Origin of the sequence: Pseudomonas sp. OTU5201, assembly GCF_038440135.1 — a bacterium.
Taxonomy (GTDB): Bacteria; Pseudomonadota; Gammaproteobacteria; order Pseudomonadales; family Pseudomonadaceae; genus Metapseudomonas; species Metapseudomonas resinovorans.
Genome location: NZ_JASATC010000012.1, coordinates 1 through 52,462, shown reverse-complemented (window position 1 = coordinate 52,462; position 52,462 = coordinate 1). Strand labels below are relative to the sequence as shown.

At 62.9% G+C, this 52,462-nt stretch carries 56 protein-coding genes, 6 tRNA genes and 2 pseudogenes (1 of these 64 cut by a window edge); 31 read left to right on the top strand and 33 right to left on the bottom strand.

Annotated elements, in window-relative coordinates; genetic code table 11:
- Positions 1–715 carry the 3' portion of a proteasome-type protease gene (locus AAHM40_RS09950; RefSeq protein WP_342244479.1) on the top strand. The gene continues 17 nt to the left of window position 1, outside the view, so only the last 715 of its 732 coding nucleotides appear in the window; its start codon lies off the left edge, out of view; it ends in the stop codon at positions 713–715.
- 480 nt (positions 716–1,195) lie between these two features.
- On the opposite strand, the gene AAHM40_RS09945 is transcribed toward AAHM40_RS09950, so the two are convergent.
- On the bottom strand, positions 1,196–1,993 hold the full coding sequence (locus AAHM40_RS09945; protein ID WP_342244478.1) for a cytochrome c: 798 nt from the start codon (positions 1,991–1,993) through the stop codon (positions 1,196–1,198).
- A 3-nt stretch (positions 1,994–1,996) separates the two neighbouring features.
- A complete protein-coding gene (locus tag AAHM40_RS09940; RefSeq protein WP_342244477.1) occupies positions 1,997–2,365 on the bottom strand; it encodes a rhodanese-like domain-containing protein in 369 nt (122 codons plus the stop codon).
- Between the two features lie 146 nt (positions 2,366–2,511).
- Here AAHM40_RS09940 and AAHM40_RS09935 point away from each other — a divergent pair, with 146 nt between their 5' ends.
- The 3 genes from AAHM40_RS09935 (at position 2,512) to AAHM40_RS09925 (ending at position 7,356) form a co-directional block, all read left to right on the top strand.
- Complete coding sequence (locus AAHM40_RS09935; RefSeq protein WP_342244476.1) at positions 2,512–3,399, top strand: AEC family transporter; 888 nt, start codon at positions 2,512–2,514, stop codon at positions 3,397–3,399.
- 592 nt (positions 3,400–3,991) lie between these two features.
- Entirely contained in the window at positions 3,992–5,197 is a 1,206-nt protein-coding gene (locus AAHM40_RS09930) for an acetyl-CoA C-acetyltransferase (protein WP_342244475.1), read from the top strand.
- Positions 5,198–5,211: 14 nt separating this feature from the next.
- Complete coding sequence (locus tag AAHM40_RS09925; RefSeq protein WP_342244474.1) at positions 5,212–7,356, top strand: 3-hydroxyacyl-CoA dehydrogenase NAD-binding domain-containing protein; 2,145 nt, start codon at positions 5,212–5,214, stop codon at positions 7,354–7,356.
- Positions 7,357–7,420: 64 nt separating this feature from the next.
- Here AAHM40_RS09925 and AAHM40_RS09920 read toward each other — a convergent pair whose 3' ends face one another.
- The 5 genes and pseudogenes from AAHM40_RS09920 to AAHM40_RS09900 all read right to left on the bottom strand — a co-directional run bounded on the left by AAHM40_RS09920 (position 7,421) and on the right by AAHM40_RS09900 (position 10,620).
- Complete coding sequence (locus AAHM40_RS09920) at positions 7,421–7,792, bottom strand: glutathione S-transferase N-terminal domain-containing protein (protein WP_342244473.1); 372 nt, start codon at positions 7,790–7,792, stop codon at positions 7,421–7,423.
- A 167-nt stretch (positions 7,793–7,959) separates the two neighbouring features.
- A pseudogene (locus tag AAHM40_RS09915) lies at positions 7,960–8,446 on the bottom strand (GntT/GntP/DsdX family permease); the annotation flags it as partial.
- A 79-nt stretch (positions 8,447–8,525) separates the two neighbouring features.
- Entirely contained in the window at positions 8,526–9,797 is a 1,272-nt protein-coding gene (locus AAHM40_RS09910; RefSeq protein ID WP_342244472.1) for an amino acid deaminase, read from the bottom strand.
- Positions 9,798–10,119: 322 nt separating this feature from the next.
- On the bottom strand, positions 10,120–10,371 hold the full coding sequence (locus AAHM40_RS09905) for a hypothetical protein (protein WP_342244471.1): 252 nt from the start codon (positions 10,369–10,371) through the stop codon (positions 10,120–10,122).
- A 24-nt stretch (positions 10,372–10,395) separates the two neighbouring features.
- A complete protein-coding gene (locus AAHM40_RS09900) occupies positions 10,396–10,620 on the bottom strand; it encodes a hypothetical protein (RefSeq protein WP_028627241.1) in 225 nt (74 codons plus the stop codon).
- A gap of 340 nt (positions 10,621–10,960) precedes the next feature.
- Between AAHM40_RS09900 and AAHM40_RS09895 the strand changes: the two genes are divergently transcribed.
- The gene (locus AAHM40_RS09895; RefSeq protein ID WP_028627242.1) at positions 10,961–11,680 is read left to right on the top strand and encodes an amidotransferase; all 720 of its coding nucleotides are present in this window, start codon (positions 10,961–10,963) and stop codon (positions 11,678–11,680) included.
- A gap of 125 nt (positions 11,681–11,805) precedes the next feature.
- Here the strand turns inward: AAHM40_RS09895 and AAHM40_RS09890 are convergent, their stop codons facing one another.
- Positions 11,806–12,777 carry a magnesium and cobalt transport protein CorA gene (locus AAHM40_RS09890; RefSeq protein WP_342244470.1) on the bottom strand — a complete coding sequence of 324 codons (972 nt, stop codon included), beginning with the start codon at positions 12,775–12,777 and terminating at the stop codon, positions 11,806–11,808.
- Positions 12,778–12,938: 161 nt separating this feature from the next.
- Between AAHM40_RS09890 and AAHM40_RS09885 the strand changes: the two genes are divergently transcribed.
- Positions 12,939–13,796, top strand: a complete 858-nt coding sequence (locus AAHM40_RS09885; RefSeq protein WP_342244469.1) for an alpha/beta fold hydrolase — start codon at positions 12,939–12,941, stop codon at positions 13,794–13,796.
- A 79-nt stretch (positions 13,797–13,875) separates the two neighbouring features.
- Here the strand turns inward: AAHM40_RS09885 and AAHM40_RS09880 are convergent, their stop codons facing one another.
- Both AAHM40_RS09880 and AAHM40_RS09875 read right to left on the bottom strand, forming a co-directional pair.
- Positions 13,876–14,271: a hypothetical protein gene (locus tag AAHM40_RS09880; protein ID WP_342244468.1), complete on the bottom strand. Its 396-nt coding sequence runs from the start codon at positions 14,269–14,271 to the stop codon at positions 13,876–13,878.
- 96 nt (positions 14,272–14,367) lie between these two features.
- Positions 14,368–15,057, bottom strand: a complete 690-nt coding sequence (locus AAHM40_RS09875; protein ID WP_342244467.1) for a crotonase/enoyl-CoA hydratase family protein — start codon at positions 15,055–15,057, stop codon at positions 14,368–14,370.
- A gap of 281 nt (positions 15,058–15,338) precedes the next feature.
- Between AAHM40_RS09875 and AAHM40_RS09870 the strand changes: the two genes are divergently transcribed.
- Positions 15,339–15,428, top strand: a tRNA-Ser gene (locus tag AAHM40_RS09870).
- Positions 15,429–15,631: 203 nt separating this feature from the next.
- Here AAHM40_RS09870 and AAHM40_RS09865 read toward each other — a convergent pair.
- Complete coding sequence (locus AAHM40_RS09865) at positions 15,632–15,979, bottom strand: hypothetical protein (RefSeq protein ID WP_342244466.1); 348 nt, start codon at positions 15,977–15,979, stop codon at positions 15,632–15,634.
- Positions 15,980–16,147: 168 nt separating this feature from the next.
- On the opposite strand from AAHM40_RS09865, the gene AAHM40_RS09860 reads away from it, so the two are divergent.
- Positions 16,148–16,351 (top strand): hypothetical protein, encoded by a 204-nt coding sequence (locus tag AAHM40_RS09860; protein WP_342244465.1) that lies wholly within the window; start codon positions 16,148–16,150, stop codon positions 16,349–16,351.
- A 2-nt stretch (positions 16,352–16,353) separates the two neighbouring features.
- Here the strand turns inward: AAHM40_RS09860 and AAHM40_RS09855 are convergent, their stop codons facing one another.
- The 5 genes and pseudogenes from AAHM40_RS09855 to AAHM40_RS27240 form a co-directional block, all read right to left on the bottom strand.
- On the bottom strand, positions 16,354–16,998 hold the full coding sequence (locus AAHM40_RS09855) for a YcbK family protein (RefSeq protein WP_342244464.1): 645 nt from the start codon (positions 16,996–16,998) through the stop codon (positions 16,354–16,356).
- 157 nt (positions 16,999–17,155) lie between these two features.
- Positions 17,156–17,287: a hypothetical protein gene (locus AAHM40_RS09850; RefSeq protein ID WP_342244463.1), complete on the bottom strand. Its 132-nt coding sequence runs from the start codon at positions 17,285–17,287 to the stop codon at positions 17,156–17,158.
- 78 nt (positions 17,288–17,365) lie between these two features.
- On the bottom strand, positions 17,366–17,740 hold the full coding sequence (locus AAHM40_RS09845; protein WP_342244462.1) for a helix-turn-helix domain-containing protein: 375 nt from the start codon (positions 17,738–17,740) through the stop codon (positions 17,366–17,368).
- 355 nt (positions 17,741–18,095) lie between these two features.
- Positions 18,096–18,839, bottom strand: a complete 744-nt coding sequence (locus AAHM40_RS27245; RefSeq protein WP_446731556.1) for a methyl-accepting chemotaxis protein — start codon at positions 18,837–18,839, stop codon at positions 18,096–18,098.
- A gap of 117 nt (positions 18,840–18,956) precedes the next feature.
- Positions 18,957–20,060 (bottom strand): annotated as a pseudogene (locus AAHM40_RS27240) (methyl-accepting chemotaxis protein); the annotation flags it as partial.
- Positions 20,061–20,336: 276 nt separating this feature from the next.
- Between AAHM40_RS27240 and AAHM40_RS09835 the strand changes: the two are divergent.
- The 3 genes from AAHM40_RS09835 (at position 20,337) to efp (ending at position 22,406) form a co-directional block, all read left to right on the top strand.
- Entirely contained in the window at positions 20,337–20,546 is a 210-nt protein-coding gene (locus tag AAHM40_RS09835) for a hypothetical protein (protein ID WP_028627252.1), read from the top strand.
- A gap of 119 nt (positions 20,547–20,665) precedes the next feature.
- Entirely contained in the window at positions 20,666–21,796 is a 1,131-nt protein-coding gene (gene earP, locus AAHM40_RS09830) for an elongation factor P maturation arginine rhamnosyltransferase EarP (protein WP_342244533.1), read from the top strand.
- Positions 21,797–21,839: 43 nt separating this feature from the next.
- A complete protein-coding gene (efp, locus tag AAHM40_RS09825; RefSeq protein WP_028627254.1) occupies positions 21,840–22,406 on the top strand; it encodes an elongation factor P in 567 nt (188 codons plus the stop codon).
- A 62-nt stretch (positions 22,407–22,468) separates the two neighbouring features.
- On the opposite strand, the gene AAHM40_RS09820 is transcribed toward efp, so the two are convergent.
- Together AAHM40_RS09820 and AAHM40_RS09815 are read right to left on the bottom strand one after the other, a co-directional pair.
- Complete coding sequence (locus AAHM40_RS09820; protein ID WP_342244460.1) at positions 22,469–23,488, bottom strand: alpha/beta hydrolase; 1,020 nt, start codon at positions 23,486–23,488, stop codon at positions 22,469–22,471.
- Positions 23,489–23,641: 153 nt separating this feature from the next.
- Positions 23,642–24,088 (bottom strand): MarR family winged helix-turn-helix transcriptional regulator, encoded by a 447-nt coding sequence (locus AAHM40_RS09815; RefSeq protein ID WP_342244459.1) that lies wholly within the window; start codon positions 24,086–24,088, stop codon positions 23,642–23,644.
- A gap of 149 nt (positions 24,089–24,237) precedes the next feature.
- Between AAHM40_RS09815 and AAHM40_RS09810 the strand changes: the two genes are divergently transcribed.
- Positions 24,238–24,747 (top strand): RDD family protein, encoded by a 510-nt coding sequence (locus AAHM40_RS09810; RefSeq protein ID WP_342244458.1) that lies wholly within the window; start codon positions 24,238–24,240, stop codon positions 24,745–24,747.
- Here AAHM40_RS09810 and AAHM40_RS09805 read toward each other — a convergent pair whose 3' ends face one another.
- Positions 24,748–25,701 (bottom strand): LysR family transcriptional regulator, encoded by a 954-nt coding sequence (locus AAHM40_RS09805; protein WP_342244457.1) that lies wholly within the window; start codon positions 25,699–25,701, stop codon positions 24,748–24,750.
- A 100-nt stretch (positions 25,702–25,801) separates the two neighbouring features.
- On the opposite strand from AAHM40_RS09805, the gene AAHM40_RS09800 reads away from it, so the two are divergent.
- Positions 25,802–26,554 (top strand): sulfite exporter TauE/SafE family protein, encoded by a 753-nt coding sequence (locus AAHM40_RS09800; protein ID WP_342244456.1) that lies wholly within the window; start codon positions 25,802–25,804, stop codon positions 26,552–26,554.
- A gap of 3 nt (positions 26,555–26,557) precedes the next feature.
- Here the strand turns inward: AAHM40_RS09800 and AAHM40_RS09795 are convergent, their stop codons facing one another.
- Positions 26,558–27,409: a LysR substrate-binding domain-containing protein gene (locus AAHM40_RS09795; RefSeq protein WP_342244455.1), complete on the bottom strand. Its 852-nt coding sequence runs from the start codon at positions 27,407–27,409 to the stop codon at positions 26,558–26,560.
- A 97-nt stretch (positions 27,410–27,506) separates the two neighbouring features.
- Here AAHM40_RS09795 and AAHM40_RS09790 point away from each other — a divergent pair, with 97 nt between their 5' ends.
- From AAHM40_RS09790 to AAHM40_RS09780, 3 genes are all read left to right on the top strand, one after another.
- Positions 27,507–27,740, top strand: coding sequence for a DUF1127 domain-containing protein (locus AAHM40_RS09790; protein ID WP_342244454.1), 234 nt, complete (start codon positions 27,507–27,509; stop codon positions 27,738–27,740).
- Positions 27,741–27,817: 77 nt separating this feature from the next.
- The gene (locus tag AAHM40_RS09785) at positions 27,818–28,318 is read left to right on the top strand and encodes a DUF3291 domain-containing protein (RefSeq protein ID WP_342244453.1); all 501 of its coding nucleotides are present in this window, start codon (positions 27,818–27,820) and stop codon (positions 28,316–28,318) included.
- Between the two features lie 41 nt (positions 28,319–28,359).
- A complete protein-coding gene (locus tag AAHM40_RS09780) occupies positions 28,360–29,565 on the top strand; it encodes a winged helix-turn-helix domain-containing protein (protein WP_342244452.1) in 1,206 nt (401 codons plus the stop codon).
- A 52-nt stretch (positions 29,566–29,617) separates the two neighbouring features.
- On the opposite strand, the gene AAHM40_RS09775 is transcribed toward AAHM40_RS09780, so the two are convergent.
- The 4 genes from AAHM40_RS09775 to AAHM40_RS09760 all read right to left on the bottom strand — a co-directional run bounded on the left by AAHM40_RS09775 (position 29,618) and on the right by AAHM40_RS09760 (position 33,885).
- Positions 29,618–30,967, bottom strand: coding sequence for a class II 3-deoxy-7-phosphoheptulonate synthase (locus AAHM40_RS09775; protein ID WP_342244451.1), 1,350 nt, complete (start codon positions 30,965–30,967; stop codon positions 29,618–29,620).
- Positions 30,968–31,031: 64 nt separating this feature from the next.
- Positions 31,032–31,754, bottom strand: coding sequence for a sulfite exporter TauE/SafE family protein (locus tag AAHM40_RS09770; protein WP_342244450.1), 723 nt, complete (start codon positions 31,752–31,754; stop codon positions 31,032–31,034).
- On the bottom strand, positions 31,754–32,536 hold the full coding sequence (locus AAHM40_RS09765; RefSeq protein ID WP_342244532.1) for an SDR family NAD(P)-dependent oxidoreductase: 783 nt from the start codon (positions 32,534–32,536) through the stop codon (positions 31,754–31,756). Before AAHM40_RS09765 ends, AAHM40_RS09770 begins: the two co-directional genes overlap by 1 nt.
- A gap of 14 nt (positions 32,537–32,550) precedes the next feature.
- Positions 32,551–33,885: a flavin-containing monooxygenase gene (locus tag AAHM40_RS09760; RefSeq protein WP_342244449.1), complete on the bottom strand. Its 1,335-nt coding sequence runs from the start codon at positions 33,883–33,885 to the stop codon at positions 32,551–32,553.
- 167 nt (positions 33,886–34,052) lie between these two features.
- Between AAHM40_RS09760 and AAHM40_RS09755 the strand changes: the two genes are divergently transcribed.
- Positions 34,053–34,799 (top strand): spermidine synthase, encoded by a 747-nt coding sequence (locus AAHM40_RS09755; protein WP_342244448.1) that lies wholly within the window; start codon positions 34,053–34,055, stop codon positions 34,797–34,799.
- A gap of 65 nt (positions 34,800–34,864) precedes the next feature.
- Here the strand turns inward: AAHM40_RS09755 and AAHM40_RS09750 are convergent, their stop codons facing one another.
- Positions 34,865–35,656 (bottom strand): crotonase/enoyl-CoA hydratase family protein, encoded by a 792-nt coding sequence (locus AAHM40_RS09750; protein WP_342244447.1) that lies wholly within the window; start codon positions 35,654–35,656, stop codon positions 34,865–34,867.
- Between the two features lie 370 nt (positions 35,657–36,026).
- On the opposite strand from AAHM40_RS09750, the gene AAHM40_RS09745 reads away from it, so the two are divergent.
- A complete protein-coding gene (locus AAHM40_RS09745; protein ID WP_342244446.1) occupies positions 36,027–37,703 on the top strand; it encodes a DEAD/DEAH box helicase in 1,677 nt (558 codons plus the stop codon).
- A gap of 87 nt (positions 37,704–37,790) precedes the next feature.
- Here AAHM40_RS09745 and AAHM40_RS09740 read toward each other — a convergent pair whose 3' ends face one another.
- On the bottom strand, positions 37,791–38,558 hold the full coding sequence (locus AAHM40_RS09740) for a DODA-type extradiol aromatic ring-opening family dioxygenase (protein WP_342244445.1): 768 nt from the start codon (positions 38,556–38,558) through the stop codon (positions 37,791–37,793).
- 99 nt (positions 38,559–38,657) lie between these two features.
- On the opposite strand from AAHM40_RS09740, the gene AAHM40_RS09735 reads away from it, so the two are divergent.
- Positions 38,658–39,314: a thiopurine S-methyltransferase gene (locus tag AAHM40_RS09735; protein ID WP_342244444.1), complete on the top strand. Its 657-nt coding sequence runs from the start codon at positions 38,658–38,660 to the stop codon at positions 39,312–39,314.
- 58 nt (positions 39,315–39,372) lie between these two features.
- Here the strand turns inward: AAHM40_RS09735 and htpX are convergent, their stop codons facing one another.
- The 3 genes from htpX to AAHM40_RS09720 all read right to left on the bottom strand — a co-directional run bounded on the left by htpX (position 39,373) and on the right by AAHM40_RS09720 (position 42,003).
- Positions 39,373–40,245 carry a protease HtpX gene (gene htpX / locus AAHM40_RS09730; protein ID WP_342244443.1) on the bottom strand — a complete coding sequence of 291 codons (873 nt, stop codon included), beginning with the start codon at positions 40,243–40,245 and terminating at the stop codon, positions 39,373–39,375.
- A gap of 87 nt (positions 40,246–40,332) precedes the next feature.
- On the bottom strand, positions 40,333–40,785 hold the full coding sequence (locus AAHM40_RS09725; protein WP_342244442.1) for a hypothetical protein: 453 nt from the start codon (positions 40,783–40,785) through the stop codon (positions 40,333–40,335).
- 6 nt (positions 40,786–40,791) lie between these two features.
- The gene (locus AAHM40_RS09720; protein WP_342244441.1) at positions 40,792–42,003 is read right to left on the bottom strand and encodes a pyridoxal phosphate-dependent aminotransferase; all 1,212 of its coding nucleotides are present in this window, start codon (positions 42,001–42,003) and stop codon (positions 40,792–40,794) included.
- A 175-nt stretch (positions 42,004–42,178) separates the two neighbouring features.
- Between AAHM40_RS09720 and msrB the strand changes: the two genes are divergently transcribed.
- The 3 genes from msrB to AAHM40_RS09705 all read left to right on the top strand — a co-directional run bounded on the left by msrB (position 42,179) and on the right by AAHM40_RS09705 (position 43,639).
- Entirely contained in the window at positions 42,179–42,571 is a 393-nt protein-coding gene (msrB, locus tag AAHM40_RS09715) for a peptide-methionine (R)-S-oxide reductase MsrB (RefSeq protein ID WP_028627276.1), read from the top strand.
- 118 nt (positions 42,572–42,689) lie between these two features.
- On the top strand, positions 42,690–43,175 hold the full coding sequence (locus AAHM40_RS09710; RefSeq protein WP_342244440.1) for a glutathione peroxidase: 486 nt from the start codon (positions 42,690–42,692) through the stop codon (positions 43,173–43,175).
- Positions 43,172–43,639, top strand: a complete 468-nt coding sequence (locus AAHM40_RS09705) for a MarR family winged helix-turn-helix transcriptional regulator (RefSeq protein WP_342244439.1) — start codon at positions 43,172–43,174, stop codon at positions 43,637–43,639. Before AAHM40_RS09710 ends, AAHM40_RS09705 begins: the two co-directional genes overlap by 4 nt.
- Here the strand turns inward: AAHM40_RS09705 and AAHM40_RS09700 are convergent.
- Positions 43,620–45,947 carry a hybrid sensor histidine kinase/response regulator gene (locus AAHM40_RS09700; protein WP_342244438.1) on the bottom strand — a complete coding sequence of 776 codons (2,328 nt, stop codon included), beginning with the start codon at positions 45,945–45,947 and terminating at the stop codon, positions 43,620–43,622. The genes AAHM40_RS09705 and AAHM40_RS09700 overlap by 20 nt on opposite strands.
- A gap of 99 nt (positions 45,948–46,046) precedes the next feature.
- On the opposite strand from AAHM40_RS09700, the gene AAHM40_RS09695 reads away from it, so the two are divergent.
- Entirely contained in the window at positions 46,047–46,937 is an 891-nt protein-coding gene (locus AAHM40_RS09695) for an ATP-binding protein (RefSeq protein ID WP_342244437.1), read from the top strand.
- Complete coding sequence (locus tag AAHM40_RS09690; RefSeq protein ID WP_342244436.1) at positions 46,934–47,416, top strand: GAF domain-containing protein; 483 nt, start codon at positions 46,934–46,936, stop codon at positions 47,414–47,416. The genes AAHM40_RS09695 and AAHM40_RS09690 overlap by 4 nt, the downstream gene beginning before the upstream one ends.
- Before the next feature lie 64 nt (positions 47,417–47,480).
- Here AAHM40_RS09690 and AAHM40_RS09685 read toward each other — a convergent pair whose 3' ends face one another.
- Together AAHM40_RS09685 and AAHM40_RS09680 are read right to left on the bottom strand one after the other, a co-directional pair.
- Complete coding sequence (locus tag AAHM40_RS09685; RefSeq protein WP_342244435.1) at positions 47,481–48,143, bottom strand: glutathione S-transferase family protein; 663 nt, start codon at positions 48,141–48,143, stop codon at positions 47,481–47,483.
- A gap of 23 nt (positions 48,144–48,166) precedes the next feature.
- On the bottom strand, positions 48,167–48,937 hold the full coding sequence (locus AAHM40_RS09680) for a hypothetical protein (protein ID WP_342244434.1): 771 nt from the start codon (positions 48,935–48,937) through the stop codon (positions 48,167–48,169).
- Between the two features lie 232 nt (positions 48,938–49,169).
- On the opposite strand from AAHM40_RS09680, the gene AAHM40_RS09675 reads away from it, so the two are divergent.
- The 5 genes from AAHM40_RS09675 to AAHM40_RS09655 all read left to right on the top strand — a co-directional run bounded on the left by AAHM40_RS09675 (position 49,170) and on the right by AAHM40_RS09655 (position 49,671).
- A tRNA-Glu gene (locus tag AAHM40_RS09675) sits at positions 49,170–49,245 on the top strand.
- A 15-nt stretch (positions 49,246–49,260) separates the two neighbouring features.
- Positions 49,261–49,336: transfer RNA gene (locus AAHM40_RS09670), tRNA-Gly, on the top strand.
- A gap of 88 nt (positions 49,337–49,424) precedes the next feature.
- Positions 49,425–49,500: transfer RNA gene (locus AAHM40_RS09665), tRNA-Gly, on the top strand.
- A 6-nt stretch (positions 49,501–49,506) separates the two neighbouring features.
- Positions 49,507–49,582: transfer RNA gene (locus tag AAHM40_RS09660), tRNA-Glu, on the top strand.
- Between the two features lie 13 nt (positions 49,583–49,595).
- Positions 49,596–49,671 (top strand) — tRNA-Gly (locus AAHM40_RS09655).
- Between the two features lie 54 nt (positions 49,672–49,725).
- On the opposite strand, the gene AAHM40_RS09650 is transcribed toward AAHM40_RS09655, so the two are convergent.
- Positions 49,726–50,865 (bottom strand): SRPBCC family protein, encoded by a 1,140-nt coding sequence (locus tag AAHM40_RS09650; protein ID WP_342244433.1) that lies wholly within the window; start codon positions 50,863–50,865, stop codon positions 49,726–49,728.
- 88 nt (positions 50,866–50,953) lie between these two features.
- Here AAHM40_RS09650 and bsrA point away from each other — a divergent pair, with 88 nt between their 5' ends.
- Together bsrA and AAHM40_RS09640 are read left to right on the top strand one after the other, a co-directional pair.
- Positions 50,954–51,871 carry a LysR family transcriptional regulator BsrA gene (bsrA, locus tag AAHM40_RS09645; protein ID WP_342244432.1) on the top strand — a complete coding sequence of 306 codons (918 nt, stop codon included), beginning with the start codon at positions 50,954–50,956 and terminating at the stop codon, positions 51,869–51,871.
- 291 nt (positions 51,872–52,162) lie between these two features.
- A complete protein-coding gene (locus AAHM40_RS09640; RefSeq protein ID WP_342244431.1) occupies positions 52,163–52,351 on the top strand; it encodes a hypothetical protein in 189 nt (62 codons plus the stop codon).
- Positions 52,352–52,462 lie beyond the last annotated feature (111 nt).

Here is a 52,462-nt window from a genome sequence, read left to right as displayed (position 1 = left end):
CATGCATCTGGCCGACGGCCTGGTGTTCGTATCCGATTCGCGCACCAACGCGGGCATCGACCACATCGCCACCTTCCGCAAGCTCTACACCTTCGGCGTCACCGGTGAACGGCTGATCGTGCTGCAGAGCGCGGGCAACCTGGCCACCTCACAATCGGTGGTGAACCTGCTCAAGCAGCGCCTGGACGGCTCGATCCCCAATTTGCACAACGTACCGACCCTCTACGACGCCACCGCCTTGGTGGCCGAGACCGTTCGCGAAGTCATCGCCCGCGACGGCGCACCGCTGGCCGGTAATACGGATCTCACCTGCTCCTTCCTGGTGGGTGGACAGATTGCCGGTAACCCGCCGGATCTCTACAGCATCTACCCCCAGGGCAACTTCATTCAGGCCACCCAGGACACACCCTTCCTGCAACTGGGGGAGAGCAAGTACGGCAAGCCGATCCTCGACCGCAACCTGGAGTTCGAAACCAGCCTGGAGGAAGGCTTGCGCTGTGCCCTGGTGTCTTTCGATTCCACCATCCGAAGCAACCTCTCGGTGGGCATGCCGCTGGACCTGCTGGTCTATCACCGTGACAGCCTGATCCTGCCGGCCGGCTACCGGGTGACCGAGGAAGACAAATACTTCGCCGACATCCGCCGCCAATGGGCTGCCGGGTTGCAGAAACTGATCGGCGAGCTGCCGCCGCCGCCGGTGGAATACAACGTGTGATCGGGGAGACCTTCGGTCTCCTTGGCGAATGAATTCGCCCCTACAGGGATTGCGCTGACTTCACCTGCGGCACGATCTACCCCCTCTCCCTCTGGGAGAGGGCTGGGGTGAGGGCGTTTTGGCAAGGCAGGGTGCTAGGAGGGGAGACCTTCGGCCTCCTTGGCGAATAAATTCGCCCCTACAGGGATTGCGCTGACTTCACTTGCGGCACGATCTACCCCCTCTCCCTCTGGGAGAGGGCTGGGGTGAGGGCGTTTTGGCAAGGCAGCGTGCTAGGAGGGGAGACCTTCGGCCTCCTTGGCGAATGAATTCGCCCCTACAGGGATTGCGCTGACTTCACTTGCGGCACGATCTACCCCCTCTCCCTCTGGGAGAGGGCTGGGGTGAGGGCGTTTTGGCAAGGCAGCGTGCCAGGAGGGGAGATCTTCGGTCTCCTTGGCGAATAAATTCGCCCCTACAGGGCTCGGGCTAGGCGCTCACCTAAGGGCTGACCTTTCTCCCCGCCATGTGCTTGAGGTAGTCAATCAGCTGCCCCAACTCCTCATCGGTTATCGCTTCCTTCGAGAAGCCCGGCATCTTGCCCTGGGGCCAGCGGCGCAGGCTCTGCGGGTTGCGGATGTAGCGGGGGAGGAAGTCGCCGGCCAGATATTCAGTCGGGTTGTGGGGGATGTTCAGGTCCGGGCCGAACTGCGCGTCGCCGGCACCGTTGAGGCGATGGCAGGCCAGGCAGTTTTTCTGGAACTGGGCGAATCCAGCCTGCACCTCAGCGCCGGCATTGTCGGCCGGAAGCAGGGCAGGGAAGCGTTCGGCCACGGCGGGCAGATAGCGGATGCGTGCCACCTGGAAAGGCCACTGCTCCGGGCCGATGCGCGCGGCCTTGGGCTCGGTCCAGACCAGGTAGAAGGGGCCGGCGCTGGGTTTGCCGGCGGCCAGTGGCGGCCAGGGCTTGGCCGGATCTTCGATCGCGAGCCAGGCGCGGGCGCCTTTCGTGGCCAGCAGTGGCGCGGCGGTCAACTCGGCGGCGAAGCCGTCCAGGGCCACGGCTTGCAAGTGCTGGTCAGGCATGACGCCTTCCAGTAATGCGGCCAGCGGGACGGCGCGGTACCGCATGGTCTTCTTGTAGGAAACGTCATCCGGAATGCTCACCTCCTGCGCCTGGGGATGGCTGAGCAGGGCGTCTGAATCCCAGGTACGGGTGCCGCCGGGCAGTTCCAGGGTCAGCTCGGCGGCGTGGAGCGGGGTGAAGCAGAAGAGCAGGGCGAGTAGCGCTTTGCGCATTGATCAGTCCTTGTCCAGGGCGGTTTTCAGGTCCAGGTAGCCGCCGCCATTGATCACCCGGCTGTAGCCCAGTTCCTGCAGGCTGTCCTGGGCGACGCTGGAGCGGCGGCCACTGCGGCAGTAGAGCACTATGGGTGTGTTTTTGTCCGGGGCGACCTCGGCAATTCGTTGGCCGATGTCTTCGTAGCCGATGTTGCGTGCGCCCGAGAGGGTGCCTTCGGCGACTTCTTCAGGCGTACGGACATCGATCAGGATGGCATTGGGTTGGCGCAGGGCTTCGATGGCGGCGGCCTGGTCGGTTTCCCCGGCGGTGGCCGGGAGGCTCAGGACCAGGGACTGGGACAGCGCGAGAACAGCGAGCAGGGTACGCATGATGGTGTCTCCCTCGAAGAAGGGTCTTTAGGCAACCTAGCACAATTGCCTGGAGGTGGCGCAGGCCGTTAGGATCGCGGCTTTCCGTCAAACTTGCGCGTGTTTCGGGCCCTGTTTCGGGTGTCGGCAGCTATTAAGGAGAGGCCATGCTGGCCGAGTTGTTCGCGGTCATGGCGCCGGTGCTGATAGCCGCCGGTATCGGTTACGGCTGGGCTCGTTCGGGGCAGTCCTATCCCACAGAATTCATTGCGCGCCTGGTGCTCAACATCGGCACCCCGAGCCTGGTGCTTTCCACCCTCAGCCGCACCGAGATTGATCGTCACGCCTTCGGCCAGGTTGCCATTGCCTGCCTGGTGGTGATGCTGGTGATGGGGCTGATCGGCAGCCTGCTCAGCCGGGTGTTCCGGCAGGACTGGCGCATCCTGGTGCCGGCCTATCTCTTTCCCAACTCTGGCAACATGGGCCTGCCCATTACGCTCTATGCCTTTGGCGAGCAAGGGCTGGCGTTGGCCGTGGCCTTCTTCCTGGTGCTATCAGTGGGGCATTTCAGCTTGGGGTTGTTGTTGTCCGGCACCGAGCGCTCGCCGAAGAAGCTCCTCGCCAACCCCATCCTCATCAGCCTGGCCCTGGCGTTGCCCCTGGTGATCTGGGACCTCCAATTACCGCTCTGGCTCGCCAACACCATCGGCTTGCTGGGTGGCATGACCATCCCGCTCATGCTGCTGACCCTCGGCGTCTCCCTTGCCAGTATCCGCATCCATCACCTGGGCAACGGCATGTTGCTTGGCGCGATGCGAATTCTCTGCGGTGCGGCCGTGGGATGGCTGGCGGGCTGGATGCTGAACCTGCCGCCGCTCGCCCTGGGTGTGCTGGTGCTGCAATCGGCAATGCCGGTGGCGGTGTTCAACTACCTGTTTGCCGTGCGCGCGGGGCGTTCGCCAGAAGCGGTAGCGAGCCTGGTGATGTGCTCGACGTTGCTGTCCTTCGTGTTGATTCCATTGCTGCTGGCGTGGTGGCTACCCGCGCTGCGTTGACCGCAGGGGCGGTACGCAGCACAGGACCACCAGTGGTTGGGCGGCGATCAGCTGACCAGACGGGTCAGGTTGGGAAGGATGAGAATTACTGTTGTGGCAAAGACGATCAGGCTCGCTTGCCGCATTTTCGGCTGCTTGAACATGGCCAACTGCCTTTGTTGTTGTTGGAGGTGCGTTGGTCAGGGCTCCCTACGGCCGGCCCGGAACTTCGCTCGCCTCCGTGGCTAGGAAAAACACCGCCCCGGCAAAACCCGGCAACGACGGCTACTTGCATTTCAAACTCTAGGGCCGGCATCACATATCGCTTATATCGGTTGGTAACTAGCGCTTGAGCGCTAGTAACGCCGGGCTATTGGGAGCCTCCAGCCTTCGTTGGGCGGCCCCGAGGCCAGACACATCCCTTTCACCTTGGCCAGCAACTGGCCATCAACTGACCGTTCGTCTGAGCGCAGCGGTCAATGGGGCTGAGCACTTCCGTCATTGAGCCCATGGCCTATAGCGATAAGGTAGCCACAACCTGCCGGAGCACCGGCGGCCGACGGAATGAACAACAGGCACCTAAGGTGCCGCCAAGCTGCCTCAAGAGGACGCCATGACCGAAGCATTCATTTTCGACGCGGTGCGTACGCCCCGCGGCAAGGGTAAGAAGGACGGCGCTCTGCACAGCGTCAAGCCGGTCAACCTGATCGCCGAGCTGCTGCGCGCCCTGGCGGAGCGCAACGACCTGGACACCAGTCAGGTGGACGATATTGTCCTTGGCTGCGTGACCCCGGTGGGCGATCAGGGCGCCGATATCGCCAAGACCGCTGCGCTGGTTGCCGACTGGGACGAGACGGTTTCCGGCCAGCAAATCAACCGTTTCTGCGCGTCCGGCCTTGAGGCGGTGAACCTGGCAGCGATGAAGGTGCGCTCCGGCTTCGAAGACCTGGTGGTCGCTGGCGGCGTGGAGTCCATGTCTCGCGTGCCCATGGGCTCTGACGGCGGCGCCTGGGCGATGGACCCGGAAACCAATCTTCACACCAGCTTCGTGCCTCAGGGCATCGGTGCCGACCTGATCGCCACCTTGGAAGGCTTCAGCCGCACGGATGTCGATGCCTTCGCCCTACGTTCCCAGCAGAAGGCCGCGCGCGCCCGTACCAACGGCGCGTTCAAGAAATCCCTGGTGCCGGTCACGGACCAGAACGGCATCGTCCTGCTCGACCATGACGAGTTCATTCGCGCTGATTCCACGCTGGAAGGCCTGGGTGCGCTCAAGCCCAGCTTCGAGATGATGGGGCAGATGGGCTTCGACGCCACTGCCCTGCGCAAGTACAGCCAGGTCGAGCGAATCGAGCACGTGCATACACCGGGCAACAGCTCCGGCATCGTCGATGGTGCCGCCGCCATGCTCATCGGCTCCGCCGCCAAGGGCAAGGAACTGGGCCTGAAACCCCGCGCACGCATCGTCGCCACAGCGGTCACCAGCACCGACCCGACCATCATGCTCACCGGCCCCGCGCCGGCCACCCGCAAGGCTCTGGCCAAGGCCGGCCTGAACGTGGCCGATATCGACCTGTTCGAAGTCAATGAAGCCTTCGCCTCGGTGGTGATGAAGTTCATGAAGGACATGGGCGTGCCGGAGGAGAAGGTCAACGTCAACGGCGGCTCCATCGCTATGGGCCACCCGCTGGGCGCCACCGGCTGCGCCATCCTCGGCACTCTGCTGGACGAGCTGGAAGCGCGCAACCTGCGCTACGGCCTCGCGACCTTGTGCGTCGGCGGCGGCATGGGCATCGCAACGATCATTGAGCGCGTTTGAGGCGGAGAAAAAGAATGACTGACGCCATCCGTTACGAAAAAGGCCAGGACAATATCGTTGTCCTGACCATGGACATGCCCGGCCAGAGCGCCAACACCATGAATGCGGTGTACCGCGAGGCCATGGGTAAGGCGGTCGAGCGCCTGGACGCCGAGAAGGACAGTATCGCCGGTGTGATCATCACGTCGGCCAAGAAGACCTTCTTTGCCGGCGGTGACCTCAACGAGCTGATCAAGGTCACCAAGGCTGACGCGAACGCCTTCTACCAGATGGTGCTGGGCCTCAAGGGTCAACTGCGCCGTCTGGAAACCCTCGGCAAGCCGGTGGTGGCCGCCATCAACGGCGCGGCCTTGGGTGGCGGTTGGGAAATCTGCCTGGCCTGCCATCACCGCATAGCCCTCAACGACAACGCTGTGCAGCTCGGCCTGCCGGAAGTGACCCTCGGCCTGCTGCCCGGTGGTGGCGGCGTGGTGCGCATGGTGCGCCTGCTGGGCATCGAGAAAGCGCTGCCGTACCTGGCCGAAGGCCGCAAGGTGCGTCCGGAACAGGCCCTCAAGGCCGGCTTGATCCACGACCTGGCGCAAACCCCGGACGAGATGCTGGCCAAGGCCCGCGCCTGGATCGCTGCCAATCCCAAGGCGGCACAACCCTGGGATGCCGCCGGCTACAAGATTCCCGGTGGTACGCCGTCCAGCCCAAATGTGGCGCAGATGCTCGCCATCGCTCCATCGGTGCTGCGTGACAAGACCAAGGGCTGCTTCCCCGCGCCGGAGAAGATCATGTGCGCGGCCGTCGAAGGTGCGCAGGTGGACTTCGACACCGCCCAGTTGATCGAGGCGCGCTACTTCACCGAGCTGACCACCGGCCAGGTGGCGAAGAACATGATCGGCACCTTCTGGTTCCAGCTGAACGAGATCAACGCCGGCAGCTCGCGGCCCAAGGGTCCGGCGCCGCACGTGACGAAGAAGGTGGGCGTGCTTGGCGCCGGCATGATGGGGGCGGGCATTGCCTATGTTTCCGCCATCGCCGGTATCGAGGTGGTACTGAAGGATGTGTCGGTGGAGGCCGCAGAGAAGGGCAAGGCCTATTCCCAGGGCCTGCTCGACCAACTGGTGAGCCGTGGCCATATGGCGGCCGAAAAGCGCGACGCCATTCTCGCCCGCATCAAGCCGACCGACAGCGACGCTGACTTCGACGGTTGCGACCTGATCATCGAAGCCGTGTTCGAGAATCGCGAGTTGAAGGCCAAGGTCACCGCCGCGGCCGAAGCTGCTGCGTTGCCGGATGCAGTGATCGCCTCCAATACCTCGACCTTGCCGATCACCGGTCTGGCGCAGGCGGTGGCCAAGCCCGAAAAGTTTATCGGCCTGCATTTCTTCAGCCCGGTGGACCGCATGCCGTTGGTGGAGATCATCCGTGGCGAGAAGACCTCGGACGAAACCCTGGCCCGCGGATTCGACTACGTCCTGCAGATCAAGAAGACCCCCATCGTGGTCAACGACAGCCGCGGTTTCTTCACCTCCCGCGTGTTTGGCACCTTCACCAATGAAGGTATTGCCATGCTGGGCGAGGGTGTTTCCGCTGCGATGATCGAGAACGAAACCCGCAAGGCCGGCATGCCGGTTGGGCCGCTGGCGATTTCTGATGAAGTCTCCATGAGCCTGATGACTCACATCCGCAACCAGACCGCTGAAGACCTCAAGGCCGAGGGGAAGGTGATGCCGACGCATCCGGCCTTCGCTGTGATCGACCTGATGGTCAACGAGTACAAACGTCCGGGCAAGGCGGCCGGTGGCGGCTTCTACGACTACCCGGCTGGCGGTCGGAAGCACCTTTGGCCCGAGCTGAAGACGCGCTTCGAGAAGGCCGACAAGCAGATCCCGCAAGAGGACGTGCGTGATCGCATCCTCTTCATCCAGGCCATCGAAAGCGTGCGGTGCGTGGAGGAAGGTGTGCTGCTCTCGACCGCCGACGCCAACATCGGCTCCATCTTCGGCATCGGCTTCGCGGCCTGGACCGGCGGTGTTCTGCAGTTCATCAACCAGTACGGCCTGCAGGACTTCGTCGCCCGCGCGCGCTATCTGGCCGAGCAGTATGGCGAGCGTTTCGAACCGCCAGCGCTGTTGCTGGACAAGGCGGCCAAGGGCGAGCCGTTCTAGCGTCCCGCAGCGCATAAAAAAACCGGCTCGATGTGAGCCGGTTTTTTTGTGCCCGGAACCTGGTTCAGGCCTTGGCGAAGCGGCTTTCCAGGTAGCGGATGATGTCGTTGGACTCGTACATCCAGCGGCTTTCACCGTTCTCGTCGATGCGCAGGCAGGGCACCTTGATCTTGCCGCCGCCGGCCAGCAGGGTCGCGCGATGGGTTTCATCATTCTTCGCGTCGCGCAGGGCGATCGGCAGGTTCAGCCGGTGCATGGCGCGCCGGGTCTTCACGCAGAAGGGGCAAGCGTTGAACTGGTAGAGCGCGAGGTTGGCGGTCTCTTCCGCTACCCGGGCTTGCGCTTCCGGGTTGCGGCGCAGCTTGCGCGGACGGGTGATGAAATCGAGGAAGATGATCAACTGGCCCAGGCCGACTCGTAACGCCTTGATGAACACTGCTGCGTACCCTTGAGTGAAAAACGGGCCGGCAGTCTACCGGAACTTGGCGGAGACGAACGCCTTTCACGCCAGATGGTCGCCGCCCGCTCCCTTTCGGGGAGAGGGGCGGATCGATGAGCGTTCAGAGGGGTAGCGAGATGTCCGGCATCGCATGCGCCGGAATGGGCGAAAATCGGTCCGGCGATGGCCGCAGTTGGAACGCCGACGAGGATGGCAAAGAGCACGGTGCGACCGACCTGGGCCGAGTATTCGCCCACTGCCAGCACGGCTGCGGAGTGCGGCGGAACCAGACCGTGTACCACCGAGCCCGGCAACCATGGGTAGTCCGGTCATCAACGCCGACGAGCCAATGCGCTTGGCGATGGTGAAGGCGATGGGCACCCGCAGCACGAAGCCCACCTCGAAGAACAGCGGCAGGCCGCAGAGGAAGGCGATGCAGGCCATGGCCCAGTGGGCGTTGCGCTCTCCGAAACGGGTAATCAATGTCTGCGCGATGCGCTCGGCGCCGCCCGATTCGGCCATCATCTTGCCGAACATGGTGCCGAGCGCCACTACCAGGGCGATGTGGCGGTAGCGAGCGATCAGAACCGCCAGGGCGATGATGGCGAGCGCGGCGTAAACCAACAGCGGGCTTCCTGTCGCTGCGTGCATAGGGTGTTCCTTGTTCGTCAGGCAAAAGGGGGCCATCCCGCCCGTGGGCGGGGGCTTGGTTGGGTAATGGGTTGTGCGGCTAGAAGAAGGTTTCCACGGCTCCGACCACTCGGTAGTCGTCATCCACCAGCAGCAGTTGCCGCCACTTGTCGAAGGTCAGGCAGGGGTGGGAGATCTCGAAGGCCAGCAGGTCGCCGACCTCCAGGTCGGCTTCGAGCGGGAGGGTCATGAAGGCGTGCTGGTCCATCATGCGGGTGATGCGCCAGTCCGCCGGCGCCGCCGTCGGCGTGTGATCCGAGCCAGGGCGGTGGTGCAACGACGTGATGGGCATACCGGCATCGAATGCGGCATCGCGCTTGCCCAGGGCGATGATTGCCAGGCCAGGCTCCGGCATGGACTGTACGTTGGCCCAGAGCTGCAGCGCCGGCAGCAGGCTGCGTCCCATTTCCCGCGCCACCCTGTTGTTGGCCTGGATGCGTTGCTCGGCGTCGCGGTAGATGCCGGCATCGTGGGTCAGGTAGCAGCCGGGGCGCAGGATCACCTGCAGCGGGTGGCCGATGTCCTGGCCGGCGAACTCTTCGGCGACAACGTCGAACCAGGCCGAACCCGCACCAGAAAGCAGAATCTCCGGCTCGGCGAAGCAGTTTCCATCGGCCAGGGCGCGGGCGCGCTGCAGGACATGGCGGAGCAGCGCGCGGATGGCGTCCTCTTCCTGCAGCACACCTTCGTAGAGCTCGATGCCCACCAGATCGATGGACTGCGGCCAGCGTCTGATGGCCTCGAGCAGTTCGGCTTCCTGATCCGGATTTCGGATGCCGGTGCGACCGCCCGGAACGCCGTATTCGATCAGCACGCGCAGGCGCTGGCCGGCCTCGTCGAAGTAGCGCCCGAGGGCGTCCACGTTGGCGGGGGAGTCCACCAGGCAGCAGAAGCTGAAGTCCAGGTCCTGCAGGAGCCGCGAGACGATTGCCATGTTGCCTTTGCCCACCAGTTGATTGGCCAGCAGGACGCGACGGACGCCGGCGGCATAGGCGGCCTGCACCTGGGGCGAGGTCGCCAGCGTGATGCCCCAGGCACCGTGCGCCAGCTGCAGGTGGAAGAGGGTGGGGCTCATGGTGGTCTTGCCATGGGGGGCCAGTTGCACGCCGTAGCGCTGGATGAACTGGCGCATCCACTCCAGGTTGTGGCGGATGCGGCTTTGGCGCAGGACCGCCACCGGCAGGCTGACGTCTTCGTCGAGTATGTTCCAGCCCAGCGTTTCCATCGCTTCCAGTGTGCAATCCGGAGGGGTGGCGCCAAGGCCTTTGGTGAGCGGGTTCAATGACCGTTCTTGAAACTTGTTTTCAGTCATGCGGGCTTTCTCCCTGAGTTCCTGAAAACAAGTATCACTGAACTCCGCGAGCCAGTTACCCCCAGGGAACTGGAAGTAAGCTGATTTGATGCGGGTGCTGACCGTCTGAAGGGGTGATCAAATAGCTCTGCCCCAGCCGTTCGCGCGCTGTTCCATCAGTTGGGCTAGTTGCCGCAGAGAGTGAGTCCATTCGCAGGGCGTCAGTTGCCTTCGTGCAGATGGGCTGGTGTCTGCATTCGTCGACGAGTGCTTCTGACGCCGCAGCGGATAAGTCCGAGGGGCTATGCCAATTGGATGGCTAGGCCTGGCGTCATTCCAGCGGTTAGCTGGTGCAGCAGGCCAGCGAACTCATGTCGAAGACAGCAGGAAGCGAGATCTCGCGGCCGGTCGGCGGGTTGCCCGACAGGACGTGCATGGCGCGCTCGTTGGTGATTCCGCGGCTGATGTTGTGGTTGGCTTCGATGTTCTTCGCCAACGAACCTACCGAGCCGTGGGCGCAGCCTATCAACGAAAAACCGTTGGTCATGACTGCCAGGGCGGTGAGGAAATAGAGTCGGTTCCTGTGCTGTTTCATTTTCGGTCTTGCCTGTGCCGGGTGTCAGCCTTGGTGTCTACCGCTGGGTTTCTTCTGGCTCGCCAGCAACACTGGGATGCTCTGACTGAGTTGCTGGTAGAAACTCATGGATGCGTCTGTGGGACTCACCCCGATGCGACCGCGCTCGTAACCGAAGCTGATGGCAAGCACCACCATCACCACGACGAAATACAGGCCGAGGCTGGCGAGGGCGCCATTACGTGCGTACTGAATAGTGGGGTTGCTCATTTCTGGACTCCGCGACCGGGGGACTTGGGGTGGACGTAGAGTCGCGAAAATCCTTTCGATGAAAAAACGACGTTCAGGCATGGTAAGTATCGACGGCACCAATAGTTCCGTCGGGCGTCGTCAATTTTACTTGACGTGGCTTGTTAAGCGCCGAGCTAGAGCGGCACAGCCTGGTGGCTTCGGCAGGGGAGGCACGGCACCTGATGCAGCCTATCGCCCTGTTAGGCGTTGGCTATGGGGGAGGGGATCAAGTGGTATTTCAATCACACCGTCACTGTGTTAAATAAATCGCACATTTTCCCTACATAGAGCCTCTCTGCATTTCAGGAACCATGAGCTAATGCCACTTCGCATCTGCATTCTCGAAACTGACATTCTCCGCCCCGAACTGGTCGATCAATACAAAGGCTACGGCCTGATGTTCGAGCAGCTGTTCGCCAAACAGCCGATTGCTGCGGAGTTCAGTGTCTACAACGTGGTGCAGGGGCATTACCCGCCTGAGGGTGAGACGTTCGACGCCTACCTGGTGACCGGCAGCAAGGCCGACTCTTTCGGTACCGATCCCTGGATCCTGAAGCTCAAGGAGTTCCTGCTGGCGCGCTACGAGGCCGGCGACAAACTGCTAGGCGTCTGCTTCGGCCACCAACTACTCGCCCTGTTGCTGGGTGGGCGTACCGAGCGTGCTACGCAGGGCTGGGGCGTGGGCACCCATAGCTACCAGCTGAAACAGAAGCCGGAGTGGATGACTCCCGAACTGGAGGACCTGACCCTGTTGATCAGCCACCAGGACCAGGTCACTCAGCTGCCGGAAAACGCCACGTTGCTGGCCTCCAGCGACTTTTGCCCGAACGCCGCTTACGCCGTGGGCGACCAGGTGCTGTGCTTCCAGGGCCACCCGGAGTTCGTCCACGATTACTCCCGCGCACTGCTCGACCTGCGCCAGGATTTCCTCGGCGATGAGGTCTACAAGCAAGGCGTGAGCAGCTTGAACCGCGACCACCAGGGTGCTGCCGTGGCCGAGTGGATGATGCGTTTCATCGCTCGCGACCGCGCGGCCTGATCGGATCTGTACGGAAAAACCCGCCTTCAGGCGGGTTTTTTGTCGCACGGGACGTGGCCCTTTCGTTCACCATCCACGGGCCGGAAATCCACGCGATGGATTTCCAGCGCAGCAGACGTCGCCCTTCACAGCCAGCCGTAGTACTTGAAGCTGGCATAGAGCCCGGTACACCCGGTTGCCACCAGCCCCAGCACGCCGAAGTAACCGTATTGCCACGTCAGCTCCGGCATGTATTGGAAGTTCATGCCGTAGATGCCCGCAACTGCCGTTGGGAAGGCAAGGATGGCGGCCCAGGCGGCGAATTTGCGTTGCACCACGCTCTGTCTGGAAGACTCCAGCAGCAAGCCGATTTCAATGGCGTGATCGGCCATTTCGCGCAGGCCGGTCAGGTCTTCAAGCAGGCGTTTGACATGGATGGCGATGTCGCGGAAGTAAGGCCGCATGTGCTTGTCGATGAAAGGGAAGTCCAGACGCTGCAGCTCCTCGCAGATTTCCCCCATGGGGCCGATGTAACGGCGCAGGCGCAGCAGGTCGCGGCGCAAGCAGTGGATGCGCTCGACATCGGACTTGCCCAGTGGTCGCTCCAGCACGTTCTGTTCGATCTCCTCCAGCTCCGCATGGAAGCTGTCCATCAGTGGCCGATAATTTTCCAGCACGAAGCTGAGCAGTGCGTAGAGGACGAAGTCTTCGCCGTGGTCAAGCAACAGCGGGCGCGCCTCGCAGCGCTGGCGAACGCGGGAGTAGGGCGCGGATTCGCCATAGCGGGCGCTGATGATGTAGCCCTTGCCGGCGAACAGTTGCGTCTCGATGAACTGCAGTTCACCTTCGACCTCGATCGGCGAATAGACCACCAGGAACAGGGCGTCACCGAAGGTTTCCAGCTTGGGGCGGGTATGGCGGGTGAGGGCGTCTTCAAGGGCCAGTTCGTGCAGGTCGAACTGTCGCTGCAGGTTGCTCAGCTCTTCCGCGCCGGGGTCATGAAGGCCTATCCAGACGAAGTGCCCCGGTTTGCTGGCCCACTGCAAGCCTTCATCGAGGGTTATGTCGGCTACTTTCCGGCCTTTGGTGTACACCGCGGCGGCAACGACTCGACCCATGGTTCAGCTGTTCCTTCATCCGTTGGTGGGAGGTTTGGCGCGCAGATTATCGCGCCTGATCTTCTGAGTCTTGCTGAAGGCCGAGGTTCTGCAATGACAGGTCTAGAGTAGTTGCTCTAAATTGGTCGCCCCTCCTCACCGATCGAAACAAGGAGAACAAATTGATCGAGGCCATCCGATTTTCTGCAGGTCGATTTGATTGCCCCTATCGGGTCTACCGTTCGGCCGTTGCCGGTCCTGTATTGATCCTGTTGCCGGCCCTTGGCGTAGCTGCGCGCAAGTACGAAAACTTTGCCCTGGGCCTGGTGGCTGCCGGCAACCACGTGCTGGTAGTGGACTGGCCCGGCCAGGGAGAAAGTGCTCCACGGCCGAGCCGTCGGTTGGACTATGGCTACCGTGATTTGGTCGATGAGTTCGTACCGAGCTTGTTGAAGGCTGCTCGCCAGCATTTTCCCCAAGGTCGCCTGGTTTTGCTGGGTCATAGCCTGGGCGGGCATATCGCGACGTTGTTCGCTGCCGCCAATCCCCAGGCCGAGGTGGCGGTGGTGGGCGTGGCCTGCGGGAATATTCATTACCGCAACTGGCAGGGCAGGCAGCGCTTGCTGACGCCCAGCGTGGCCTTGATCTTCAACCTGTTGACTGCCGTGTTCGGATACCTGCCGGGCAAGACTATCGGTTTCGGTGGCCACGAAGCGCGCAGCCTGATGCGCGATTGGGGGCGAGTGGCCTGGACGGGCAATTTCGATCACCTCGGGTTGGATCTGACCCATCCTCGGCACACCCGGACGCCGTCCCTGTTCATAGGCATCCACGGCGACTCTTTCGCCCCGGAAGCCTCAACCCGAGGCCTGGCCGCGTTGATCCAGGAACAGCCCCAGGTCCGCATGCTGCGCTCTCCAAGGCCGGCATCAGAGAATCCCCATAGCGCCTGGTTACGTTCTCCGGTGAGCGTAATCGAGGAGGTCGTGAGTGGGTTGGCTCTGCTTCGTTGTGAGGTCACCACCGGTCAGACCCTATGAAACATGCTGTTACATTCTCTAGTGTTCAATAGGTAAGTCACTTGAGAACGCGAGGCCTGACATGACGCTAAAGAGGTGTTTACTGGCGATGGCGATCTGCTCGGTTTTGAGTCTGTCCTTCACCGTCTTGCCGGGTGATCTTTCCGGCGCATCGAGTGCCTATGCCAAGGATGGCGGGGGTGGAGGAAGTGGCGGCGGAGGTGGCAGCGGCGGCGGAGGAGGTGGCCATGGCGGTAGCGGTGGTGGCCACGGCGGCAGCGGAGGTGGCCATGGCGGCAGCGGAAGCGGCCACGGTGGCGATGGCAGTGGTCACAGCGGTGACGGTGGCCACTCGGGAAATAGCGGCCCCGGTAGCGCCCACAGCGACCGCGGGGCAGACGATGGCCCAGGTCATGACGACGGTGGGCCCCATGGCGTCGGGCATGGTGCGGACGATGGGCCGGGCCATGATGTCGGCGACGATCACGGCCAGCATGCGGGTGCCGAACCGGGCGATGACAGCGGCGGAGCCATGTAACTCCACCCCAAAAGAGAAAGCCCCGCATCGCGGGGCTTCTTCGTGTCCCGGAGCTTAAACCAGGTGCTGTTTATCCAGCTCGATGGCCGCATCCAGGGTTTCCAGCAGCGCCTTGCGGACCTTGAGCTTGGTGTTGCGGTGGGCGGTCATGTTGATCTTCTTCAGTTGCAAGGCGGCGGCGCGGGCGGCCTCCTGCAGGTGCTCGATCGGTACGACCTTGTCGAGGAAGCCGGCATCCAGCGCGCCCTGCGGATCGAACATCTCGCCATTGATCACCGAACGGTGGAAGGCGGACTTGCGCAGACGATCACGTGCCAGTTCGATGCCCACGTGGTGCATGGTCATGCCGATCTGCACTTCGTTGAGGCCAATGCTGAACGGACCTTCGACGCCGATGCGGTAGTCCGCCGATAGCAGGATGAAGGCTCCTTTCGCTACGGCATGACCCGGGCAGGCGACGATGACGGGATAGGGGTGTGCCAGCATGCGGCGGGCCAGCGTGGAACCGGCAGCGACCAAGGCGACGGCGTTCTGCGGGCCGGAGGTCATCACTTTCAGGTCGTAGCCACCGGAAAGGATGCCCGGCTGGCCAGTGATGATGACGATGGCGCGGTCCTGTTCGGCGCGATCCAGCGCGGTGTTGAAGGCAGCGATCACATCAGGGGAGATGGCATTCACCTTGCCGTTGCTGAGGGTCAGGGTGGCAATGCCGTCTTCGAGTTGGTAGGAAATCAGCTCACTCATGGCAGGTTCCTTGTTAAGAAGTGGATCGACGTTACTCAGCGCTACCGTGGAGGTAAAGGACTGAGACTGACTGCTCAGTCATCCCCAGTTCCTGGCTCCTCGCCCCCGGTTCAAAAAGCCTCCGCTATGCCGTGACCGGCCACTTGACAGCAGAAGTGGAAATTGGCATGCGGAAGAAATTTTCATAAACGCATGAAATTTATGAAAAAAGTGTTTGCATTCCGGAAAACACTCCACTAAATTAGCGCACCTCGACGGGGCCAACGTCTCGAAGAGATTCCGGTGAGGTGTCCGAGCGGTTGAAGGAGCACGCCTGGAAAGTGTGTATACGGGAAACCGTATCGTGGGTTCGAATCCCACCCTCACCGCCACTTTCCGTATACAAAAGCCCCTGATTTCTAACGAGATCAGGGGCTTTTTGTTTGTGTGCGACAACGCGGGGAGGCACCCCTGGTGCTCGCCTCCATGGGTTGTCCCTGTAGGCGTTGCGGCCTCCTGGTACAGCCCGACGATTCCAGGCGCTACGGCGGTAAAAGGGCCGCGTGGGTCGAAGCCAGCGGCGCGGTGGCATTGATCAGTTGTGGTAGCCCACCTTGAACAGGCCATCGAGCAATGTGTAACCCACGACGTAGATGATTTTGCCGGTGTCCATGGCAAGTGCTTCGGGGGTGCGTTGAAGCTTGATGGCGACGTTCTTGGCGATTTCCATGGGCGTCACTTTCGCGTAGCAGACCTTGTCCGTGTCACGGTCATTCCTGTGGCGCTGCGCGCAGTGGTACTCGCGGCCAGACGATTTCAGCCCGACCTCAACATCCTCGTCCGGGGTGGAAGGCACGATCCGGACGTACTCGGCTTGAGGTTCCTTCCAGACTTCGGTGGTCTGGCAGCCGGATACCATCAGCGCGAGCGCGCATGCGGTCATTCGAAGAACGTCCATGTCATGTTCTCAGGTAAGTGATTCGCTCCGCGAGCATAGCAATCCAGAGCGGGCGATAGCCCATCCATCGATTTGCCCGGCCCGGCCGATGGCGGCTCTGCCGCCTCGGCGCTATAGTCCGCGACCTTTCGACTCCCCTTACGGCACAGTGCTATGGACGACGATCTCGACCTCCATGAACCCGAGCATGATCACTTGCTGGACAATGACGATGACCTGGATGACGAGTTCTTCGATGACGAGGAAACCGATCCGCTCGATGTGTCGGAAGGCGAGTGCGATTACTGCGGCGAGTTGACCGGCAGGACGGACCGTCGCGGCCAGTTCGTGTGCGGTGATTGCGCTGATTTCGACTGAGATCAGGCGAAGTTTTCGCCTTGGTCCAGCACGGCCAAGGCCCATTCCTCCTGCCCTGGCTCTACCAGCTCGGCGACGCGCCAGGTTCTGACGCGACCAACGTCGACGTGGATGAAGCCTTTCGAGGGATAGAAGCCCACGCCACCGGCACCGATGCCGCGAACCAGTTTGCCCAGTCGCTCTATGCTGACGCCGGGGATGCGGATGTCGGCGGCCATGCCACGGATGTGCAGGGAGTGGCGGGCAGCGCCTTCCAGAGTGGCGTTATGCTGCGGGGTGCGATAGCCGCTGTTGATCAGGATACGGGTGGGTAACTGGTTGATGCGCAGCCAGGCCTGAATGAGGAAGAGCAGATCGAGCAGTTTGACGTTGACCTTTACCGTGCTTCGGTACTTAACGTCTCGCAGGATTCGGCAGCCCTGGCGATAGCCTTCCAGATCCCAGCCCTTGCCCTTGCGGAAGTAGCAGAAGGTGACGACTTCGCCGGAGGCTGGGCGCTCCAGGCGCAGGTGGCGATCGCGGTTTAGCAGGCGGGCATGGAGGTTTCGGGGCCGTAGCGTCACGTCAATCCGCGTGGCCAGGGCATCGCCCATGGCCAGGGCGGCGCCGAGGGCGGCAAAGGCCGTGAGCACTTGGCGTCTAGACATTCCGGGAGAGGAAGCAGCCATGGGCGACCGCTCGCTGGGAGGCCGGGGTTTTCGACTATACACCCGGTCGCGATGGATGCAGAAGGTCCGTCAAGAGCCTGACGACCGCGTTGCTTTTTGCAGCTCAGCGGCGGCCTTTCCTGTGTCCGTCCCGGTCTTAGTCATCGTGTCCGTGGCGGTCGTCCCAGCCTCCACGGTGATGGTCGTCATCGAAGTGATGGATGATGCAGCCGTTGCTGCTGGCGAGTATGACGGCCAGCAAGGCGATCTTCACGACGTTGGCACGCATGGGCGGTACCTCTCGAGGCACGGGGATCGGACACCCATGTCCATGAGGCAGGTAGCCTGTGAAAAGGGTCGACTCGAATCAGTCGTCGGGCTTTTCCAGGCGTCGAGCGATCTGGTCGAGCAGGATCAGATCCTGCTCGACCAGGCGGCCTTCGTTGGCGGCAAGCGTGAGGCGCTCCAGCACTTGGCGTGAGCGTGGGCTGAGGGGCTGTGCGGGGCCGTAGCGGCCATCTTTGGATTCGGCAATCTGCATGGCGGAATTGAGCAGGTCGTTGAGCGATACCTCCAGCGCCTTGGCGATTCGCCTGAGGTCTTCGAACGAGGGCTCGCGGGTATCCCGCTCGTAATTGCCGATACGGGACTGTGATTCCCACCCGCACTCGTTTGCCAGGGCCTGCTGAGAGAGTCCTTTCAGCTTTCTGTAGTGCGCTATGCGCGATCCAAGCGTGTTCATGCCGCGAATCTTAATGACGGAATGAATCGTCCTTGGCTCACTTATCGTGTTTGCATGGTGTGCGAAACGTGTTTATGGTAAGCCGCAATGTACGAAATGCCAAGGTCATTCAAGCATGATGAGGAAAGCTCGCAGGGTCGCGAGGCGGTCACCACCAAGGACCTTGCCGCTCGGCAGCACAGCGTGCCGAGGATGCGATAGGCCCGCAGCTGCATGTCGCGATGCGGCGCGGCCAGCCTCGCCAACGGGCTGCCGGTGGTGGTTGGGGCCTTGGGCAACCGGCCCCCCCTGTTGAAGCCGCTTTACTGTCTCTGGTTGCCCCCTGTCCGTGCGAGCGGGCAGGGGGCTTTTGCATTCAGGCCAGACGGAAGCGCCCGACTTCGGTTTGCAGCTCTGTGCCAAGTCGGGCGAGGTCCACGCTGGCGACCGAGGTCTCTTCAGTCGCGGCAGCGGATTGCTCGGCTACATCCCGGATGTTGGTGACGCTACGGTTGATCTCCTCCGCCACGGCGCTCTGCTGCTCCGCAGCAGTCGCTATCTGCTGGTTGAGCTGCTGGATGTTGGACACCGAAGTGTTGATCGCCAGCAAGGCGTCGCCGGCTTCCTTGGCGGCCTCTACGGTCTGGCCGGCCTCAGTGCGGCTGCGGCCCATCATGTCCACTGCGCCTTGGGCGCCGTCCTGCAGGGTGCTGACCAGTTGCTCGATCTGGGTGGTCGATTCCTGGGTGCGGCGGGCGAGGGCGCGTACTTCGTCGGCCACCACGGCGAAGCCGCGTCCAGCGTCTCCGGCCCTGGCTGCTTCGATAGCGGCATTGAGTGCGAGCAGGTTGGTCTGTTCGGCGATGCTCTTGATCACATCGAGCACCGTACCGATGTTGGTGCTGTCGTGCTTGAGCCGTTCGATGGCGCCGGCGGACTGCTCGATGGCGTATGCCAGGTTTTCGATGCGTTCGATGGCCTGCTGGACGACGAGGGTGCCATGCTGCGCCTGGCGGTCAGCGTGGCCGGCGGAATCGGCTGCGGACTCGGCGTTGCGGGCGACGTCCTGGACGGTGGTGACCATCTGGTGCATGGCCGTGGCCACTTGCTCGGTTTCCATCTTTTGCTGGGTGACGCCAGCGCTGGTCTGCTCGGTCACGGCGGACATCTCTTCGGCGGCGGTGGCAAGTTGTTCGATGCCGCTGCTGAGGCGCTTGAGCAGGCTGCGCAGGCTCTCGGTCATGTCCTGCATGGCTTGCATCAGCTGACCCAGCTCATCCTTGCGGTCGCTGCGTATATCCGAGGTCAGATCACCGGCCGCGACCTTGCGTGCCTGGTTAACCGCCTGGCGCAGGGGCACCACGATCAGTTGGGCGATCAGCAGCGCCGATAGAAGCCCCACCACAAAGCCGATGGCGGCCGCGGTGACCAGGATGGTCTTGGCTTGGTGGGCGTCAGCTTCCAGCAACTGCATCTGAATGTTCAGGGCATCGGTAGAGGCGTCGGAAATGCCCGAAGCACGGGTAGTGAGTTCAGTTTCAGAGTCGGCATGGAGCTGGATGCTCTGGCGCAGGTTGGCGAATTCGCTGCGGTAACGCTCGATCTGCTTGCGTGCCGCATCAAGGTCCTCGCGGGCACTCGGCTCGCTGATCCTGCCGGCCAGGTCATTGGCCCGGCTGTCGAGGGCATCGAACAGGGCACTGAGCTTGCTGGCGTACTGGTCGTCGCCGCGCATGACGAAGTCCTTTTCATGGCGCCGCGCGGTGAGCACATCCTTGGCCATGCCGGAGGCGTGGGTCGCGCTTTCCAGGGCGCGAATGCCATTCTCGTCGCCGCTCTGGCGGATCTGTTGCAAGGCCGCTGCAGTGAGGCGCTGTTCCAGCTCATCGAACTGTTTGAGCGCCTCACGGGCGGCCTGCTCCATGTTCTGTTGGGCGCTGCGCTTGTTTTTCTCCATATCCGCCAGACCGGTCAGCTTCTGCTGGTACTGGCCGAGATCCGCCTGGATCTGCTTCATCAGGTCGATGGTCCTGGGGATGGTCATCACCTTCAGGGTGTTGTCTGCGATGCCCTGAATCTCCCGGATAAGCTGCAGCGCATTGATGATGGCCTGCTCGTCACTGCGAATGATGAAGTCCTTCTCGTGCTGGCGCACCTGATAGAGCTTGGTATCGATGTCGTTGACCCGTAGCAGGATGTCGAAGCGGTGAAGGGCGCCTTCCAGTGCGCGCCAACTGGTCCAGGCCACGAGCAGGGTGATGGCGAGTACCAGGCCGAATCCGGTCAGCAGCTTCTGGCGAACGCTGAGGTCATTGAAGAAACGCTTGATCGAGCCGTTCATGGCAAGCGCCTTGAGTTGAGCTGGCAAGAGGAGGCGCACAGTGCGGGCAAAGAGGTGGGGCGGGCGAGGGCGAACATGGTTTGACGTCCTGTCGAAGGGAGTGATTCATGGCTTATGGCCATGAGTCATCAATCTAGTCGCACCAATTCGGTGCTGTCCAGTTTGCGGATAGGCGGCCAATTGCTGATATGGATAGCCACTATTGAGGCAACTGATTTCTATTGGTCCGGCCTGCCCCATAGTCTTTGCACCATGTGAAGCGAAGGAGGTGAGGCCATGTCCCACGTCGATGTCATGTCCCTGGTCGGTACAGCGGTTCCGGAAACGCTCCGGGCTGATGGTCATATAGCCTGCTGGTTCGTGGTGGTGGACGGTGTAATGCGTTCCGGCCCCTTCACCTCCCGCGAGGCCGCCGGCGCCAGTAAGGCAATCTGGCACCTGGAACTGGCTCGCCGCCAGCACAGCCCGCACGCGCTGCTGGCCTGAGGCTCCGGCTCCACGCAATCCTTTTTCGGCACCATGCTCCCTTGGCCCGCCTTTATGGCGGGCATTTTGTTTGTGCGCCCGGTGTCTTGGTTAAACTGCGGTTTTCTGCTGGAAGCCGCATCGTGAAGTGGGACATTTTCTGCAACGTCGTCGACAACTTTGGCGATATCGGCGTGACCTGGCGCCTGGCGCGACAACTGGTGGCCGAACATGGCCAGGCGGTGCGCCTCTGGGTGGATGAGCCGGCGGTTTTTGCGCCGCTCTGTCCCCAGGCCGATCCCGAGGCGGAAAGCCAGTGGCAGCAGGGCGTGGAAATCCGCCACTGGCAGCGCGACTGGCAACCGGCGGAGCCGGCGGATGTGGTGATCGAAGCCTTCGCGTGCCAGCTGCCTGAACCCTACCTGGAAGCAATGGCCGCCAGGGCGGACACGCCCCGTTGGCTGAATCTGGAATACCTCAGCGCTGAAGACTGGGTGGCCGGTTGCCACGGGCTGCCGTCTTTCCAGCCCAACGGGCTGCAGAAGGTCTTCTACTTCCCTGGATTTGCCGATGGCACCGGGGGCGTGCTGCGGGAGGCTGCCTTGATGGAGCACCGCCAGGCCTTCCAGGCCGACCCGCAGGCGCGCCGGGCTTTCCTCGAAACGCTGGGCGTGGAACTGGAGGAGGGCGCACTGCTGATTTCGCTCTTTGCCTACGAGAACAGCAGTCTGGCTGGGTGGATGGAGGCGTTGGCGGCGGGCCCTCGACCGGTGCAATTGCTGGTGCCCGTTGGTCGGGTGCTGGCGGACCTGGCTCGTTGGCTGGGGGAGGATATGTTGAGCGCGGGCAGCCGTTTTCGTCGTGGCCAACTGGTGATCCAGGTCCTGCCTTTCGTCAGCCAGGACGATTACGACCGGATTCTCTGGTGCTGCGATCTCAATGCGGTGCGCGGGGAGGATTCCTTTGTCCGTGCCCAATGGGCCGCGCGTCCGCTGCTCTGGCATATCTACAAGCAGGACGAAGATGCCCATTGGGACAAACTGGAGGCGTTTCTCAGCCTCTATTGCCAGGCCTTGTCCCCGGCCGCGGCTGCCGCGCTGACCGAAGCCTGGCGCGCCTGGAACCGGGGCGAAGGCATGGGCGAGGCCTGGAACGCGCTGTCGACGCACTGGCCGGAGATCGCGCGGCATGCCGAGCGCTGGTGCGTCCAACAGGCCGCGCGCACTGATCTCGCGACGGGTCTGGTGCAGTTTTGTACAAATTCGCTATGATACGCGGCCTGTTTTTTGTCACTCATCCACATCGGATATTCGTATGAAAACCGCTCAAGAGTTCCGCGCCGGCCAAGTCGCCAACATCAATGGCGCTCCCTGGGTCATCCAAAAGGCCGAGTTCAACAAATCCGGCCGTAACAGCGCAGTCGTCAAGATGAAGCTGAAGAACCTGCTGACCGGCGCCGGCACCGAGACCGTATTCAAGGCCGACGACAAGCTGGAGCCGGTCATCCTCGAACGCAAGGAAGTGACCTACTCCTACTTCGCGGACCCGCTGTACGTGTTCATGGACCCCGAGTTCAACCAGTACGAGATCGAAAAGGCCGACCTGGAAGGCGTGCTGACCTTCATCGAAGACGGTATGACCGACGTCTGCGAAGCCGTGTTCTACAACGATCGCGTGATCTCCGTCGAACTGCCGACCACCATCGTTCGCCAGATCGCCTACACCGAGCCGTCCGTCCGTGGCGACACCTCCGGCAAAGTCATGAAGACCGCTCGCCTGAACAACGGTGCCGAGCTGCAAGTATCCGCCTTCTGCGAAATCGGTGATTCCATCGAAATCGATACCCGCACTGGCGAGTACAAGTCCCGCGTCAAGGCCTGAGCCTTTTAGCGAGACAGGAAAAAGCCCGCGAAAGCGGGCTTTTTCGTTTCTGCTTTCAGTTCTTACTTCAGGTGTTCCTTGATCGCCTCGCCGGCTTGCTGCATCGCTGCGCGGGTGCCCGGGACCTTGGCCAGCACGTTGAGCAGGCCAAAGTCATGGATCATGCCGTTGTAGCGCACGGAAGTGACTTCCACGCCGGCGGCGTCCAGCTTGCGGGCGTAGGCTTCGCCTTCATCACGCAGTACATCGAACTCCGCGGTTTGTACCAGGGCCGGCGGCAGGCCTTTCAGTTGCTTGGTCGAAGCCTGCAGCGGCGAGGCGTAGATCTCGGCGCGCTGGCGCGGGTCGGTGGTGTAGTTATCCCAGAACCACTTCATCATGTTGCGGGTGAGGAAGTGGCCGTTCTCGAACTGGTTGTAGGATGCGTTGTTGAAGCTTGCGTCCGTGACTGGCCACAGCAGGGCCTGGAAGCGGATCTTCGGCGTGCCCTTGTCCTTGGCCATCAGGCTGACGACTGCAGCCATGTTGCCACCCACGCTGTTGCCGGCCACTGCCAGACGGTTGCCATCCACACCGATTTCCTTGCCGTGCTCGGCCACCCACTTGGTGGCGGCATAAGCCTGGTTGATCGCAGTCGGGTACTTGGCTTCGGGGGAGGGCGTGTAGTTCACGTAAACCGCCACGGCGCCGGAGTTGGCCACCAGGTCACGGATCAGGCGTTCGTGGGTCGGGTAATCTCCCAGCACCCAGCCGCCGCCGTGGAAGAACATGAACACCGGCAGTGTGCCTTTAGCGCCGGCTGGGCGGACGATGGTGAGGTCGATCTTCTGGCCATCGGCTTCGATGGTCTTCTGGCTGACATCGGCCTTCGGCAGTTCCAGTTTCACGCTGGCCTGGGCGCCCACCAGCACCGCACGAGCATCCTTGGGTGCCAAGGTTTCCAGGGGCTGGCCGCCACCTGCCGCCAGGGCTTCGAGAAAGGCCTGGGTGTTGCGTTCCACGCCTGGGCTGCCAGCAGCGAAGGCATGGCTGACGGAGAGGGCGAGCAGGCTGCCGGCAACGAGGGTGCTGATCGATTTCATGGTGGGTTCCTCTATCTGTCGTTTGCTTTGATGTCTAAAAGTTTGCGCGCTAAGTAAGTGCGTAGGGCGGAAATTAAACACAATTTAGTTAGCGCGCAAGATATTTGTTGGAAAGTTTTGGAATAGTGACCTGAAGATTCAGGAATAAGGCCGTTAGACGGCCTTTCCCAGACTGCTGCGCAGCGACACCAGTTCGTCCTTGAGGGTACCCAACTGCTCGGTGGAGCGTTCGGAAGCGGCGAGGATACAGGCGGGTACGGTCTTGGCTTTCTCTTGCAGGGCTCGACCCTGTTCGGTGAGGCGCAACTCGACTACGCGTTCATCCTTGCTGCTGCGCGTGCGGGTGATCAGTCCTTCGGCTTCCAGGCGCTTGAGCAGCGGGGTGAGGGAGCCGGGATCGGTGAGCAAGCGATTGCTGATTTCTCCCACAGTGATGCCATCGCCTTCCCAGAGCACCATCATGGCGAGGTACTGCGGATAGGTCAGGCCCAGCTCCTGGAGCAGGGGTTTGTACACCTTGGTCATCATCAGGGAGGTGGAATAGAGGGCGAAGCAGAGCTGGTTGTCGAGCAGCAGTTCCTTGCAGGGAGGCGTAGACATGGCGGGTCTCCAGAGGCGGTGATAGCGACCAATTTAGCGCGCAAGCCTTTCGTGGGCAAAATTCATTCTTTCCATCGCTGACCGTGCGTCCTTGCAATGCCTTCATCAGGCGCCACAATTTCCCGGTCAATCTCTGCAAGGACTGCATCATGGACAACCTGCAAAATCCCTATCAGGCACCTCAGGCGGAACTCACCGTCAGCAGTGTCGCCGAACCCTTGCTCGCCTCGCGCTGGACGCGCTTGGGCGCCGCGTTGATCGATGGCCTGATCATGAGCGTGGTGACCGTACCTGTGGCGTACTTCTCCGGCACCTTCGCGGCCGCCCAGCAAGGCATCGAGCCGAGTCTGGGCCAACAACTTCTGAGCCTGGTGGTTGGCGTGGCAGTCTTCATGCTGGTCAACGGCCACTTCCTCAAGACCTACGGCCAGACCCTCGGCAAGCGACTGCTGAAGATTGCCATCGTCGACCTCAATGGCCAGGTGCCGGAACTGGGCAACCTGTTGCTCAAGCGTTACCTGGTCTGGTGGTTGCTCGCGTATGTCCCGATCGTCGGCATGTTTCTGGTGCTGGTGGATTACCTGTTCATTTTCCGCGCAGACCGTCGCTGCCTGCATGATCGGCTGGCAGCCACCCGCGTGGTGCAATTGCCACGCTGATCAGGCCCGGCCCAGGCCGCTCAGGGCGAGGTCCCAGGGCGGTACCGGGCCGAAGCGATTCTTCAGGAATTCCAGCATCAATCGGCTTCTCGAGCTGGCTTCTCCTTCCAGGCGCAAGGCGTAGATGCCGCTGGGCTCCGGCGCCGGCAGGCCGTTTTCGCAGAACAGCGGTACCAGCTCTCCGCGCACCAGATGTTCGCTGATAAGCCAGGTCGGCAAGTGGGCGATGCCGAGCCCCGCTGCAGCGCTGAAGAGCAGCGCTTCGGCGTTGTTCGCGGCCAAGCGCATGCGTCCCGGACGGATATGCTGCAACTTGCCATCCACCTCGAAGCGCCAGGCATAGGGCGGTGCCAGGGCATCCCAGTCGAGGCCGTCATGCTCGGGTAGTTCGCGCGGGTCGCGGGGAATGCCGCGCCGCCGCAGGTATTCCGGGCTGGCGCAGAGTATCCGCACCAAGGGCGCCAGCGGTGTGGCCACCCGGCGGCTATCGGCCAGGGGACCGATGCGCAGCACCAGGTCCACCTGGCCGAGGTTTTCGCCCTGCATGTCGATGAAGCTGTCGATCAGCCGCAACTGCACGTCGAGCCCGGGATAGGTGGTGAGGAATTCGGCAATGGCCGGCGCCAGGTGGCGGCGGCCGAACGGGGCGGGCGCATCGATGCGAATCAAGCCCTCGGGCACGCTGCAAAGGGACACCGCCTCGGCGCGAGCCAGGCGTAGTTCTGCCAACACCCGCTTTGCTCGTTCGGCAAAGGCCAGGCCGGCGGGAGTGGCCTTCACCGCATGGGTGCTACGCACGAAAAGGCTGCTGCCCAACGCGCGCTCCAGGGCGTCGATGCGCCGTGCTACGGCCGAGGGCGTGAGCGGGTGGCGCCGGGCCGCGGCGGAAAAACTGCCGGCCTCCAGCACGTCCAGGAAAAGGGCCAACTGTTCGGTTAGAACATCTGGGTTCATTCGGGCTGCCTATGCGAAGAGCGCAAAGCCATTGTGCGCCGTTGTGCGTTTCCGCGACAACAGGTCGTCGGTAGCATCCTCGATCTGCTTGGGAGGTGTCATGGATCTTTTGGCTTTTGCTCTGAACGTCGCGCTGGGTGCATTGCTTGGCACCATGGGAGGGCTGTTCGGTATTGGCGGCGGGCTGATCGCCATTCCCGCCCTGGGCGTGCTCTTCGGTCTTGACCAGCAACTGGCCCAGGGCACCGCCCTGGTGATGGTGGTGCCCAATGTGCTGCTGGCGCTGTGGCGCTATCACCAGCGCAACCGCATCGACCCGCGCTACGCGGCAGTGCTGGCGGCCACCAGTTTCGGGTTCGCCTGGCTGGCGTCGCTCTTCGCCGTTCGGATTGATGCTGAGAGCATGCGCCTGGCATTCGTCGCCTTCCTGCTGGCGCTGGCCGCCTACAACTTCGCGCGTATGTTCATGGCCAAGGCCCAGGCCAGCTCAGAGTTGCGCCACCCCTGGCCCTGGCTCGGGGTGTTGGGCGGCATTTCAGGCGCTGCGGGCGGCCTGTTCGGGGTCGGCGGTGCGGTCATTGCGACGCCGGTGCTGACCAGCGTATTCGGCACTAGCCAGCTCATGGCTCAGGGACTTTCCCTGGCGCTGGCCGCGCCCGGCACTGCCGTGACCCTTGCCACCTACGGCCTGCACGATCATGTGAACTGGACGATGGGGCTGCCGCTCGCGGTGGGCGGCCTGCTCAGTATCAGCTGGGGAGTGCGCATGGCACATGCCTTGCCGGAGCACGTGCTGCGTTCGCTGTTCTGTGCCTTCCTGTTGCTCTGTGCCGTGTTACTCGCCGTCAAGTGAGCATCAGATCCGGAAACCTTCGATGATGTGCTCGGCCAGGGTGTCGGTCACGGGGGACTGATTGCGCTCGTTTCTCAACAGCATGATGTTGCACACCGGTAGCTGCGGCAGGCCTTCTGCATCACCGAGGATGCGCATGTCGGGGGTGATCAGGCTCTGCAACTGGGCGGTGACCGCCAGGCCGGCGCTCACCACGGCCATGATGGCCGAAAGGCTCGGGCTGGTGTATGCCACCCGATACTCGCGCCCAATGGCGTCCAGTGCGTTACAGGCCCAGGCGCGGCAGAAGCATTCGGAGTTGAACATGGCGAGTGGCACGGCCGGCTGCTCGTGGGGGTTGAAGCCGATGGCCTCGGCCCAGACGATGCGTTCCTGGCGCAGGAACTCGCCGATATCGTCGCCTGGCTTGCGGGTCACGATGGTCAGGTCGAGATCCTGGCGCTGCAGCAGCTGGGCGGAGGAGTCGCAGTGCACCTCCACCTGTACCAGCGGATAAGCCTGGGCGAAGCGAGAGAGAATCCCGGGCAGGAAGCGCATCACATAGTCGTCCGGCGTACCAATGCGTACCGAACCCACCATGTGCGGCTGGCGCAGGGTGTTCATCACCTCCCCATGCAGCTTGAGGATGCGCCGCGCGTAGCCCAGCAGTATCTGCCCTTCGGCGGTTAGCCTGACCTGGCGGCCGTCACGCTCGAACACCGTGCGCTGCAACACATCCTCTTCCAGCCGCTTCATCTGCATGCTCACGGCCGACTGGGTCCGGTTGACCATCTCTGCCGCCCGGGTGAAGCCGCCGTAGTCGGCGATGGCGACGAAGGTACGCAGCAGTTCGGTATCGATGGCTGGGTAGTTCATTCATCAAATCCTGAGATGCAGTACATAAGAAACATTCGTTGGATTGATCTTAGTCCTGGTTGGAAACTGGCGCCATCCCCACTGGGAGGGCACCAAGATGAAAGGTCAACACGGCTTTATCGGTACGTCGCAACACGTTCGTTTCGAGCCTCATCGGGAAAGCTGGCTCGCCGCTGCCTGGCACAAGGTCAAACGCTGGGAGCAACTGGCCTATGAACGTGAGCAGCTATCACGGATGAGCGACGACATGCTCAAGGACATCGGGCTGTCCCGCGCCGACGTGATGGAAGAAAGCGAGCGTCACTTCTGGGAAGACCCACTGAAGAAGTGAAACACAGAGGCGGCCCGCCACCGGTGAAGCGCAGGGCGGGCCGCGATCCATACCAATGGACTCAAGGGAACGAACCCATGTCGAATACCCACGAACTGGCCCAATTGAACATCGCTACGATGAAGGCGCCTCTGGACTCCCCGGTCCTGGCTGATTTCGTCGCCAACCTGGAGCCGGTAAACGCCCTGGCCGACCGTGCGCCGGGCTTTGTCTGGCGGCTGCAGGACGAGGAGGGCGATGCCACCGCAATCCGGCCCTTCGGCCCTGAGGTGCTGGTCAATCTCTCGGTTTGGCGCGATGTGGCCAGCCTTACTGATTTCGTCTACCGCTCCGCCCATGTTGAGATGCTGCGCCGGCGCAAGGAGTGGTTCGAGCGGGTTTCCATCGCGCATCAGGTGCTCTGGTGGGTGCCAAAGGGGCATAGACCCGATGTCCGCGAAGCCGCTCAACGTCTGGCACAGTTGCGCGACACCGGCCCCACGCCGGAAGCCTTCACCTTCCGCCAGACCTTCCTCGCCCCGGATCAGTCCGTACCCTTTGCACCCTTCGAGTTAGAGCGCGAAAGCCAGGCAGGCTGATGCTACTGTGAAGCGTTATTCCCCTACCGGCACGGAGCCCTATGACCCTGAGCTTTTCCCTTCCCGAAGCCCGTCGCCTGGCCCTGGCGGCACAGGGTTTCGCTCGTGCGCCACGCGGCGCCGTTCGTCATCGGCACCTGCGGTTACAGCTGGGCGCGCTTGGGGTGGTGCAGATTGACTCGGTGAATGCCTTGGTGCGGTCTCATTACCTGCCAGCCTTTTCCCGCCTGGGACACTATGACCGTGAGCTGCTGGATGACCTGGCCTGGGGCAAGCCCCAGCGTCGGGCGTTGTTCGAGTACTGGGGCCATGAGGCCTCGCTGTTGCCGCTGGAACTCTATCCGCTGTTGCGTTGGCGCATGCGCCGGGCGGCCAGGGGGCAGGGTATCTATCAGCAACTGGCGCGTTTTGGCTTCGAGCAACAGGAGGTGATCCAGCGCGTGCTGCAGGCGGTACGTGAGCAAGGTGCGTTGGGCGCCGGTGCGCTGAGCACTCGTGAGGAGCGCGCCGGGCCCTGGTGGGACTGGAGTGCGGAAAAGCACGCAATGGAATGGCTGTTCGCTGCCGGAGAGGTAACAGTGGCCGGGCGCCGAGGTTTCGAGCGTCTCTACGACTTGCCGGAGCGGGTGATTCCCGCCGACATCCTGAACCAACCGGAAATGCTTGAAGCCGATGCCCAGCGCCAGTTGCTGCTGCGTGCTGCCCAGGCGCTCGGCGTGGCCACCGAGCGTGACTTGCGGGATTACTACCGTCTGGATACCGGCGACAGCCAGGCTCGGCTGGCCGAACTGGTGGAGGAGGGCGAGCTGCATCAGGCTCGGGTCGATGGCTGGAAGCAGCCCGCCTACTGCCTGGGTGAACCCAAGGTGCCTCGCAAGGTCAGGGCCAGCGCGCTGCTGTCGCCCTTCGATTCGCTGATCTGGGAGCGGGCGCGTACCGAGCGCCTGTTCGACTTCCGCTACCGCCTGGAAATCTATACGCCGCAGCACAAGCGCCAGTATGGCTATTACGTGTTGCCGTTCCTGCATGACGAGCGCCTGGTTGCGCGTGTCGACCTGCGCGCCGAGCGCGCCCAGGACCGCCTGGCGGTGCATGCCCTGCACGAGGAAGAGCGCGGCCTCAGTGAGACCGGCATGCAGGAGCTGGCGGAGAATCTGCAGGAGATGGCGAGGTGGTTGGGGCTAGGCGAGGTGGCAGTGACCTGCCACCGGCCGGGGACGGTGCGGCTGCAGGCGCACCTGGCGTGATCTGCTTCCTAGGGGGGTGAATGATTTCGCCCCTCATAGGAAAGGCGAAGTCCTAGCGGCGTATCTGCTTCAGCGTCTCGGCGATGAGGAAGGCCAGTTCCAGGGACTGGTCCGCGTTCAGGCGCGGGTCGCAGTGGGTGTGGTAGCGGTCGGAAAGGCCGTCTTCGGTAATGGGGCGAGCACCGCCGATGCATTCCGTGACGTTCTGCCCAGTCATTTCGATGTGGATGCCGCCGGCGTGGCTGCCTTCGGCCTGGTGCACATCGAAGAACTGCTTCACTTCGCCGAGAATGCTGGCGAAGTCGCGGGTCTTGTAGCCGCTGGAGGCCTTGATGGTGTTGCCGTGCATGGGGTCGGAGCTCCACAGCACTTTGCGGCCTTCACGTTCGATGGTGCGGATCAGGCGCGGCAGGTGCTCGCCGACCTTTTCGGCGCCCATGCGCACGATCAGGTTGAGGCGGCCGGGGTCGTTGTCCGGGTTGAGGATTTCGACCAGGCGGATCAGCTCTTCGCTGTCCATGCTCGGTCCGACCTTGACCCCGATGGGGTTGCCGACGCCACGCAGGAACTCCACATGGGCCCCATCCAGCTGGCGGGTGCGGTCGCCGATCCAAAGCATGTGCGCGGAGCAGTCGTACCAGCTGCCGGTGAGGCTGTCGCGGCGCACAAAGGCTTGCTCGTAGTTCAGCAGCAGGGCTTCGTGGGCGGTGAAGAAGCTGGCTTCACGAAGTTGCGGCGCGCTGTCCAGGCCGCAGGCACGCATGAACGCCAGGGACTCGTCGATGCGACCAGCGAGTTGGCTGTACTTTTCGGTCAGTGCCGAGTTGGCGATGAAGTCGAGGTTCCACTGATGCACCTGGTGCACGTCGGCGAAACCGCCCTGGGCGAAGGCGCGCAGCAGGTTGAGGGTGGCGGTGGCCTGGTGATAGGCCTGCAGCAGGCGTTCCGGGTCCGGTATGCGGCTGGCGGCGTCGAAGCCGATGCCGTTGACGATATCGCCCCTGTAGGCGGGCAGGGTGATGTCGCCCTGGGTTTCATTACCGGAGGAGCGCGGCTTGGCGAACTGGCCAGCCATGCGGCCCACCTTCACCACCGGGCATCCGGCGGCGAAGGTCATGACGATGGCCATTTGCAGCAGCACCTTGAAGGTGTCGCGGATCTTCGCGGCAGAGAACTCGGCGAAACTTTCCGCACAATCGCCGCCCTGGAGCAGGAAGGCACGGCCTTCGGTGACCTCGGCGAACTGCCGGCGCAGCTCGCGCGCTTCGCCAGCGAACACCAGCGGCGGGTAGCTCGCCAGCGTCTGCTCGACATGCGCCAGCTTGGTCGCGTCCGGGTACTCGGGCTGTTGCTGGATGGGTTTGTCCCTCCAGCTTTCAGGGCTCCATTCTTGGCTGCTCATCAGGGTCTCGATACGGCTGCTTGCGGTAGATGAGCCATGGTAACCGAAAGGCCCGAAGGCAGCGCTAGGCGCGGTAGCAGAGCAGAGCGCCGCAGAGGCAGAGCAGCAGGTGGATGGCAGTGCGGAAATGCTTTTCGGCCAGGCGTTTGTGCAGATACTCCCCGGCCACCACACCCAGGACGAGCAGTGGCGCATAGGTTGCGACGCGTGGCAGCGCCGCCGCCAGGCTGCCGTCCAGCAGGAACGCCAGGGTGAGCAGGCTGTTCAGGCCGAACCAGACGCACAGCAGCGTGGCGCGCAGCCGCGCTTTGTCCAGCTCGGTACCGGCCAGGGCATGCACCAGTAGCGGCCCGCCCGAGGCGAACAGGCCATGGCTGATGCCCGCAGCGCCAGTTTGCAGCCGTGTCATCCAGGCCGGTGAATGGCCCCGTGCGCGGCTGCGCAGCAGTTCGCGCAGGGCGAACCAGAGGATCAGCACGCCAAAACCCAGTTTCATCGCGCCGTCCTCCAGCCAGGGCCGCAGGCCATAGCCGACCAGCGTGCCGATAAGCATGCCGGGCAGGACGGTCACCAGCAGCAGGCGCCACTGCACCAGGTGTCGATGGCGCCATGCGAGAAAGCCGTTCATGAGAATGTTCAGCGGTACCAGCACCGGCAGCAGATCATGAATCGGCAGCAGCAGGGCGCCCAGCGACAGGGCGACAATGGTGCTGCCGAAGCCGGTGACGGCTTCCAGCGTGTAGGCCAGGAGAATGAACCCACCCAATGCCAGCCAGGCGGTTTCCATCACCCCAGATCCCCGGCGAAGCGTCGGCTCATCTGCCGGTGGTAGAAGGCCGGTGCCAATCGCCACAACAGGCTGGCGAGCCAGCTGCCGCGATCAGGGAACAGTCTCTGGCCGCGGCGGTCGACGGCCTTGAGGATTTCGCCAGCCATCCAGTCGGCGCGGCGTACCTTGCCGATGGTCGAGCGCGCGTGTTGTGCCGGGCGTCCGTCACCGCCGAGGGCGTTGCGCTCGATGGGGGTATCGAGAAAGCTCGGATAGACCATCAGCAGGCCCACGCCGTCACGAGCGATTTCCGCGCGCAGCACTTCGAAGGCCTGGGTCAGGGCGCTCTTGGCGGCGCAGTAACCTGCGCGTCCGAGCACCGGCATCCAGCCCGCCATCGAGCCGATGGCAACCACCTGGCCACGGCTTTCGCGCAGCAGTGGCAGGGTGGCCAGGGTCAGTTCCAGCGGCGCGTGGTAATCCACCGCCATCACCCGGCGCAGCACTTGCGGCTCGGTGCGTAGGGTGGGTGAGCGGTGGGTGATTCCAGCGTTGTTGATCAACAGGTCGAGGCGGCCGAAGCGCTGGCGGCACGCATCGACAAGTTGCGTATGGATGTCACCGTCCGTGATATCGCCCGCTATGCCGAGGACTCGCTCTTCGCCCAGTTCGGCGACCCGTTCGGCCAGGCCGCTGGCGTCCAGGTCGGTCAGCAGCAGGGCGTTGCCGCGTGCGTGGCTGGCGCGCGCCAGCTCCCAGCCGAGGCCGCTGGCGGCGCCGGTGATCAGGACCACTGCCATCATCTGTCTCCGCGTCAGGCCATACCGTGGGCAGTCATGACTTCGCCACCGGCGGCCAGCTCCTTGCGCAGCTCGGCGCTGTGCCGGGCAACGGTCGCGCGGTAGCTGTCCTTGTGTACGTAGTAGGCCATGCGTTCGAGCTCCAGGTACTGGTAGCCGCCGTCCAGACGCAGGGCGGCGCGTTCGCGCTTGAGTTGCTGGAAGGATCGGGCCGCCGGGCTTCCGGCCTGGTGCTGGCGAATGTACAGGGCGACCAGTTCAGCCTGTTCGGCGCGGCCCTGCCAACCCAGGCCCGAGGCTTCGACCATGCCCATCATGAAGAGGTCGTCGTACTCGGGATGGAAGATGTTCAGGTAAAGCTGCGGGGCGCCGGCTCGCTCCGGCCAGTTCAGCTCGCTGCGTTCGATGAAGGGGTAGTCCAGCTTGTAGCCGGTGGCCTGCAGGATCAGGTCGTACTCGGCCTGGTGCCCGTCGCTGAAGGTCACGCTGCGACCGTCTACGCCGGTGATGTCCGGGCGCGGCTTGATATCGCCATGGCCGAGGTGATGCAGGACCAGGGAGTTCACCACCGGATGGGATTCGTACAGCTTGTAATCCGGGTCCGGCAGGCCGTAGTCGGAGGGTTTGCCGATCAGTGCGCGCACCAGTGCGGCATCCAGGCGCTGTTTGAGCGGGCGCGGCAGGCGGATGGCGCCGCCGAAGGTGTCGATGGGGCGGCCCAGCAGGAACTTGGGCAGGAAGTAGTAGCCGCGGCGTACCGAGAGGTCCACCGAGCGGGCGCGGTGCACGGCGTCGACGGCGATGTCGCATGCCGAGTTGCCGCAGCCCACCAGCAGGACGCGCTTGCCTTCGAAGATTGCCGGGGAGCGGTAGTCCGCCGAATGCAGCAGTTCGCCGTCGAACTGGCCGGGCAGGGTCGGACGATTGGGTTTGTGCAAGGTGCCGTTGGCGATGAGTACACCGTCGAACTGCCATTCGCGGGTCTGGCCGTTCTGCTCGCTGGTCAGCTTCCAGCCCTTGGCCTGGCGCTCCAGGCTCACTACGCGGGTGTTGAACTGGTAGTGCGAGTCGAGACCAAATTGCCGGGCATAGTCGCGGAAGTAGCGGCGCATCTCGCTATGGTGCGGATAGGGCGCCACCTCGCTGGCCATTGGGAACTCGCTGAACTCGGTGGTGTGCTTGGAGGAGATCAGGTGCGCCGAGTCGTACATGGTGCTGTGGGGATTGTCGATGTCCCAGAGTCCGCCCACATTGTCGTGCAGCTCGAAGCCGACGAAGGGAATACCGTACTTCTGCAACTGGCGGGCGCTGCACAGGCCCATGGGGCCGGCGCCGATGATGGCGTACATGCTGGGTTCGACCTCTGCGCTGTTATTCTTGTGCGGTTTTCGCCCCTTGGGGCGCGCGGTCTGGATTATGCCGGGAGCACGGGCTCCGGCTTCAATGGCAATAGGCGCCGGTGTAGCGCTGGGTTGGTGCGAATTGTCAGCACCGGCCTTGAAGGAGTGATGACTTGATGTCCGAGGAGCGCCTGCTCGCGGAAGTGCATGATGATTTTGGCGTGATCCGCGTTTACGAGGTCGGCCCCTACCGCATCCTCGAATTTGGTGAGGCGGTCGAGCAGAGCTGCGTCTTTACGGCTGATCCCGCCTGGCTGGAGTACGACTACACCCGTGCCATGCTGCTCGGGGCGTTATGCCATCCGGCGCCGGAGAATGCCCTGTTCCTCGGCCTGGGTGCCGGCACCTTGACCCAGGCCTGCCTGAAGTTCCTGCCGTTGGAAGATGTGGAAGTGATCGAGCTGCGTCCGGACGTACCGCGCCTGGCGATGGAGTACCTGGGGCTGACCGATGACCCGCGTCTCTACGTACGCATCGGCGATGCGCTGGAGCTGCTGGGTAGCACTGAGCCTGCCGACCTGATCTTCGTCGACCTCTACACCGACCAGGGGCCAGGCGTTGGTCACCTGGCCTGGAATTTCCTGGGGGCCTGCCAGAAACGCCTTAGCCCCGGAGGCTGGCTGGTGATCAACCAGTGGGCCGCGGAAGACGGCAAGCCGCTTGGCGCAGCCCTGCTGCGCGGACTCTTCCATCGTCATTACTGGGAGTGCCCGGTGAAGGAGGGCAACGTGGTGCTCTTCGTGCCTGCCGACCTGGATCAGGCGCTGGACCGTGAGGCGCTCAAAGCCAAGGCTGATGCCCTGGCGCCGAGCCTGGGCTATTCGCTGCAGTCGCTGCTGGACGTGGTGCGGCCGGCGAGTTGAGCGCTCGCGTGGGCGAGGTGACACCGCTGTAGGGGTGAATGAGCGCGCCCTTCCAGCGGAACCGGCTATTTCCCCTTGAAGTGCCCATCCCGCCTTTCCAGCATCGCCCGCAGACCTTCCTTTGCATCCTCGGTGTTCAGTAGCTGCTGTGCCATGGCAGAGAGCGCGGCGGCTGCGGCCTTTTCTCCTTCATCCAGCGTCTGGTGGGCCGAAGCCAGGGTGGCCCTGATCCCCAGGGGCGCCTGGGCGGCTACCCGTTCTGCCAGCCAGATGGCCCGTGGCAGTAAGTCCTCACTGGCCAGAACCTCCTGGACCAGGCCCAGGCGATACGCCTCGTGCGCATCGAACTCGTCTCCGGTGAGTAGCCAGCGCATGGCATTGCCCCAGCCGGCTATCTGGTGCAAGCGGAGGGTGGCCCCGGCAAAGGGGAAAATGCCCCGCTGCACTTCCATCTGGGCGAACCGGGTGTTGCTGGCGCAGAGATTGATGTCGGCCGCCAGCATCAGTTCGATGCCGATGGTGTAGCAGTAGCCTTGCACCGCGACCATCAACGGCTTGGTCAGGCGTGGGCCGCCGAAGGTGCCCCAGGGGTCGATGGCACCCGTCGGTAGTTGCCAGCCTTGCCTGAAGGTGTCACCGACACTGGCCAGGTCCAGCCCGGCGGTGAAATTTTCGCCGTGGGCGAAGATCAGCGCGCAGCGCACATTGTCGTCCCGTTCGTACTCGCCCAGGGCCAGCACCAGGTCGTCCAGCATCGCCTGGTCGAAGGCATTGCGTTTGGACGTTCGATCAAGGCCGATCAGCATGATATGGCCGTGCTTTTCACGGCTGACGCAGCCGGCGGAGCTGGTGGACATGGATGGCTTTCCTTCGTGGGAATGGCGGGTAGGCACCTGGGATATAGACCCGCGCTGCAGGCTTGTCCATAAGCTTGCGGCCGTCTGGCGGGGAGGACATGTCAGCGCCGAAAAAGCTGCACGCGTGCCAGAAATTTCCTGTATGATGCGCGCCGGCCAACTGACGGCCCCGATCAAGTACTGCGTTTTTCCCGAGGCGCTTTGCCTTCGGCTGCAAGTCCGCCGTGCGGACTACCCTTGACGTTTCATCCATTCCCAATAAAGCGATCACGCAAATTCTCTACCAGGCTGCCAGGGTGACCCACAAGGTCCTTCACGGCATGTGCAGCCATGGAACAAGGGTCTTTGCGGATGCACACGAGGCAGACCCATGACCCAGGAACTCGGCACTTTCGCCGCGCTCGGCATTCATCCCAATGTACTGGCCGCAATTACTGCGGTTGGCTATGAAGAGCCGTCCCCCATCCAGGCCCAATCGATTCCGGTGATCCTCGCCGGTCACGACATGATTGGCCAGGCCCAGACCGGTACCGGCAAGACTGCAGCCTTCGCGCTGCCGATCCTGTCGCGCATCGATCCGGCCAAACGAGAGCCGCAGGCGCTGATCCTGGCACCGACCCGCGAGCTCGCACTGCAAGTCGCCACCGCTTTTGAAACCTACGCCAAGCAGATGCCCGGCCTGAACGTGGTCGCCGTCTACGGTGGCGCGCCTATGGGTCCGCAGCTCAAGGCCCTGCGCCAGGGCGCCCAGGTGATCGTGGCTACCCCCGGCCGTCTGTGCGACCACCTGCGTCGCGACGACAAAGTGCTCGCTACCGTGCAGCAGCTGGTGCTCGACGAAGCGGACGAGATGCTCAAGCTCGGCTTCATGGATGACCTCGAAGTGATCTTCGAAGCACTCCCGGAAAGCCGTCAGAGCGTGCTGTTCTCCGCGACCTTGCCGCCGTCGATCCGTTCGATCGCCGAGCGTCATCTGAGGAACCCTCAGCACGTCAAGATCGCCGCCAAGACCCAGACCGTCGCGCGCATCGAGCAGGCCCACCTGATGGTCCATGCCGACCAGAAGACTGCTGCTGTACTGCGTCTGCTGGAAGTCGAGGAATTCGACGCGCTGATCGCTTTCGTGCGTACCAAGCAGGCCACCCTGGATCTGGCCAGCGCGCTGGAGGCCAAAGGCTACAAGGCTGCAGCACTGAATGGCGACATCGCCCAGAACCAGCGCGAGCGCGTCATCGAGTCCCTGAAGGATGGCCGTCTGGACATCGTGGTCGCCACCGACGTGGCCGCCCGTGGTATCGACGTGCCGCGCATCACCCACGTCTTCAACGTGGACATGCCGTACGATCCGGAATCCTATGTACACCGCATCGGTCGTACCGGTCGTGCCGGCCGCGATGGCCGCGCGCTGCTGTTGGTTACCCCGCGCGAGCGCCGCATGTTGCAGGTGATCGAGCGTGTGACCGGTCAGAAGGTGGCTGAGGTGCGCCTGCCCAACGGCCAGCAAGTGCTGGACGCACGCATCAAGAAGCTGACTAACAGCCTCAGCCCGCTGGTAGCCGACGCCGATGCCAAGTACGGCGATCTGCTGGACCGCTTGGTTACCGACATCGGTTGCACTCCGCGTGCCCTGGCTGCCGCACTGCTGCAGCGGGCCACCAATGGCCAGGCGCTGAACCTGGCCGACGTAGAACGCGAGCAGCCGCTGGTGCCGAGCGCCCAGCCCCGCGAGCGTCGTGAGCGTGAAGGTGGCGAGCGTGGTGAGCGTGGTGAATACCGCGAGCGCCGTGCGCCCATGCCGCTGGCTGAAGGCCGCGTACGCTGCCGCACCGCGCTGGGTACCCGCGACGGCATTGCCGCCAAGAACCTGCTGGGTGCCATCCTCAATGAGGGCGGTATCGCTCGAGAGGCCATCGGTCGCATCCAGATCCGCGAAACCTTCAGTCTGATCGAGCTGCCGGAAGAAGGTCTCGAGCGTCTGCTGGGCAAGCTGAAGGACACTCGTGTGGCGGGTAAGCAGCTGAAACTGCGTCGCTATCGCGAAGACTGATACACCCGGTAAATGAAAAAGCCCCGCATTGCGGGGCTTTTTTGTGCTCGTCGTTAAGGCATCGATGGCTTGGAGGAGTATCGCCAATCAGTCGAAGCGGTAGATATCCATCCCCAGCGCTCCCAGGGTGAATCCTCTGTGCACCTGGCTGAAATGTTCGCCGGCGCCTCGGGCGAAATAGAGCGGTAGCAGGTGTTCGTCCCGTGGATGATTGCGCGCAGCATGGGGGGCCTGGCGGCGGTAGTCGTGGAGAGCGGCTTCGTCGTTGGCCTCAAGGCGCTCCACCATCCAGTCGCGAAATTCCTTGGCCCAGGGCGTGACGACTTCTGGACCGGCGCGCCAGTCCAGTTCGCCTAGGTTGTGGGTGATGCTGCCGGAACCGATCAGCAGGATGCCCCGTTGGCGAAGACCGGCCAGAGCTTGGCCGACGCGAGTCTGGAAGGCCGGGCCGAGTCGACTGGGAAGTGACAATTGAATCACGGGTATATCGGCCTGCGGATACATCAACGACAGTGGTACCCAGGTACCGTGATCAAAAGGGCGTTCCGGGTCGATGCCTGCGGGAAGGCCGGCCTCGGTCAGTAGGCCGGCGATTTTCTCCGCCAGTTCGGGCGCGCCAGGCGCTGGGTATTGCACGGCGTAGAGTGGCGGCGGGAACCCATGGAAGTCGTGCCAGGTTTCCGGGTGCGCATTACCGCTAAGCAGTAACTGGCTGCTTTCCCAGTGGGCGGAAACTACCAGGATCGCTTGGGGGCGCGGCAGTGCTTCGGCCAGGGCCTTGAGCGCCGGGCCGCTTTCGCCGGGTTCCAGGGCGAGCATGGGGGAGCCGTGGGAGATGTAAAGACTGGGTAGCATTTCGGATTTCCTCCGGTAGGATTCCGGCATCATCCGGGCTGGATATATCGACTTCCAGCATAAATTTTTGGGCTATTTGATCGAATTGATGGGGGACTCATGGACGAACAATTCTGGCAGGCGCGCTGGGCGCAGAACCAGATCGGCTTTCACCAGCGCGAAGTGAATTCTTATCTGGAACGCTACTGGCCGTCCCTCGGGCTGCCGCAGGGGTGCCAGGTGCTGGTGCCGCTCTGTGGCAAGACCCTGGATCTGGTCTGGTTGGCAGGGCAGGGCCATCGGGTGCTGGGCGTGGAACTGGCCGAGCGTGCGGTGGAGGATTTCTTCGCCGAGCAGGGGTTGTTGCCCGAGGTGTCGCAACAGGGCGTGCTGCGCCGCTACAGCGCGGGTGCCATCGAGATTCTTCAGGGCGATTTCTTCGCCGTCACCCCTGGTGATGTTGCCCAGTGCCAGGCGCTTTACGATCGTGCTGCACTGATTGCACTGCCGCCGGCCATGCGTGTTGGCTATGTGTCTCATCTGCAAAACATCCTGCCGGCCTGCTGCGAGGGGCTGATGGTCACGCTGGATTATGAGCAAGCGCGCCTGGAAGGGCCGCCGTTCTCGGTGCCCGAAGCCGAAATACGTAAGCACCTGGAAGGCGGCTGGGAAGTGGTAATGCTGGAGCGTTGCGATGTATTGGAGAAAAACTGGAAGTTCGCTTCACGCGGTCTGGATGGCTTGCACGAACCCGTGTTCCGCCTGCGTCGTCGATAACCCTTTTGCAGGCAAAAAAAGGGCGGCCAGTCGGCCGCCCAAGTCAGTGTGATTCGTCTCAGCCGCGGCGGCGCAGGGCCTCGATGCGGTCTTCCAGCGGCGGGTGGCTCATCAGCAGGCCGGCAAGGCCGTGCTTCAGGCCGCCGTTGATGCCAAAGGCAGTCAGGCTGTCGGGCATCTGCACCGGCACACCTTGCTCGGCGCGCAGGCGCTGCAGGGCGCCGATCATGGCATTGGTGCCGGCCAGGTTGGCGCCGGCTTCATCAGCGCGGAACTCGCGGCGGCGCGAGAACCACATGACGATGATGCTGGCGAGGATGCCCAGGACCAGTTCGGCGAAGATCGTCGCGATGAAGTAGCCGATACCCGGGCCTTCTTCATTCTTAAGGATCACTTTGTCGACGAAGTTGCCGAAGATGCGCGCGAAGAACATCACGAAGGTGTTCACCACGCCCTGGATCAGAGCCAGGGTGACCATGTCGCCGTTGGCCACGTGACCGATCTCGTGGGCCAGTACGGCCTTCACTTCGTCAGGGGAGAAGCGTTCCAACAGGCCCTGGCTTACGGCTACCAGTGCGTCGTTCTTGTTCCAGCCGGTCGCAAAGGCGTTGGCTTCGTAAGCCGGGAAAATGCCGACCTCAGGCATCTTGATGCCGGCTTCGCGGGACAGTTGCTCGACGGTCTGCAGCAGCCACTGCTCATGGCGGGTACGCGGCTGGGTGATGATTTCGGTGCCGGTGCTCATCTTCGCCATCCATTTGGAAATGAACAGCGAAATCAGGGAGCCAGCGAAGCCGAACACGGCGCAGTAGACCAGCAGGCTGCCGTAGTTCTGGCCGGTAAAGCGGTCCACCCCGAGCAGCTTCAGCGTGATGCTGGCAATCACCAGGACTGCAAGGTTTGTGGCCAGGAACAACAGAATGCGCATCATGATTGGAACAGTCTCCTCACGGCGGAAAGCGTTTTGGTATGCGGGGTATATAAGGGGCGGCCCTGGCGTATTCAACCAGGGACTATTTCAAACTATGTCGCCTGAGGCGTCGGCTCTGCTTTCGAAGATTAGCCGAGTCAGGCATACGAGGCGTTCGCTATCGGCGCTGCGAAGGGCGCCGCGCAATTGCTGCGCCAGACTGGCCTGGACCCGCAGGATGCTGGGAGGCAGGGATTCCGGGTAGGCCAGCTCGGCGGGTACCGCGCGGGACAGCCGGAGAAAGCCTTTTTCGGTCAGGACTGCCTGGTCCAGCGCCTCGAAGTGGATGGTGCTGTCGAAGCGCAGGTAGCCCTCGTCCGCGAGCCAGAGGAGTGCGCCCAGGCAGCTTTCGTGGCGCTTGCTGGGCAGGCCGAACTCATCCGGTTCCGACGGGCCGATCAGATCCTCCACATACAGCGCCACGCGCCGCGGAAAGACCTGATACAGCTGAAGCAGACCGCTGGCGCAGTCTTTGTAGAAGTCGTCGATCTGCAGATCCATAGGCGTCTATTGGCGATACGACTTGAGGAAGTTGCCGATGCGGCCGATGGCCTGCTCAAGGTCGTCGACGCGGGGCAGCGTGACCACGCGGAAGTGGTCCGGCCATGGCCAGTTGAAGGCGGTGCCCTGGACGATCAGCAGTTTTTCGGAGAGCAGAAGGTCGAGGACGAATTTTTCGTCGTTGTGGATCGGGCAGACCTTCGGATCGATCTTCGGGAAGGCGTAGAGCGCACCCATGGGTTTCACGCAGCTGACGCCGGGGATGTCGTTTAGCAGTTCCCAGGCGCGGTTGCGCTGCTCCAGCAGGCGGCCGTTAGGCAGCACCAGGTCGTTGATGCTCTGGTAGCCGCCGAGTGCGGTCTGGATCGCATGCTGGCTTGGTACGTTGGCGCACAGGCGCATATTGGCCAGGATATCGATGCCTTCGATATAGCTCTGGGCCTTCTGTTTGGGGCCGGAAATGGCCACCCAGCCGGAGCGGAAGCCAGCCACGCGGTAGGACTTGGAGAGACCGTTGAAGGTCAGGCAGAGCACGTCCGGCGCGAGAGAGGCGGTGGAGATGTGAACGGCCTCGTCGTAGAGGATCTTGTCGTAGATCTCGTCGGAGAAGATCACCAGGTTGTGCTGGCGTGCCAGCTCCACCATGCCTTCCAGGACTTCCTTGGAGTACACGGCGCCAGTGGGGTTGTTCGGGTTGATGATCACCATGGCCTTGGTATTCGGGGTGATCTTGGCCTTGATGTCTTCCAGGTCTGGCCACCAATTGGCCTGCTCGTCGCACAGGTAGTGCACCGGCTTGCCGCCGGCCAGGCTCACCGAGGCGGTCCAGAGCGGGTAGTCCGGTGCCGGGATCAGGACTTCGTCGCCATTGTTCAACAGCGCCTGCATGCACATCACGATCAGCTCGGACACGCCGTTACCGAGGTAGATGTCCTCGATGCCGACGCCTTCCACCTGCTTCTGCTGGTAGTACTGCATCACCGCCTTGCGGGCACTGAACAGGCCCTTGGAGTCGCTGTAGCCCTGGGCGGTGGGCAGGTTGCGGATCACATCCAGGAGGATTTCCTCCGGGGCTTCAAAACCGAACGGCGCCGGGTTGCCGATGTTCAGCTTGAGGATGCGATGGCCTTCCTCTTCCAGGCGTTTGGCGTGCTTGAGCACCGGTCCGCGGATGTCGTAGCAGACGTTGGCGAGCTTGTTCGATTTGCTGACCTGCATGATGCGTTACTGTCCCGAGGTGAAAAAAGTCGCGCCGGGGCGACGGGGATCGATGCGCCTTGGCAGCCTGTAACGCCGCTGCCAGACTGGCGTCTGATGAATCGCGCATGATACGTGCGGCCCGATGGCCCGAAAAGGTCGGGACCGGGCTTTTTTACCCCTTTCGAGGTCTGCCATGGACAAGCTTGAGAAACCCCTTGAAACCTGGCGCGAGGAGCTTTCCGACGCCCAGTTCCACGTCTGCCGCCTGGGTGGCACGGAGCGTGCCTTCACCGGCGAGTACTACGCCACGAAGACGCCGGGCATCTACCACTGTTCCTGCTGTGGGGAAGCACTGTTCGACTCCGACGCCAAGTACGACTCCGGCAGTGGCTGGCCAAGCTACTTCCAGCCGGTGAGCGAGGGCGTCATTGCCGAGCGTGAGGACTTCAGCCACGGCATGCACCGTATCGAAGTGCGCTGCGCCCGCTGCGATTCCCACCTGGGGCATGTCTTCCCCGATGGGCCGCGCCCCACTGGCCTGCGTTATTGCATCAACTCGCTGTCGCTGAAGCTCGAACCACGCTGAGCCGGGCTATTCGAGAGGGCTCGCCGGAAGGCGGGCCTTTTCATGAGAAAATTAAATTGCACGCAATTTAATTGAGAGCTATTTTTTAGCTGTTCTCTTCCCTACACAGGCCCTGACCATGAGCGACAAGATTCTCGATATCCCCGTGACCACCATCAAAGGCGAGCAGAAAACCCTTTCGGACTTCGGTGGCAAGGCCCTGCTAGTGGTCAACACGGCCAGCAAGTGCGGCTTCACTCCGCAGTACAAGGGGCTGGAGAGTCTTTGGCAGCAATACAAGGACAAGGGGTTGGTGGTGCTGGGCTTCCCCTGCAACCAGTTCGGCAAGCAGGAGCCGGGTGACGAGGGCGCGATCAGCGAGTTCTGCGAACTGAACTTCGGCGTCAGCTTCCCGCTGTTCAAGAAGATCGATGTGAACGGTGCCAGCGCCCACCCGCTCTACGTGCAGCTGAAGCAGCGCGCGCCAGGCCTGCTGGGTAGCCAGGGCATCAAGTGGAACTTCACCAAGTTCCTGATCAGCCAGGACGGCCGGCAGGTCAAACGTTTCGCGCCCACCACCAAGCCGGAAGAAATCAGCGCCGAGATCGAAGCCTTGCTGAAATGACCGCACCGATGATCGAGCCCGAGCTGCTGCTGGACAATCAGCTCTGCTTCAAGCTCTACGCAGCGTCTCGCGCGGTGATTCGCGGCTATCGACCGCTGCTGGAGCCGCTTGGCCTGACCTACCCGCAGTATTTGGCCATGCTGGTGCTCTGGGAGTGGCACGCGCGGCCGCCAGAGCAGCCCACGGTCAAGGCCCTGGGCGAGCGCCTGTTGTTGGACTCCGGCACGCTCACGCCTTTACTGAAGCGTCTGGAGCAGCTCGGCCTGGTGCGCCGTCAGCGTGCCGCCCATGACGAACGCGAAGTGCACCTGGCACTGACGGAGGAAGGTGCCGCTCTGCGTAGCAAGGTGGTGCCGCTGCGCAATGAGCTGATTTGCGCCAGTGGTCTGGATCTCAACGAAATGGCCGAGCTGCGTGCGCGCCTTGGCGAGCTGTTGGGTCAGCTCATGGGGCTGCCTGAGTAGTCGGCAGCCAGGTGTCGAGAAGGGTCACCAGTTCTTCGCGACGGAAGGGTTTGGCCAGGTAATCGTCCATGCCGGCGGCGCGGCAGCGTTCGCGCTCGTCCGGTAGGGCATTCGCCGTCAGGGCAATGATCGGCAGGTCTGGCCAGCGCCCGCTCTGGCGTATGCGTCGGGTGGCTTCGTACCCGTCCATCACTGGCATATTGCAGTCCATCAGCACCAGGTCAACGGCCGTTTGCTCCAGTCGGCTCAGTGCCTCGGCGCCGTGGCCCGCCAGCAGCACCTCGCAGCCCAGCTTGGTCAGCATGCCCTTGGCTACCAGCTGGTTCACCGCGTTGTCTTCGACGAGCAGCACTCGCGCATGTCGCTGCTGCGGCTCTGTCCTTTCCGGCGCGGGAGCAGGTGCGGCCTCGGGAAGTTTCAGCAGCACCCGTTGCAGCGCCTGATGGAGGGCTGCACGAGAAAGTGGGCGGGCCAATTGATGCAACGGCGTCAGGGTCGCTGCACGCGGCGGAGGCAGAAAGCTGCCGTAGCCCGTCACCAGCAGGATGGGCACCTGGGCAGCACGGCGCACATTCTCCAGGCAATCCGGGTTGTCGCTGATCAGCACGTCCGCTCGAGCGTCACTGAGGTCGGCGTCCTGGTCGCGCCGCTCGAATTCCAGGCCCCAGAGCGGGAGCCAGATGGCCAGCATTTCGGCCAGGCCGCTCTTGGCACCGCACAGTGCAATGGCCTTGCCTTTCAACTGCGCGCGCGGCTCCGGCGGGCTGTGCTCCACGAGCGGTAGCTCGGCGCTGAACAGGCTGCCGAGGCCTTCCTGGGACTTGACGTCCAGCTCACCCTGCATCGCTTCGCAGAGGTGGCGGGTGAGCGCCAGGCCGAGGCCGGTGCCGCCAAATTGCCGGGTGATGCCTGCACTGCCCTGGGAGAAGGGTTGGAACAGTTTGGGCAAGGCTTCGGCGGAGATGCCGATGCCGGTGTCACGAACCGTGATCAGCACGCCGCCGGGGCTTGGTGCGGCGCGCAGGTCGACACGGCCCAAGCGGGTGAACTTGAGCGCGTTGGAAAGCAGGTTGCTGATCACTTGGCGTACTCGCGTTGGGTCGCCCACCACCAACGATGGCAATTGCGGGTCGATCAGGCAGGTCAGTTCGACACCGGGAGCGGTGTTCTGCGAGAGCAGGTTGGCCGTGTCTTCCAGCAGGGTGCCCAGGTCGAAGGGGATCTGCTCCAGCTCCAGTTGGCCTGCCTCGAACTTGGACAGGTCGAGGATGTCGTTGAGCAATTCCACGAGCACGCTGCCCGAGTCATGCGCGATCTGCAGCTGGCGCTGTTGCTCGTTGTTCAGGGGGCCATCGAGGGCCAGGTCGAGCATGCCCAGCAGGCCGTTTAGAGGGGTACGGATCTCGTGGCTCATGTTGGCGAGGAACGCGGCCCTGGCCTTTGCCATCTCCAGGGCGGTGCCGCGCGCCACCTCCAGTTCCTGGTTGTAGCGGCTGAGGCGGCTATTGGCGGCCTTCAGCTCGGCGGTGCGCGCTGAAACGATGTTCTCCAGTTCGGCCAGGTACTGGTTCAGTCGCTGGTCCGCTTCCCGGCGTTGCTGCATCTCGGTGGCCAGGCTGGCCAGTTGGCGGTTGATGACTTCCACCAGCACGCCGATCTCGTCCTGCTCATGGCCGGGCGGGCAGGGCAGCTTGGCATCCGGCGAGGCGCGTGGATCGCGCTCGCTGAGGCCGCGGATCAGCTCAACCAGCGGCTTGGTCAGCATGCTGTAGAAGAGCACCAGGAGGATCAGTGAGAGCAGCAGACTGCGCACGAAGCCGCTGAGCAGGGTGAACATGGCGCGACGCAGGAAGTGGTTGCCGAAGGCGAAGGTGTCCACCTCCAGGCGCAGTACGCCAAGGGTCTCATTGGGAGCGTGGACGATATAGAGCGGGTCTTCGAACTCGCGCCGTTCACCGAACAGGTAATCGCTGAAGATGCGGAAATCGCTCTCTGCACGCGGCCGGCTGACGCTGGACAGCACGGCGCCGTTGTTGTCGATGATCTCGGCGCGGATCACCGCTGGCGAGCGCAGCAGGCCGAGTACGAGTTCCTGGGCCAGTTCGGCGTCGATGTTGTAGGCGATACGCGCGGCGGGGCTGTGGGAGATTTCGAGAAGGGCCTTGATCTCCCGGTCGATGGTCTCGCTCTCGTTGAGATAGTCGCTGGCGACCTGGATGGCGCTGAGTACGGTGCCGAGTAGAAAGGCCACCAGCACCGTCAGGCTAGCCTGCTTGAACGACAGCCGTTGTGTCAGCGGAATATCCATGGGGGCGCGGGAATTGGCCTTGTTCCGAGGGCTTGCCAAGCATAGCCTATCCGGTCTGCCGACAGCGCCTGGTGACTGCGGCTGAGCAAGGAGTTGAACGTGGATTCCCGTCTGTTTGAGTTTCTCGAGCGCGCTGATGCGGTGCTGGCCCGCCTCGAGCCCCTGTTGCCGGCGCCTCGTCCGGTCATCGATTGGCAGAAAAGCCTGGCGGCGCGCTGGCATCGCGATGGTCGCAGCGGCTACCTGCAGCCTCTGGACGTGAGCCTGGACCTGTCCCTGGCGGATCTGATCGGCGTCGACAAGCAACGTGAGCAACTGGCCGGCAACACCCGTCAGTTCGTCGATGGCCTGCCGGCCAACCATGCGCTGCTCTGGGGCGCCCGTGGCACTGGCAAGTCCTCGCTGGTTCGCGCGCTGCTGGCTGAGCACGCTGGTGCGGGGCTGCGCCTGATCGAGATCGAGCGCGACCACCTGGCCGACCTGCCTCGCGTGGTGGAGCACCTGGCCAGCCTGCCGCAGCGCTTCGTGCTGTTTTGCGACGACCTGTCCTTCGAGGCAGGTGAGGGCGACTATCGCGTGCTGAAGAGCGTGCTGGACGGTTCCCTGGAACGCGCTCCAGACAACGTGCTGCTCTATGCGACCTCCAATCGCCGGCATCTGGTCCCCGAGAAGCAGAGCGACAACGAGCACTGGCAGATGGTCGATGGTGAGCTGCACCCTAACGAAGCTGTGGAGGACAAGATCGCCCTGTCCGACCGATTCGGCCTTTGGTTGTCCTTCTATCCCTTCACCCAGGATCATTTCCTCGCTGTGGTGCGCCACTGGGTCGGCGTCCTGGCCGAACCGGCCGCGCTGAACTGGGAATGGTCCGAGGAGTTGGAAAAGCTGGCGATTCGTTGGGCCTTGGGGCGTGGTAATCGCAACGGCCGCTGCGCCTACCAGTTCGCCCGCCATTGGGTCGGGCTCGCATTGCTGGAGTCTTCCAAATGATCGATCTGCAACAGGCCGGCGCCGGCCTTTCCGGCTATTCCATGCTGGCCGCCCAACTGGAATCCCTGCTGGCTGACGAGCGCGATTTCATCGCAAACAGCTCGCAGTTCGCCGCGTTCCTCTTCAATGAGTTGCCTGACCTGAACTGGGCGGGTTTTTATCTCAACCGCAATGAAGAGCTGGTCCTCGGTCCATTCCAGGGCAAGGTGGCCTGTGTGCGTATCCCCTTCGGCAGGGGCGTGTGCGGCGCGGCGGCGCGGACCCTGGAAACCCAGCGGGTGGAGGATGTGCACGCATTCCCCGGCCATATCGCCTGCGACAGCGCTTCCAACAGTGAGCTGGTGGTGCCTCTGGTCAAGGATGGTCACCTGATTGGTGTGCTCGACCTGGACAGCCCAAAACTGGCGCGTTTCAAGGAAGAGGACCAGGCCGGTATCGAGCAGCTCGCGGCGATCTTCCTGCGTCTGACCGATTGTTGACCGCGCCGCAATGAGAAAGCCCGGACGTGTCCGGGCTTTTTCGTGTTCGCTGGGTTCGGGGTTTTCAGGCCCTGCCTGCCAGTTTGGCGAGGATCTTCTGTTCTCCCGGCAATACTGCCTGTACTGACTCCCGTGCGGCGATGCGTTCATAGTGCGCGGCCAGGCGCGGCCAGCGTTCGGCATCCAGGCGCTCGCCGCCGTGTGCCATGTTGATCATTTGGGTGGCGAAGGCGAGGTCGGCCATGGACAGGCGCTCACCGACGAAGTACGCCGCGTTGCCCAAGGTCTTCTCCAGGTAGTCGAAGTGTGGCGGCAGCCTGTCGACCAGTGCGGCCTGAACCGTGGCTTCGTCACAAGCTTGGCCCATGGACGGCTTCAGGGTGCGGTTGCGGAACACGCCGAAGGTAGCCAGGGGCGCCAATTCATAGTCGGAATATTTCTCCAGCCAGCGCACCCGCGCGCCTTCCTGGGCGTCACGGCCATAGAGCGGGGTGAGCTCGGGATGTTTTTCTTCCAGGTACTGGCAGATCACGCTCGAGTCGGCGAGGGACATGTCGCCGTCACGCAGGGCCGGGATGCGGCCCAGGGGGCTCAGTTCGCGAAACCAGGCCGGCTGGCTGAAGGGCGAAACGATTTCCAGTTGATAGTCCAGGCCCTTTTCCAGCAGGTAGAGACGCACCTTGCGCACGAAAGGGGAGAGCGGGGCGCCATAGAGGGTCAGGCTCATCGGGAGGTCCTCGTCTGAGCGGATCAGTCGTAGATGTTCTTCTTCTTCCAGATGTCGTCGTCATCCAGTGACTTCAGACCTTCAGTCAGTTCGCTTGGTTCGTCGACACTGGGCTGTGTGTTCTCCAGCACAAGGTCATTGGCCCGGGCGAGGTGGGCCTTCATCTGTTGCAGACGATCCTGGTGGCGGGCGGGGTCAGGTTGCTTCTGCAGGTACTGGACGCCGCGTTCAAAGGCCAGGCGGGCCTGGCGTGGCTGGTTTTCCTGCAGGGCCTGGAGCCCGAGGTTGGTGAAGAACTCCACGTGCAGTTGCACGAGCATGTCGCGGATATCCCGGACCCGGCTCTTGGCTTCGTTTGCGGGCAGTTGGCCATCCTGGGCGGCACGGGTGATCTGGCCGTGGAGGCTTTCCAGCTGGAAGCGGATTTCCTTGGCCTTGGCTTCGGTGAGGATCTTTTGCGGCGGATTGTTCACCGGGATGGATTCGCCCTGTCCGACCAGCGCGCGAAGCTGCTCGACACGTGTCTTGAGGGCGCTGTCGCCCTTGTCCACTTGAAGAAGGCGTTCGCTGAGCTGCAACTGCAGGCGAGTCAGCAGCAGCTTGAGATCAGGGGAGACCATCTGGCCGGGGAGGGTTTCGGAAAGGTCGGCGCAGCGGCGGATACGGTCGGTGAGGTCGGCCTTGAGGCGGGCCTTCTCCAGCTTGCTGTTCTCCACCAGGTGATTCACGTAGCCAATGGCGATAAGGATGACGATACCGACAACGATCAACAGGGTGATCACGAGTGGCGACATCTTCGGGGCTCCGGCGTGCTTATTAGGGTGCGGCTGAGTGTAGAGGCTTGACTCCAGTGCTCATAGAGGTGGATCAAATTTTGAGCAGAAGTCTTTGATTTTAAAAAGTTTTTGATAGAGGGTTGACGGGTGTTCAAAGCCTCCCTAGAATGCGCGCCACTTCGACGCGATGCCCATGGCAACGCAGCGAAGCCGGAAGTAAGCGTCAAAGCTGTTGTAAGCTCCGGGCCGCGTCCCCTTCGTCTAGTGGCCTAGGACACCGCCCTTTCACGGCGGTAACAGGGGTTCGAGTCCCCTAGGGGACGCCACTTTCAAAGTTGTACGCGGGAATAGCTCAGTTGGTAGAGCACGACCTTGCCAAGGTCGGGGTCGCGAGTTCGAGTCTCGTTTCCCGCTCCAGATTCAAGAAGCAGGGCCACGGCCTTGCTTGCCCAAGCCCGTAAGGGCTGAGGGGCGCACCATAAGGTGCAGGCTGTAAAAGTTGCATGCGGGAATAGCTCAGTTGGTAGAGCACGACCTTGCCAAGGTCGGGGTCGCGAGTTCGAGTCTCGTTTCCCGCTCCAATTTCAGTCCCCTTCGTCTAGTGGCCTAGGACACCGCCCTTTCACGGCGGTAACAGGGGTTCGAGTCCCCTAGGGGACGCCACTTTCTGTTGTACGCGGGAATAGCTCAGTTGGTAGAGCACGACCTTGCCAAGGTCGGGGTCGCGAGTTCGAGTCTCGTTTCCCGCTCCAGTTAAACGAAAACGCCGCTCATTCGAGCGGCGTTTTCGTTTCTGCGTTTCCGACTCAGACCAGGTCGTGCTGGCGGGCCGGGGACGCCTCGATGGCACGTTCGGCCATTTCCTTCAGCTGCTTCATGGATTCGGCCGATTCCCGGTCGATCTTGCCGCGCATCACCAGCCAGTTCGCGATCTGCATGGCCAGCCCGGAGAAACCGTACTCCAGGGTGCGGACAAACCGTGTCCCGCTGCCGGTGCTTTCGCATTCATAGGTCAGCATCAGTTCCAGTCCATGGGTGCCTTTGGCGGTGGCGCGCCAGAGCCGGCCGGGGTTGTACTCGGTCACATCCCAGCTCAGATGCCCCGCGCGCCCGCCGGCGTGGATGTCTTCTTCGAAATGGCTGCCCGCCGGCAGCGGCCCGACCGGCCCGTCCACGCGCAGGGAGGAGGGGTGCCACTCCGGCCAGCGGGTGGCGGTGCTGGCGTAGGCCAGGACGTATTCCGGGGCGTGGGCGATTTCCACTTCGTGCTGCATTCGGGTCATGGAGCTCTCCTGTTCCAGTGGTTCCCAGTACAGGCTGCCCTTGAGCCAGTCCATGAGCGGGAATACCAGGTTGAAGTTGTGGGTCTGCATCAGGTCGCGGCGGTGGTGCAGTTCATGCAGCCGGCGCATGTGGCGGATCCATGGCAGGCGCGAGATGGGGTGGTCGGCGGGCAAGTGCTCGCAGGCGTGGAAGGCCTCGTAGCTCAGGTAACCGGCCAGCAATGTGGCCGAAAAGAGGGCCGCGACGTTGCTGTTGATGAAGGACAGCAGCCACCAGGCCGCGAACAGTCCGATGCTGTAGAAGACGATCAGCCAGGCGGGGAAGAGGATTACCCGCCAATCCCGGGCGGATTCCCAGGTCATCTTTCCAGCAATGAAGAAACTATGGTGATCACCGGTGTGGCGCTTGTAGAACATCGAGCCGGCGCGTGTCTTGTGGTGGCCGAGGTTTTTGTGGATGGCGTACTCGCCCCAGTTGAAGAACACCAGGGCGGCTGGCACTACCAGCCATTCCCAGGGTTGAACGTCGCTCAGGCTACCGATGAAGAAGGCCAGGCAGGCCGCGCCGTAAAGCAGCACGAAGCCGCCATGCAGCCAGACGTTGTAGCGGGGATGGATGCCCGTCCGATAGCGATCGCGAAAGGCCTGGGTGTCGTGGCTCATGGCTGCTCCAGCAGTCTTGTTGACATACCGGGGAGCATAGTGGTGAATGCTTTATTCCGATAATGGATAGTCGAAATGAGCATTATTCATGAGCCTGAATTTGCGCCGAATCGACCTGAACCTGCTGTTGGTGTTCGATGCCCTGATGCAGGAGCAGAACCTGTCGCGGGCCGCCACGCGTCTGCACATGAGTCAACCCGCCGTGAGCAATGCCCTGGCGCGGTTGCGTAGCCAACTGGGAGAGCCGTTGTTCAAGCGTACCGCTCGGGGCATGTCACCCACCGCTCATGCCCAGATGCTCTACGCCCCAGTGCGCCAGGCGCTGAACCTGCTGCAGCTCGGGCTGGGTGCCCAGGAAGTGTTCGACCCGGAGGCCGAGCACTGCTTTCGGTTGTCGATGAACGACTACGCACAGGCCATGCTGCTGCCTGCGCTGCTGGAGCAGCTGAGGCACGAAGCGCCGCGGGTGGTGCTGGAGGTGCAGGACGACGAGGCGCAAAGCCTGGTGACACGGCTGGCGACCGGCGAGCTGGACCTGGCCATCGACTACCTCTACTTCGACAACCCCGATCTCTGCTACCAGCCCTTGATGGAGGAGGACCTGGCGGTGATCGGCCGGGCCGGGCACCCGGCTTTCGCGGGAGGGCTGACTCGCGAGCGCTACCTGGGCAGCCAGCATGTGCTGATATTGCCGCGTGCCGGCCGTGGCTCGCCGCTGGAAATAGTCCTGGGCTCGGCGAAGATCAAGCGCCGGGCGGGGCTTCAGGTTCCCCACTACCTGGCGATCCCGCCCATCGTGGCGAGGTCCGACCTGCTGGGCACCGTGCCGCGCCGGCTGGCGGAGCACTTCGCGGCCATCTACGCGCTGGAAGTGGCGCCGTTGCCGGTGGAGACACCATCCGTGCAGGTGAGCCTGATCTGGCACCGCCAGCAGGAACTGGCACCCGGCCTGCGCTGGCTGCGAGAGCAACTGGCGCAGCTCGGCACGGCGCTTGCTGGCGGCTGAGTTTCATCTGGGGGCGATGCCATCTTTCCATTCGCAAAGACTGGCTTCAGCAGGTGGGCCGACGGGCGGTCCACGCCGCTCTAGGCTCCGGGCGGCAGCGCGTTTCGATCGGCTTCCGGCGCGGGCAAACAAGTTAGCTAGCGAACGAATTTCGCGTTGGGTGGGTCCTATTTACCGGAATTGATCATGGGTCCGCAGCCGTTCGCGCATTCAGCGCGTGCTCCAATCGGCGTTGATCGGGCCCCCGCTAATCCTTTCCGTTTTGCCTTGTTTGTTGTCCGGAGTTTGATTATGAAATCTGTTATCGCCCTTGCTTCCGCCCTGACAATCGTCCTTTCGGCCACTACCGCAGTGGCCGCAGGCGGCGGTGATCGTACGACGCAACGCTGGCAGGCCCGACTGGCGAAGGTCCAGTTGGAGCAGAAGCAGCAAGAGGCTGTGGCTGCAAAACAGCGCGCCGAGCAGGCCCGCCAGGGCTGACCCGAAGCGGTGGCCTGCGTCCTTCTCCAAGCCCCGCATTCTCGCCCCCATCAAAAAGGCCCCCCCCGCCCAGGCGGGGGGGCGGGTTTTTGAGCGCGCGGAAAAACGCGG

What these genes read in the sequence shown, in the direction of transcription:
- AAHM40_RS09880 (WP_342244468.1), bottom strand. Translation starts at nt 14,271, where the DNA reads ATGCTGGCCGTGATCGTCGCCGACATCATGGCCCGGCCCATCGTCCGC.
- AAHM40_RS09875 (WP_342244467.1), bottom strand. Translation starts at nt 15,057, where the DNA reads ATGAGTGAGCTGATTTCCTACCAACTCGAAGACGGCATTGCCACCCTG.
- AAHM40_RS09765 (WP_342244532.1), bottom strand. Translation starts at nt 32,536, where the DNA reads ATGGCAGTGGTCCTGATCACCGGCGCCGCCAGCGGCCTCGGCTGGGAG.
- AAHM40_RS09850 (WP_342244463.1), bottom strand. Translation starts at nt 17,287, where the DNA reads ATGCGTGCCAACGTCGTGAAGATCGCCTTGCTGGCCGTCATACTCGCC.
- AAHM40_RS09650 (WP_342244433.1), bottom strand. Translation starts at nt 50,865, where the DNA reads ATGAGCCACGACACCCAGGCCTTTCGCGATCGCTATCGGACGGGCATC.
- AAHM40_RS09930 (WP_342244475.1), top strand. Translation starts at nt 3,992, where the DNA reads ATGACCGAAGCATTCATTTTCGACGCGGTGCGTACGCCCCGCGGCAAG.
- AAHM40_RS09845 (WP_342244462.1), bottom strand. Translation starts at nt 17,740, where the DNA reads ATGAACACGCTTGGATCGCGCATAGCGCACTACAGAAAGCTGAAAGGA.
- AAHM40_RS09710 (WP_342244440.1), top strand. Translation starts at nt 42,690, where the DNA reads ATGAGCGACAAGATTCTCGATATCCCCGTGACCACCATCAAAGGCGAG.
- AAHM40_RS09690 (WP_342244436.1), top strand. Translation starts at nt 46,934, where the DNA reads ATGATCGATCTGCAACAGGCCGGCGCCGGCCTTTCCGGCTATTCCATG.
- AAHM40_RS09815 (WP_342244459.1), bottom strand. Translation starts at nt 24,088, where the DNA reads ATGTCTACGCCTCCCTGCAAGGAACTGCTGCTCGACAACCAGCTCTGC.
- msrB (WP_028627276.1), top strand. Translation starts at nt 42,179, where the DNA reads ATGGACAAGCTTGAGAAACCCCTTGAAACCTGGCGCGAGGAGCTTTCC.
- AAHM40_RS09935 (WP_342244476.1), top strand. Translation starts at nt 2,512, where the DNA reads ATGCTGGCCGAGTTGTTCGCGGTCATGGCGCCGGTGCTGATAGCCGCC.
- AAHM40_RS09760 (WP_342244449.1), bottom strand. Translation starts at nt 33,885, where the DNA reads ATGTACGCCATCATCGGCGCCGGCCCCATGGGCCTGTGCAGCGCCCGC.
- AAHM40_RS09745 (WP_342244446.1), top strand. Translation starts at nt 36,027, where the DNA reads ATGACCCAGGAACTCGGCACTTTCGCCGCGCTCGGCATTCATCCCAAT.
- AAHM40_RS09755 (WP_342244448.1), top strand. Translation starts at nt 34,053, where the DNA reads ATGTCCGAGGAGCGCCTGCTCGCGGAAGTGCATGATGATTTTGGCGTG.
- AAHM40_RS09725 (WP_342244442.1), bottom strand. Translation starts at nt 40,785, where the DNA reads ATGGATCTGCAGATCGACGACTTCTACAAAGACTGCGCCAGCGGTCTG.
- AAHM40_RS09700 (WP_342244438.1), bottom strand. Translation starts at nt 45,947, where the DNA reads ATGGATATTCCGCTGACACAACGGCTGTCGTTCAAGCAGGCTAGCCTG.
- AAHM40_RS09680 (WP_342244434.1), bottom strand. Translation starts at nt 48,937, where the DNA reads ATGTCGCCACTCGTGATCACCCTGTTGATCGTTGTCGGTATCGTCATC.
- AAHM40_RS09640 (WP_342244431.1), top strand. Translation starts at nt 52,163, where the DNA reads ATGAAATCTGTTATCGCCCTTGCTTCCGCCCTGACAATCGTCCTTTCG.
- AAHM40_RS09895 (WP_028627242.1), top strand. Translation starts at nt 10,961, where the DNA reads ATGCCACTTCGCATCTGCATTCTCGAAACTGACATTCTCCGCCCCGAA.
- AAHM40_RS09780 (WP_342244452.1), top strand. Translation starts at nt 28,360, where the DNA reads ATGACCCTGAGCTTTTCCCTTCCCGAAGCCCGTCGCCTGGCCCTGGCG.
- AAHM40_RS09800 (WP_342244456.1), top strand. Translation starts at nt 25,802, where the DNA reads ATGGATCTTTTGGCTTTTGCTCTGAACGTCGCGCTGGGTGCATTGCTT.
- AAHM40_RS09750 (WP_342244447.1), bottom strand. Translation starts at nt 35,656, where the DNA reads ATGTCCACCAGCTCCGCCGGCTGCGTCAGCCGTGAAAAGCACGGCCAT.
- AAHM40_RS09795 (WP_342244455.1), bottom strand. Translation starts at nt 27,409, where the DNA reads ATGAACTACCCAGCCATCGATACCGAACTGCTGCGTACCTTCGTCGCC.
- AAHM40_RS09685 (WP_342244435.1), bottom strand. Translation starts at nt 48,143, where the DNA reads ATGAGCCTGACCCTCTATGGCGCCCCGCTCTCCCCTTTCGTGCGCAAG.
- AAHM40_RS09835 (WP_028627252.1), top strand. Translation starts at nt 20,337, where the DNA reads ATGTCCCACGTCGATGTCATGTCCCTGGTCGGTACAGCGGTTCCGGAA.
- AAHM40_RS09855 (WP_342244464.1), bottom strand. Translation starts at nt 16,998, where the DNA reads ATGTCTAGACGCCAAGTGCTCACGGCCTTTGCCGCCCTCGGCGCCGCC.
- AAHM40_RS09905 (WP_342244471.1), bottom strand. Translation starts at nt 10,371, where the DNA reads ATGAAACAGCACAGGAACCGACTCTATTTCCTCACCGCCCTGGCAGTC.
- AAHM40_RS09720 (WP_342244441.1), bottom strand. Translation starts at nt 42,003, where the DNA reads ATGCAGGTCAGCAAATCGAACAAGCTCGCCAACGTCTGCTACGACATC.
- AAHM40_RS09810 (WP_342244458.1), top strand. Translation starts at nt 24,238, where the DNA reads ATGGACAACCTGCAAAATCCCTATCAGGCACCTCAGGCGGAACTCACC.
- AAHM40_RS09925 (WP_342244474.1), top strand. Translation starts at nt 5,212, where the DNA reads ATGACTGACGCCATCCGTTACGAAAAAGGCCAGGACAATATCGTTGTC.
- efp (WP_028627254.1), top strand. Translation starts at nt 21,840, where the DNA reads ATGAAAACCGCTCAAGAGTTCCGCGCCGGCCAAGTCGCCAACATCAAT.
- AAHM40_RS09900 (WP_028627241.1), bottom strand. Translation starts at nt 10,620, where the DNA reads ATGAGCAACCCCACTATTCAGTACGCACGTAATGGCGCCCTCGCCAGC.
- bsrA (WP_342244432.1), top strand. Translation starts at nt 50,954, where the DNA reads ATGAGCCTGAATTTGCGCCGAATCGACCTGAACCTGCTGTTGGTGTTC.
- AAHM40_RS09705 (WP_342244439.1), top strand. Translation starts at nt 43,172, where the DNA reads ATGACCGCACCGATGATCGAGCCCGAGCTGCTGCTGGACAATCAGCTC.
- AAHM40_RS09805 (WP_342244457.1), bottom strand. Translation starts at nt 25,701, where the DNA reads ATGAACCCAGATGTTCTAACCGAACAGTTGGCCCTTTTCCTGGACGTG.
- htpX (WP_342244443.1), bottom strand. Translation starts at nt 40,245, where the DNA reads ATGATGCGCATTCTGTTGTTCCTGGCCACAAACCTTGCAGTCCTGGTG.
- AAHM40_RS09740 (WP_342244445.1), bottom strand. Translation starts at nt 38,558, where the DNA reads ATGCTACCCAGTCTTTACATCTCCCACGGCTCCCCCATGCTCGCCCTG.
- AAHM40_RS09860 (WP_342244465.1), top strand. Translation starts at nt 16,148, where the DNA reads ATGGACGACGATCTCGACCTCCATGAACCCGAGCATGATCACTTGCTG.
- AAHM40_RS09790 (WP_342244454.1), top strand. Translation starts at nt 27,507, where the DNA reads ATGAAAGGTCAACACGGCTTTATCGGTACGTCGCAACACGTTCGTTTC.
- AAHM40_RS09910 (WP_342244472.1), bottom strand. Translation starts at nt 9,797, where the DNA reads ATGACTGAAAACAAGTTTCAAGAACGGTCATTGAACCCGCTCACCAAA.
- AAHM40_RS09785 (WP_342244453.1), top strand. Translation starts at nt 27,818, where the DNA reads ATGTCGAATACCCACGAACTGGCCCAATTGAACATCGCTACGATGAAG.
- AAHM40_RS27245 (WP_446731556.1), bottom strand. Translation starts at nt 18,839, where the DNA reads ATGGAAACCGAGCAAGTGGCCACGGCCATGCACCAGATGGTCACCACC.
- AAHM40_RS09820 (WP_342244460.1), bottom strand. Translation starts at nt 23,488, where the DNA reads ATGAAATCGATCAGCACCCTCGTTGCCGGCAGCCTGCTCGCCCTCTCC.
- AAHM40_RS09770 (WP_342244450.1), bottom strand. Translation starts at nt 31,754, where the DNA reads ATGGAAACCGCCTGGCTGGCATTGGGTGGGTTCATTCTCCTGGCCTAC.
- AAHM40_RS09735 (WP_342244444.1), top strand. Translation starts at nt 38,658, where the DNA reads ATGGACGAACAATTCTGGCAGGCGCGCTGGGCGCAGAACCAGATCGGC.
- AAHM40_RS09865 (WP_342244466.1), bottom strand. Translation starts at nt 15,979, where the DNA reads ATGACCGCATGCGCGCTCGCGCTGATGGTATCCGGCTGCCAGACCACC.
- AAHM40_RS09945 (WP_342244478.1), bottom strand. Translation starts at nt 1,993, where the DNA reads ATGCGCAAAGCGCTACTCGCCCTGCTCTTCTGCTTCACCCCGCTCCAC.
- AAHM40_RS09890 (WP_342244470.1), bottom strand. Translation starts at nt 12,777, where the DNA reads ATGGGTCGAGTCGTTGCCGCCGCGGTGTACACCAAAGGCCGGAAAGTA.
- AAHM40_RS09940 (WP_342244477.1), bottom strand. Translation starts at nt 2,365, where the DNA reads ATGCGTACCCTGCTCGCTGTTCTCGCGCTGTCCCAGTCCCTGGTCCTG.
- AAHM40_RS09775 (WP_342244451.1), bottom strand. Translation starts at nt 30,967, where the DNA reads ATGAGCAGCCAAGAATGGAGCCCTGAAAGCTGGAGGGACAAACCCATC.